The organism is Hymenobacter sp., assembly GCF_035709525.1.
Taxonomy (GTDB): Bacteria; Bacteroidota; Bacteroidia; order Cytophagales; family Hymenobacteraceae; genus Hymenobacter.
Genome location: NZ_DASTEP010000006.1, coordinates 1 through 44,629 on the forward strand (window position 1 = coordinate 1; position 44,629 = coordinate 44,629).

40 protein-coding genes and 1 other RNA gene are annotated in these 44,629 nt (G+C 61.9%); 18 read left to right on the forward strand and 23 right to left on the reverse strand.

Annotation, left to right across the window (positions count from 1 at the left end):
• Positions 1-110 precede the first annotated feature (110 nt).
• Positions 111-1,310: an acetate kinase gene (locus VFO93_RS00370; RefSeq protein ID WP_325132313.1), complete on the forward strand. Its 1,200-nt coding sequence runs from the start codon at positions 111-113 to the stop codon at positions 1,308-1,310.
• Here the strand turns inward: VFO93_RS00370 and VFO93_RS00375 are convergent, their stop codons facing one another.
• From VFO93_RS00375 to VFO93_RS00395, 5 genes are all read right to left on the reverse strand, one after another.
• On the reverse strand, positions 1,311-1,934 hold the full coding sequence (locus VFO93_RS00375; RefSeq protein ID WP_325132314.1) for a tetratricopeptide repeat protein: 624 nt from the start codon (positions 1,932-1,934) through the stop codon (positions 1,311-1,313).
• A gap of 26 nt (positions 1,935-1,960) precedes the next feature.
• On the reverse strand, positions 1,961-2,596 hold the full coding sequence (locus VFO93_RS00380) for a hypothetical protein (RefSeq protein WP_325132315.1): 636 nt from the start codon (positions 2,594-2,596) through the stop codon (positions 1,961-1,963).
• The gene (locus tag VFO93_RS00385) at positions 2,596-3,558 is read right to left on the reverse strand and encodes an Rpn family recombination-promoting nuclease/putative transposase (protein ID WP_325132316.1); all 963 of its coding nucleotides are present in this window, start codon (positions 3,556-3,558) and stop codon (positions 2,596-2,598) included. Before VFO93_RS00385 ends, VFO93_RS00380 begins: the two co-directional genes overlap by 1 nt.
• Positions 3,559-3,687: 129 nt before the next feature.
• Positions 3,688-4,587, reverse strand: a complete 900-nt coding sequence (locus VFO93_RS00390) for a ChaN family lipoprotein (protein WP_325132317.1) — start codon at positions 4,585-4,587, stop codon at positions 3,688-3,690.
• A 97-nt stretch (positions 4,588-4,684) separates the two neighbouring features.
• Positions 4,685-7,606: an alpha-amylase family glycosyl hydrolase gene (locus tag VFO93_RS00395; RefSeq protein WP_325132318.1), complete on the reverse strand. Its 2,922-nt coding sequence runs from the start codon at positions 7,604-7,606 to the stop codon at positions 4,685-4,687.
• Between the two features lie 206 nt (positions 7,607-7,812).
• Here VFO93_RS00395 and VFO93_RS00400 point away from each other — a divergent pair, with 206 nt between their 5' ends.
• Entirely contained in the window at positions 7,813-9,027 is a 1,215-nt protein-coding gene (locus VFO93_RS00400; RefSeq protein ID WP_325132319.1) for a Smr/MutS family protein, read from the forward strand.
• 9 nt (positions 9,028-9,036) lie between these two features.
• On the opposite strand, the gene VFO93_RS00405 is transcribed toward VFO93_RS00400, so the two are convergent.
• Both VFO93_RS00405 and VFO93_RS00410 read right to left on the reverse strand, forming a co-directional pair.
• Positions 9,037-9,444 (reverse strand): type II toxin-antitoxin system VapC family toxin, encoded by a 408-nt coding sequence (locus VFO93_RS00405; protein WP_325132320.1) that lies wholly within the window; start codon positions 9,442-9,444, stop codon positions 9,037-9,039.
• Complete coding sequence (locus tag VFO93_RS00410) at positions 9,434-9,652, reverse strand: hypothetical protein (RefSeq protein WP_325132321.1); 219 nt, start codon at positions 9,650-9,652, stop codon at positions 9,434-9,436. The genes VFO93_RS00405 and VFO93_RS00410 overlap by 11 nt, the downstream gene beginning before the upstream one ends.
• Positions 9,653-9,694: 42 nt before the next feature.
• Between VFO93_RS00410 and VFO93_RS00415 the strand changes: the two genes are divergently transcribed.
• The 4 genes from VFO93_RS00415 (at position 9,695) to VFO93_RS00430 (ending at position 12,852) form a co-directional block, all read left to right on the forward strand.
• The gene (locus VFO93_RS00415; RefSeq protein WP_325132322.1) at positions 9,695-10,609 is read left to right on the forward strand and encodes a metallophosphoesterase; all 915 of its coding nucleotides are present in this window, start codon (positions 9,695-9,697) and stop codon (positions 10,607-10,609) included.
• A gap of 92 nt (positions 10,610-10,701) precedes the next feature.
• Positions 10,702-11,052 (forward strand): cupin domain-containing protein, encoded by a 351-nt coding sequence (locus VFO93_RS00420; RefSeq protein ID WP_325132323.1) that lies wholly within the window; start codon positions 10,702-10,704, stop codon positions 11,050-11,052.
• Positions 11,053-11,069: 17 nt separating this feature from the next.
• Positions 11,070-11,556: RNase P RNA component class A (gene rnpB, locus VFO93_RS00425), an RNA gene on the forward strand.
• Between the two features lie 126 nt (positions 11,557-11,682).
• On the forward strand, positions 11,683-12,852 hold the full coding sequence (locus VFO93_RS00430) for a sigma-54 dependent transcriptional regulator (protein WP_325132324.1): 1,170 nt from the start codon (positions 11,683-11,685) through the stop codon (positions 12,850-12,852).
• Positions 12,853-13,361: 509 nt separating this feature from the next.
• Here the strand turns inward: VFO93_RS00430 and VFO93_RS00435 are convergent.
• Both VFO93_RS00435 and VFO93_RS00440 read right to left on the reverse strand, forming a co-directional pair.
• The gene (locus tag VFO93_RS00435) at positions 13,362-13,736 is read right to left on the reverse strand and encodes a hypothetical protein (RefSeq protein WP_325132325.1); all 375 of its coding nucleotides are present in this window, start codon (positions 13,734-13,736) and stop codon (positions 13,362-13,364) included.
• Positions 13,737-13,858: 122 nt separating this feature from the next.
• Positions 13,859-14,860 carry an acyl transferase gene (locus tag VFO93_RS00440; protein WP_325132326.1) on the reverse strand — a complete coding sequence of 334 codons (1,002 nt, stop codon included), beginning with the start codon at positions 14,858-14,860 and terminating at the stop codon, positions 13,859-13,861.
• Positions 14,861-14,973: 113 nt separating this feature from the next.
• Between VFO93_RS00440 and VFO93_RS00445 the strand changes: the two genes are divergently transcribed.
• A complete protein-coding gene (locus VFO93_RS00445; RefSeq protein WP_325132327.1) occupies positions 14,974-15,534 on the forward strand; it encodes a hypothetical protein in 561 nt (186 codons plus the stop codon).
• 99 nt (positions 15,535-15,633) lie between these two features.
• Here VFO93_RS00445 and VFO93_RS00450 read toward each other — a convergent pair whose 3' ends face one another.
• Entirely contained in the window at positions 15,634-18,060 is a 2,427-nt protein-coding gene (locus tag VFO93_RS00450; RefSeq protein ID WP_325132328.1) for an alpha-ketoacid dehydrogenase subunit alpha/beta, read from the reverse strand.
• A gap of 296 nt (positions 18,061-18,356) precedes the next feature.
• Here VFO93_RS00450 and VFO93_RS00455 point away from each other — a divergent pair, with 296 nt between their 5' ends.
• The 3 genes from VFO93_RS00455 (at position 18,357) to ald (ending at position 20,989) form a co-directional block, all read left to right on the forward strand.
• Positions 18,357-19,097, forward strand: coding sequence for a DUF1573 domain-containing protein (locus VFO93_RS00455; RefSeq protein WP_325132329.1), 741 nt, complete (start codon positions 18,357-18,359; stop codon positions 19,095-19,097).
• A 109-nt stretch (positions 19,098-19,206) separates the two neighbouring features.
• Complete coding sequence (locus tag VFO93_RS00460; RefSeq protein ID WP_325132330.1) at positions 19,207-19,725, forward strand: VOC family protein; 519 nt, start codon at positions 19,207-19,209, stop codon at positions 19,723-19,725.
• Between the two features lie 136 nt (positions 19,726-19,861).
• On the forward strand, positions 19,862-20,989 hold the full coding sequence (ald, locus tag VFO93_RS00465) for an alanine dehydrogenase (protein ID WP_325132331.1): 1,128 nt from the start codon (positions 19,862-19,864) through the stop codon (positions 20,987-20,989).
• 108 nt (positions 20,990-21,097) lie between these two features.
• On the opposite strand, the gene VFO93_RS00470 is transcribed toward ald, so the two are convergent.
• Complete coding sequence (locus VFO93_RS00470; RefSeq protein ID WP_325132332.1) at positions 21,098-21,454, reverse strand: helix-turn-helix domain-containing protein; 357 nt, start codon at positions 21,452-21,454, stop codon at positions 21,098-21,100.
• Between the two features lie 168 nt (positions 21,455-21,622).
• Between VFO93_RS00470 and VFO93_RS00475 the strand changes: the two genes are divergently transcribed.
• Entirely contained in the window at positions 21,623-22,495 is an 873-nt protein-coding gene (locus VFO93_RS00475; protein WP_325132333.1) for an SDR family oxidoreductase, read from the forward strand.
• A gap of 238 nt (positions 22,496-22,733) precedes the next feature.
• Here the strand turns inward: VFO93_RS00475 and VFO93_RS00480 are convergent, their stop codons facing one another.
• A complete protein-coding gene (locus tag VFO93_RS00480) occupies positions 22,734-23,192 on the reverse strand; it encodes a type I restriction enzyme HsdR N-terminal domain-containing protein (RefSeq protein WP_325132352.1) in 459 nt (152 codons plus the stop codon).
• A 222-nt stretch (positions 23,193-23,414) separates the two neighbouring features.
• Here VFO93_RS00480 and VFO93_RS00485 point away from each other — a divergent pair, with 222 nt between their 5' ends.
• Both VFO93_RS00485 and VFO93_RS00490 read left to right on the forward strand, forming a co-directional pair.
• Entirely contained in the window at positions 23,415-24,185 is a 771-nt protein-coding gene (locus VFO93_RS00485) for an AMP nucleosidase (protein WP_325132334.1), read from the forward strand.
• Between the two features lie 252 nt (positions 24,186-24,437).
• Positions 24,438-26,000 (forward strand): amidohydrolase, encoded by a 1,563-nt coding sequence (locus tag VFO93_RS00490; protein WP_325132335.1) that lies wholly within the window; start codon positions 24,438-24,440, stop codon positions 25,998-26,000.
• Between the two features lie 97 nt (positions 26,001-26,097).
• Here the strand turns inward: VFO93_RS00490 and VFO93_RS00495 are convergent, their stop codons facing one another.
• From VFO93_RS00495 to VFO93_RS00520, 6 genes are all read right to left on the reverse strand, one after another.
• Complete coding sequence (locus VFO93_RS00495; protein ID WP_325132336.1) at positions 26,098-26,616, reverse strand: DinB family protein; 519 nt, start codon at positions 26,614-26,616, stop codon at positions 26,098-26,100.
• Between the two features lie 18 nt (positions 26,617-26,634).
• Positions 26,635-28,047, reverse strand: coding sequence for an MFS transporter (locus VFO93_RS00500; RefSeq protein ID WP_325132337.1), 1,413 nt, complete (start codon positions 28,045-28,047; stop codon positions 26,635-26,637).
• A gap of 45 nt (positions 28,048-28,092) precedes the next feature.
• The gene (locus tag VFO93_RS00505; RefSeq protein WP_325132338.1) at positions 28,093-28,392 is read right to left on the reverse strand and encodes a hypothetical protein; all 300 of its coding nucleotides are present in this window, start codon (positions 28,390-28,392) and stop codon (positions 28,093-28,095) included.
• Positions 28,393-28,394: 2 nt separating this feature from the next.
• On the reverse strand, positions 28,395-28,913 hold the full coding sequence (locus VFO93_RS00510) for a hypothetical protein (RefSeq protein WP_325132339.1): 519 nt from the start codon (positions 28,911-28,913) through the stop codon (positions 28,395-28,397).
• Positions 28,910-29,722, reverse strand: a complete 813-nt coding sequence (locus tag VFO93_RS00515; RefSeq protein ID WP_325132340.1) for an AAA family ATPase — start codon at positions 29,720-29,722, stop codon at positions 28,910-28,912. Before VFO93_RS00515 ends, VFO93_RS00510 begins: the two co-directional genes overlap by 4 nt.
• 485 nt (positions 29,723-30,207) lie before the next feature.
• Positions 30,208-31,283 (reverse strand): IS3 family transposase gene (locus tag VFO93_RS00520; protein WP_325132341.1). Its coding sequence is split into 2 segments (ribosomal slippage): positions 30,208-31,031 and positions 31,031-31,283, totalling 1,077 coding nucleotides; the frame shifts between segments, so codons are not numbered across the junction.
• Positions 31,284-31,804: 521 nt separating this feature from the next.
• Between VFO93_RS00520 and VFO93_RS00525 the strand changes: the two genes are divergently transcribed.
• Both VFO93_RS00525 and VFO93_RS00530 read left to right on the forward strand, forming a co-directional pair.
• The gene (locus VFO93_RS00525) at positions 31,805-32,698 is read left to right on the forward strand and encodes an NAD(P)/FAD-dependent oxidoreductase (RefSeq protein WP_325132342.1); all 894 of its coding nucleotides are present in this window, start codon (positions 31,805-31,807) and stop codon (positions 32,696-32,698) included.
• The gene (locus VFO93_RS00530; protein ID WP_325132343.1) at positions 32,698-33,183 is read left to right on the forward strand and encodes a hypothetical protein; all 486 of its coding nucleotides are present in this window, start codon (positions 32,698-32,700) and stop codon (positions 33,181-33,183) included. The genes VFO93_RS00525 and VFO93_RS00530 overlap by 1 nt, the downstream gene beginning before the upstream one ends.
• 83 nt (positions 33,184-33,266) lie before the next feature.
• Here the strand turns inward: VFO93_RS00530 and VFO93_RS00535 are convergent, their stop codons facing one another.
• The 4 genes from VFO93_RS00535 to VFO93_RS00550 form a co-directional block, all read right to left on the reverse strand.
• A complete protein-coding gene (locus tag VFO93_RS00535; protein ID WP_325132344.1) occupies positions 33,267-33,881 on the reverse strand; it encodes a nucleotidyltransferase family protein in 615 nt (204 codons plus the stop codon).
• Between the two features lie 160 nt (positions 33,882-34,041).
• Complete coding sequence (locus tag VFO93_RS00540; protein WP_325132345.1) at positions 34,042-36,369, reverse strand: xanthine dehydrogenase family protein molybdopterin-binding subunit; 2,328 nt, start codon at positions 36,367-36,369, stop codon at positions 34,042-34,044.
• Between the two features lie 9 nt (positions 36,370-36,378).
• Positions 36,379-37,359 (reverse strand): xanthine dehydrogenase family protein subunit M, encoded by a 981-nt coding sequence (locus VFO93_RS00545; RefSeq protein ID WP_325132346.1) that lies wholly within the window; start codon positions 37,357-37,359, stop codon positions 36,379-36,381.
• Between the two features lie 6 nt (positions 37,360-37,365).
• Positions 37,366-38,019, reverse strand: a complete 654-nt coding sequence (locus VFO93_RS00550; RefSeq protein ID WP_325132347.1) for a (2Fe-2S)-binding protein — start codon at positions 38,017-38,019, stop codon at positions 37,366-37,368.
• A gap of 457 nt (positions 38,020-38,476) precedes the next feature.
• On the opposite strand from VFO93_RS00550, the gene VFO93_RS00555 reads away from it, so the two are divergent.
• From VFO93_RS00555 to VFO93_RS00565, 3 genes are all read left to right on the forward strand, one after another.
• On the forward strand, positions 38,477-40,555 hold the full coding sequence (locus VFO93_RS00555) for an alpha-glucuronidase (protein WP_325132348.1): 2,079 nt from the start codon (positions 38,477-38,479) through the stop codon (positions 40,553-40,555).
• A gap of 85 nt (positions 40,556-40,640) precedes the next feature.
• On the forward strand, positions 40,641-41,954 hold the full coding sequence (locus VFO93_RS00560; RefSeq protein WP_325132349.1) for a glycosyl hydrolase family 8: 1,314 nt from the start codon (positions 40,641-40,643) through the stop codon (positions 41,952-41,954).
• Complete coding sequence (locus VFO93_RS00565; protein WP_325132350.1) at positions 41,951-43,621, forward strand: glycoside hydrolase family 43 protein; 1,671 nt, start codon at positions 41,951-41,953, stop codon at positions 43,619-43,621. The genes VFO93_RS00560 and VFO93_RS00565 overlap by 4 nt, the downstream gene beginning before the upstream one ends.
• Before the next feature lie 73 nt (positions 43,622-43,694).
• Here the strand turns inward: VFO93_RS00565 and VFO93_RS00570 are convergent, their stop codons facing one another.
• Positions 43,695-44,489: an oxygenase MpaB family protein gene (locus tag VFO93_RS00570; protein ID WP_325132351.1), complete on the reverse strand. Its 795-nt coding sequence runs from the start codon at positions 44,487-44,489 to the stop codon at positions 43,695-43,697.
• Between the last annotated feature and the right edge of the window lie 140 nt (positions 44,490-44,629).

Consider the following 44,629-nt stretch of genomic DNA (forward strand, 5'->3'; position numbering starts at 1 on the left):
TCTCTACCGGTGAACTAACCTAAACGTTGGAGTTACTTAAACGGTAGAGATGCTTCGACTCCGCTGCGCTGCGCTCAGCATGACGGACGTTTTCAATCGCATAGATAAGCATGAACATCCTCGTCCTCAACTCCGGTAGCAGCTCCATCAAATACCAGCTTTTCCGCTGGCCCGACGAGCGGCCCGCGTGCAGCGGGCTGCTCGAGCGCATCGGCTCGGAGCAGGCTACCATTACCCACAAAACCTTCGCGCCCGGCGCACCGCCCGCCGAGCTGCGCCGCACCCTACCCCTGCCCGACCACGAGGCCGGCCTGCTCGAAGTAGTGCACCTGCTCACCACCGGCCTGGAAGCCGTGATTCAGGCCCCGGCCGAAATCGACCTGGTGGGCCACCGCGTGGTACACGGCGGCGAGGCTTTTACTAAGGCCACGCTGATTGATGAGGAGGTGAAGGCCGAAATTAGACGGCTTTTTGGCCTGGCCCCGCTGCACAACCCGGCCAACTACGACGGCATCGAGGTGGCCGAGCGGGTGTTTCCGCAGGCGCGGCAGGTGGCGGTGTTCGACACGGCGTTTCACCAGACGCTGCCCGAAAAGGCGTTTCGCTACGCGCTGCCCACGGCCCTGTACACCGAGCAGCGCATCCGGCGCTACGGCTTCCACGGCACCAGCCACCAGTACGTGGCGGCGCAGGCGGCGGCTTTTTTAGGCAATCCTGAGGCCCGGCTCATCACCATCCACCTCGGCAACGGGTGCAGCATGGCGGCCGTGCGCGGCGGCCAGTCGCTGGATACCAGCATGGGATTCAGCCCCTTGGCGGGCCTAGTGATGGGCACCCGCTCGGGCGATATCGACCCCTCGGTGCTACTGCACCTGCTCGGGCCGCTGGGCTACTCAGGCGCGCAGGTCAACAACCTGCTCAACAAAGAAAGCGGGATGCTGGGCCTGGCCGGCTCCAATGACATGCGCGACATCAGCGCCGCGCTGGCGGCCGGCAGCCCCGATGCCGCCCTGGCCTATGACCTCTACGCCTACCGCATCCGCCAGTATATCGGGGCCTACGCGGCCGTGCTCAACGGCCTCGATGCCATCATCTTCACGGCCGGCGTGGGCGAAAACGACGCCCTGGTCCGCAGCAAAGTCTGCCAGGATATGGACTTCTTCGGCCTGGCCCTGGATGAAACCCAAAATCAGCAGCGCCAGCCGGGCCTGCGTGACCTCAGCGCGCCGGGCGCGCGGGCGCGGGTATTGGTGGTGCCGACCAATGAGGAGCTGGAGATTGCGCGGCAGTGCGCGGAATTGGTGGGGTAGCTAAAGCTGTTGTAGCTGCCTTTTTGCTTGCGAATGACCTTGGCTTGCTGCCTGCTGAAACCAGTATTTTGCCCATTTGCGAGACTTCGCAACACCTTCGCCTTCCAGATAACACAACCCTAAGTTGTATTGCGCCTTTCGTTCCCCAGCCTTAGCCGCTTTACGGTACCATCGTATGGCCTTAGTTAAATCATGCGCCACACCTTGCCCATGAAAATAGCCGTAGCCTAGTTCCAACTGAGCCAGGGAATCACCGTTTTGAGCGCCTTTAGCAAACCATTCGAAAGCCTGCTGATAATCCTGCATTATTCCTTCCCCTTCCCGATAGCAAAATCCCGTGTTGTATTGAGCTTCGGGAAAACCGTCAGTAGCTGCTGACAGGAAGTATAGGAAGGCTTTGTGCATATCCTTTTCGACTCCCCGGCCGTGCTCATAGCAAACGCCGACGTAGAATTTCGCTCGCCGCATACCTTGCTCGGCTGCACGTAGCCACCAGCTTATTATTTCTTCCCAGTCGCGAGGTTCAGGCTTATTCCTACCAAAAGCTAACCGATAGCCTACACGAAATTGCGCGTCAGCATCGCCTTGGTTTGCAAGCTTTAACAGATAAGCGGTCGTTTCCATCGGCACGCATATAAGCTTTCAGCCGCTCAACTGAAATCATACGGGTACCCGATTTCCTGCAACTCGGCGGCCAGGGCTACCCAGTCTTCCAGCTCTTCATTGAGGGCCAGCACCATTGCTTTGGTCAGCACCTCGTGGTGGTAGATGGGGGCCACGGCGGCGGCGGTGAGGGGCCGGCGGTCGGTTTCGTCGAGGTAGTAGTCGGTGGCCCACTCGGCGTAGGTGGCGGGGTCGTTGTCGAAAATGTAGAGCAATTCTTCCGAGCCGTCGTCCTCGTTTTCGACCACGCCGCGCTGCCAGCCGTGGGCGGGCGTGTACCACAGGCAAAACGTGGTACCCAGCGAATTAACCGGCTCCTCAAACACGAAGCTGTCGAAGGCCTCGGGCAGGCCGCGCGTTACCTGGGCTTTGGTGGGCTGCTCGTACTCGTGCAAAAAGCCGTTGATAACGCAGCCCTCGGAGCGAAAGAGCACGAGCATCTCGTCGCCCTCGCCGTCGCGCATTTCGAGCACGGCCTCGCCGGGTGCCCAGTGGGGGTTGTAAGAGTAGTAGCGGTACTCCCAATCGGGCGAGTTGATGGCATCGAGCACGGCTAGCGACTGGGCGAGGCGCTGCAAGGCGGCGGCCGACGGCAGGCCGGCGTAGTTGGCGGTAGAAAGCATTAGGACAGGTCGGCTTTGATGGCGGCCACGTAGGCTACGGTGTTGCCCGTGTAGCGGGCTATTTCCTCCACGCTCAGGCTGCTGTTGCGCAGCATCAGGCGGATGGTTTCTCGCTCACCTTCGGCTTTGCCTTCTGCTTTGCCCACTTCCAGACCTTTCTTTTGCCCTTCTTCCAAGCCTTTTGCTTTCCCTTCTTCTAAACCCTTAGCCTTACCTTCTTCCAGCGCCTCGGCTAGGTCGGCGCGGTGGCCGTCGAGCACGGCTACTTCGCGCACGATACTCATCTCAAGGTACATGCGCTCGTCGGCGGTCATGGCGGTGCGGTCGAGCTCTTCGATGGCTTCGCGTATCCACTGCTCGCGGTAGAAGAGCGGGAAGTCTTGCACGTCGCGGAGTTTATGCAGGCTTTTCATGAGGTGCAGCAGTTTTTGAAGGTCGGTGACGATGGGCGCGGCCTCGTCAAATTTAGCCAATTCGACGGTAATGAAATGCAGCTGCTGGTCGAGCAGCACGCCCTCGGTATTACGGAGGTTGAGGTGCTGGTGGTAGCCCGGTAAGCCCGGAAAAATGGAATGCACCAGGATGCCCACGCAGTAGATGCGCGGCATATTTCCGAAGTGGAAGTCGCCGCGCCGCACCAGCGTATTGAACTTGGTGAAGGCGTAGAACTTCATGCGCTGCAAAAACTCGGGGTAGCGGCTCACCTGCATTTCTACCAGAAAGTGGCTGCCCTCCGCATCGGTGCAGGCCAGGTCGTAGAGGCCACTGCGCCCGTCGGTGGTGAGGCCCTCAAACGTGGTTTGCTCGAACGACACGGCCGTGATGGGTACCGCCGAGCCGATAAGCGCCTGCAAGGCGCGCCGCAAAAACAGCGTATTGTGCTGGTTGCCGAAGGTGACTTTGAAGCCGTAGTCGGACAACGGCGACACGAACGGCGAGTCGGTGAAATAGGCGTCGCTCATAAAAACTGTTCGGGTAAGCGTTAAGGGCGGACTGCTGGCTTTTCGCCGGCTGTCCGCTCGTTGGGCGGCGGGCTCGCTGCACGAAGAGCGGACAGCCGGCGAAAAGCCGGCAGCCCGCCCCTGATGCACTCAATATGTCTTGGTCATGTCGGCCGGCACCACGATGACGTAGTCGGCCAGGTCCACGTTCTCCTTAGCCAGCTGCGCCAGGTCGGCCTGCGTCACCACGCTCAGGGTTTTGATGCGGAGCGGCTTCTTGCCCTGGCGCAAGTAGGCCACGATGCCGTCGTGGTGGTCGGAGTGGTACGAGCCGTTGAGGTGCAGCAGCGTCTGGCCGGGCTTCAGGTTTTGGCTGATGCTGTAGGCCATCGTGGCGTCTTTCAGGGCCTGGGCCTGGATGATGGTATTGGGGCCACCGCCGCCGTGCATGTCGCCAAATAGGACGGCCATCTGCTTGTAGCCGGGCAGGTTGAAATCGACCTTGAGCGGCAGCGGCATCATGTATTTCTTCTCATCAGCGGGCAATTTATCCAGCGCCGCGAGCGAGCCGCGGGCCACCTGCTGGGCGTAGCGGCGCGGCACGTTGGTGGCTACTACCGGCACCTGCGCCTGCCGGGCAAAGAGCAGCAGCGGGCGGTAGTCGGTGGCGTAGTTGGGCCAGGGGCGGCTCTGGCGCTCGAAGGCGCTATCGGGCAGCGTGCCGGCCGCGTACTGCGTCAGCAGCGGCTGCACGTCGCGCTCAAACATTTCCATACCCAGCACCAGCTGGCCGGGGCCTTTGCGGCGGCTCAGGTCTTTGGCTACCTGCAATTCGAGCCAGTGCGCGATGGGGTCGTTGTGCTGCTCGCCAAAGAGCACCACGTCGGCCCCAGCCAGCTCGGCGAGCATCTGGTCGTAGTCGGCCGCCTGGCCCTGGGCGGTGAAGAGGCGGTAGGCGGGCCGGTCGGCCAGCGTGAAGCTGAGCAGCGGCAAGAGCAGCACCGGCAGCAGCCGGCGGAGCACGAAACGCGGAAAACGAAAAGCAGGCATAGAAAGCAATTGTTAGCTAAAACCAAACAAAGTAAGACGCAAAAAAGCCTCACCGCAGGAGCGGCGAGGCTTTTTTAATTCAGCCTATTCGACCTGGCTACTCCACCAGCAGGCGGGCGGTTTGCGCCAGCTCGCCGGCTTGCAGGCGCACCAGGTACACACCGGGGGCCAGGCCCGCGAGGCTCACTTGCTGGGTTTGCGAGCCGGCCGCCTGGCGGGCGGGGGTTAGCTGGCGGATGGTTTGGCCGAGCAGGTTTTGCACGGCCACGGTGGCCGTAGTGCCGGCGGGCAACTCGTAGGCCACGGTGGTAGCGCCGCTGGCGGGGTTGGGCACCAGCGAGAGCTTGAGCACGGCGGCGGCCTGGGCGGCCGTGGTAGCCAGCGGCGAAGTCACCTTCTGGCTCGTGTACACGGCGTACTGGCCGGGCTGCAAGGTCATGGGCATGGCGGCGCTGGTCACGTTCAGGGCCGTGCCGGTGAGGTAGTTATACCAGGTGCCGGTGTTGGGGAAAGTGATGGTGGCCGTTTGGGGCACCACGTCGAAGTTGCCCACGGTCACGGCGCTCAGCGTGGCCGAGGTCACGACGCTGCTTTTCACGGCCACGCCGCCGCCCACGTTCTGGGTGAAGGTAGTGGGGTTGGCGAAGGCCGGCTGCTTTTTGAGGGCAATGAGGGCGCGGTAAGTGTCGTAGAGGCGGCGGCGCTCGGTGGTGAGGGCGGCCGGGTGCGCCAGGGCGCCGGTGGCGGTGTAGGGCGCCGGGGCGGGCACGCCGCTGGCGTAGTAGTCCCAGCGAATGGGCTTGGCGCCGGTGCGGCAGTTGTTGTCCACGGTGCCATTGTCGCAGGCGTTGATGCTGTAGTCGTAGCCTACTTCGCCAAACTGCCAAATCATGCGCGCGCCCGGCTGGGTGAAGTAGAAGGCCGCCGACATGGCATCGCGCAGCAGACCGGTCGACAGGTTTTTGGTGCTGTAGCTGCCGCTGGCGTTGCCGTAGGCAGTGTTTTTGAACTGCATCCGCTCCTCGTCGTGGCTTTCCATGTAGGCAATCAGGTTGGGCGAGTTCCAGCCGCGGCCGCCCTGGGCGGTGTTGCCGTAGTAGCCCCAGGCCAGGTTCGAGTCAGCGAGCCAGCCCATGGCGGCCTCGGTGTAGTTGTGGTTCTGGTTGCCCCACAGCATCATGCCGTAGTCGGCCAGCGCCTTGCCCTCGGTGTTGTCGGGGAAATGCTCCAGGATGGGGTACGAGCCCGCGTCCACGCTCATCTGGTAGTTGTAGTAGTCTTTCCAGATGTCGATGCGCGCCTGGTCGTAGTTGCCGTAAGTGGCCGTGGTAGTGGGCGTCTGGGTAAAGCCGCCGGCCAGGTCGAAGCGGTAGCCGTCGAGGTGATATTCCTGTAGCCAGAACTTAATAACCTGCTTGGTAAAGTACTTGGTGTAAGCGCTCTGGTGATTGAAGTCGTTGTAGACGCTGTACGGGTGCGGGGCCACGGTATTAAACCACGGATTGTCGGCGGTGGGGCCGGTCGTGATATCGCCGTAGAGCTGCACCAGCGGGCTCTGGCCGCTGGCGTGGTTGAGCACCATGTCAATCACTACCGCGATGCCGCGGCGGTGACACTCGTCCACGAGCGCTTTCAGCGCGTTTTTGGTGCCGTAGTACTTGTCGGGGGCGAAGAAAAAGCAAGGGTTATAGCCCCAGCTGTCGTTGCCGTCAAACTCGTTTATCGGCATCAGCTCAATCACGTTCACGCCCAGGCGCTGGATGTAGTTGAGCGTGTCTTTGAGAGTCTGGTAGTCGTGGCGGGCCACGAAATCGCGCAGCAGCAGCTCGTACACCACCATGTTGGTGCGGGCCGGGCGCTGAAAGTTAGTCGTGGTCCAGGTATAGGCCGCCGCGCCCGGCGACAGCACCGATACCAGGCCCGTAGTGCTACCCGTGGGGTAGGCTTTCAGGTTGGGGTACGTCACGCTCGGAATGTACTGGTCGTTGCTGGGGTCCAGCACCTTTTCGCAGTACGGGTCGGCGATGCGCTTCTGCCCATCCACCAAAAACTGGTAAGTGTACTCCTGGCCGGGCACCAGGTTATCGACCTGCACCCACCAGCGGCCGGTGGCCGCGTCGGTGTTCACGGTCGAGGTTTTCTTCATCAAGCCCGTCGCGTTGGTTTGCCAGTTATTGAACTCGCCCAGCACGTAGATAAAGCTCTTGTTCGGCGCGGTCAACGTCAGAATGGCCGACGTGCCCCCGTTGATATAGGTGATGCCATCGGCGCTGGCCCCGGTGGGCAGCGCGGCCGTGGTCACGGCGGGCGGCACCAGCACGGTGGTCGTGGCCGACACCGTCGAGCCGCCGCCCGTGGCCGTGATTACCAGCGTATTCACGCCCGGCTGGGTCACGGTCACGTTGGTGGTCAGGGTAGTGGCGTTGGTTTGCTGCGCTACCTGCGTGCCATTGAGCGTGAGGGTGAGCGTGGAGGCGGCCGTAGCCGTGGCGGCCACCGCCACCGAGCTACCGGCCGTTACCTGCGTGCCCGCAACCGGACTGGTGAAGGCCACCTGCAAGCCCGCATTTACCAGGATGTCGGCGCCGTTCGGGCCTTTGCCCTCGGGCGTGCCGGTGGCCCCGCGAAACACCATCGCCAGCTTACGCAGGCTTTCGCCGGTGGCGGCAGCAAAGCCGGGGTAGTAGGTACGCGGCGTGAAGGTGATGCTGTACTTGTGGTTGCCGAGCGCCGTCATTTTCTCGGCCGCGATGGGCACGTTGAAATTATTGCCCACCACGTAGCGCCAGTTGGTATCATTGGCGCTGAGGTTGGTAATAACGCCCGTCCAGATGTACACATCGCCGGTGTAGTTGGCCAGGCCCGCGTTGCCGAGCGTAGCATCGAAGGTGAGCGTGATGGGCGTAGTATCGGTGAAGAAGGCCGGGCTCACCGTAACCGGCGACTGTGCCCGCGCCGCCGCGCCGACCAGCAGCAAAAGCGCCAGCAGCCACTGGCTCCAGAGTTGAGGTTTTTTCATAAAAAGGGTGGGGAAAGAGATGCGCCCCACCCCACCGAACTGTCCGGCTGGGTTAAAGGCAGCCGAAGATACGAATTATCCTATGATTTTCCGAAATCGATTCCGAAATCCGTTCAGCTTAGCCAGCCGCCGCAGCCGCTGGCCGGCCCCGGCCGCTACCTTTACCGCCCGGCTGCGTAAGCCCGTAAAATTTGCCGTTTGAGATTATGAATGTTGGAGACCGCGTCCGCCTGCTCACGGGTACCGAAGAAGGTATCATCACCCGCCTGCTCGACAGCGAGCTGGTCGAAGTAGCTATCGATAATGATTTTACCATCCCGGTGCTGCTGCGCGAGCTCGTGCCCGTAGCCGCCGAGGAAGGCCAGGCGTTCCGCCGCCCCGCGCCCGAGCCTATCCGCCCCGCCACCGGCAGCAAGAAAAATAAGCCCCAGGGCGGCCAGCCCAAAGCTCAGCGCTCCGGCGCGCCCGCCCCTACCCCACCCGCCCCCAGCCGGCCGCAACCTACTGGCCCCAGCGCTGCCATGCCACCCGCCCAGGCACCAGGCACAAAGCACCAAGCACCAGCCAAAGGCCTCTTTCTGGCCCTGGTGCACCAGGCCCCCGAACTGCTGGCTTTGCACCTGCTCAACAACACCGAGGCCGAGGTCGTCTTCACCTACGGCGAGGAGCGCCAGGGCAAGTACCGCGCCCTGGCCACCGGCCAGCTCAAGGCCAAGGCCGCCAGCGCGCCGCTTGCCCACCTGCACCTCAAGGACTTTGAGCAGTGGCCGGCGGTAGTTTTTCAGCTCCTGAATTTCAAGCTAAACAGCGACGCGGCCTACGATTTGCTCACCAAGCGGCAGTCGTTCAAGGCCAGCACCTTCTACACCAGCCGCCGCCCCGCGCCGGTTATCGGCAAGGAAGCCTACCTGTTTCAGCTCGACGAAAAGCCCGCCCCCGCCCTCAACCCCGAGAAGCTGGCCCAGGCCGAAGCCGCGCTGGAAGCCGCCCACGAAGCGGCCACCAAGCCCGCCTCCGTGCTCGATAGCAAGCAGGCCAACGTGCTCCAGCAGGCCCTGGCCGGCGACAAGCCCGCGCCGCCCGTGCCCGCCGCCATCGCCCCCGCCCCACCCAAGCCGGCCGCCGCTATCGTGGCCCCGCCCCACGAGCTCGATTTGCACATTGAAGCCCTGCGCCCCGAGGGAGCCGGCGACCTCAGCAACACGGCCATGCTGCGCTTCCAGCTCGATGCCTTCGAGGATGCGCTGAGCCGCGCTTTGGCCACCAACATGCACGAAATCATCTTCATCCACGGCGCGGGCAACGGCACGTTGCGCAAGGAAATCCACCGCCAGCTGAGCCGCAACAAAGACATCAAGTTCTTTGAGGAGGCGCAGAAAGAGAAGTTCGGCTACGGCGCTACGCTGGTGCGGCTGAAGTAGCGGCGGGCGCTAGCGCGGTAGTTCTTTCACCACCACGAGGCCCAGCGCGGGCAGGTGGTCAAAGTCGTTATCGGCAGTGTGCAGCGGCAAATCGAGGTACCATGCCGTGGCCGCAATCCACAGGTCGTTTTTGCCCATGTTGCGGGCAGTCATGCCTACTGGCAATGGCTGCCCGCGCAGGCGACCCTGGCTATACGAATCGAGCCGCGCATACAGGCTGGCGAGCTCAGCCCCGACGCTGACAATGGGCGCGCGCTCAAAAATGCGCTGCAAAAAGGCTACCTTTTGGGCACCCCAATCGGCTTTTAGCGCAAAGGCTTCCAGCTCACCCACCACCACGGCCGACAATACGGCTTTGGCGGGTAGCAGCTGCTGCCGACGCAGATGCGCGATGACTACGTTGGTGTCAAAGACCATCCGTAGCGCGCTCTTCGGCTAGCAAAGCATCCATCCGGGCGTTTTCCTCGGGCGTGAAGCCCAAATCTGGAATGGGGAGCGGCTCAGCGGGGCACACCTCATCCAGAAAGCGCTGCACGCCCCAGCGCTTGATGTCGGCCGGTGAATAGCTGGTGCGCTGGCCGGGCCGCAGGGGCGGTATCTCCGCCGTGATGAGAGTGGCTTCCATAGTTTTCAAATGTAGTAAACGCCTTTAAAGTTTATTCCCTGTATGTACGACCTCATCGGCGACATTCACGGCCACGCCGACGAGCTGCGCGCCCTGCTCACTTACCTCGGCTACCACCCCGATGCCGCTGGCACCTTCCGCCACCCTGATAACCGGCAGGTCATTTTCCTGGGCGACTACGTCGACCGCGGCCCCAAAATCCGGGAAACCTTGCAGCTGGTGCGCGGCATGGTGGACGGCGGCGCGGCGCTCGCCATCCTGGGCAACCACGAGTACAACGCCATGGCCTACGCCCTGCCCGACCCGGCCGGCGGCTACCTGCGCGCCCACAACCGCGTGCACACCGAGCAGCACCAGGCCACGCTGGATGCGTTTGCTACCCCCGCGCTGCAAGCCGAGTGGCAAGCGTATCTGGCCTGGTTTTACACGCTGCCGCTGGCCCTGGAGCTGCCCGGTCTGCGGGCCGTGCACGCCTGCTGGGAGCCCCGGCATATAGCTTACCTGCGCGCCGAGTTGCCGGACCTGCGCCTCACGCCCGACTTCATAGCGCGCGCCAGCCGCTCGGGCGGCCCGGAAATCGACGCGGTAGAAATCACCCTGAAAGGCCGCGAGGCGCTGCTGCCGCAAAGCCTTGGCTTTCTGGACAAAGGCGGCCACTACCGCACCAAAACCCGCGTGCGCTGGTGGACTAACCCACTCACGGCCACCTACGATACCTATTTCATGGAAGACCTGCCCGAGCTGCGCGGGCAGCCCGTAGCCAACCTCGACCCGTGGTATTACCAGGAGGAGAAGCCCGTTTTCTTCGGCCACTACTGGCTGCACGGCGCGCCCCAGCTGCTCCAGCCCCACGCCGCCTGCCTCGACTACAGCGTGGCCAAGGGCGGCCAGCTAGTAGGCTACCGCTGGGACGGCGAGCAGACGCTACGCCCCGAAAAGCTGGTGTGGGTGCCGTAGCCGGTTGTAGAGACGCATACTTGCGTCTCGTCGTTGTTGAAGCTCGCCCGACGTGAGACGCAAGTATGCGTCTCTACCTTTTTTGCAAAATCATGACCCACTCCTCCCCCGCCTTCCGCCCAGCCGCCGCCCTAAACTGGGAAGAAACCGCCCCCGGCGTGCGCCGCACGCTTGTGGCTTACAACGACGACTTGCTACTAGTGAAAGTAGCCTTCGAAGCCGGGGCCGTGGGCGCGCTGCACCAGCACGTACACAGCCAGATAACCTACGTCGAGAGTGGCGAGTTTGAGGCCACGGTGGGCGGCGAAACGCGCATATTAAAACCAGGCGATTCCTTTTATGCCGCGCCCAACGTGCCGCACGGCGTGGTGGCCCGGCAGGCGGGCGTGCTGCTCGATTCCTTCAGCCCGGTGCGGGAGGATTTTCTGCCCGCCGCTTTCTGAGCCCTACCTTTGCCCCCGCAATGAGCCACCCCACCGCCGCGCCCAACGCAAATGCGGGCGGGGAGGAAAGTCCGGGCTACGCAGGGCACCCTGCTACCTAACGGGTAGGACTGGCCAATCGGGCCAGGACAGCCAGTGCCACAGAAAATAACCGCCGTTATTGGAGTTAAGAGTTTTGAGTTAAGGGTTTTGAGTTAGCCGAACAGCAACTCAAAACTCTTAACTCAAAACTCTTAACTCAAAACAGGTAAGGGTGAAAAGGTGCGGTAAGAGCGCACCAGCGGCTGGGTGACCACGCCGGCTGGGTAAACCTCAGGGGTTGCAAGACCAAATAAGCAGACACGTCGGCGGCCCCAGGGCCGGCGGCACCGGGCGGCCCGCTCGGGTTTGCGGGTAGGTCGCTGGAGCCCACGGGCGACCGTGGGCCTAGATAAATGGTGGGGCCGCCACCACGGGAAACCGTGCAGGGCGCGACAGAACCCGGCTTATCGGCTCATTGCCTAATTTCGGCGGCCGCTTCGACAAGAGGCGGCCGCTTTTTTAGTTATGAGTTCTGAGTGTTGAGTTGGCCCGGTAGCTACTCGTTGCTTTAACTCCTAACTCAACACTCAAAACTCTTAACTCAACATCATGCCGCGCATTCTCACCATCGACGACGAAAAAGCTATTCGCTTCGCCCTCAAGGACATCCTGGAGCTCGAAGGCTACCAGGTAGACCAGGCCGAAGATGGCCCTACCGGGCTCGACCTGCTCATTCAGCAGAAGTACGACGTGGTGCTCTGCGACATCAAGATGCCGCGCATGGATGGCCTGGAGGTGCTGGAACGCGCCCAGAAAATTGCGCCCGATGCCGCGTTCATTATGCTCTCGGCCCACGGCAACATTGAGCTGGCGGTGGAGGCTACTAAAAAAGGGGCCTTCGACTTCCTGCCCAAGCCCCCCGACCTCAACCGCCTGCTCGTGACCGTGCGCAACGCCCTCGACCGCAGTAAGCTGGTGACGGAAACCAAAACCCTCAAGAAAAAGCTGGCCGTGAGCACCGGCAAGGGCTCCGAAATGATAGGCACCTCGGCCGAGCTGGGTGCCGTGCGCAAAGCCATCGAAAAAGTAGCCCCCACCGACGCCCGCGTGCTCATCACCGGCCCCAACGGCGCGGGCAAGGAAATGGTGGCCCGCCAGCTGCATCAGCTCAGCCCCCGCGCCAACGGGCCGCTGGTGGAAGTGAACTGCGCCGCCATTCCGAGCGAGCTGATTGAGAGCGAGCTATTTGGGCACGAAAAGGGCTCGTTTACGTCGGCCGTGAAGCAGCGCATCGGCAAGTTTGAGCAGGCCGACGGCGGCACGCTGTTCCTGGACGAAATCGGCGACATGAGCCTCTCGGCCCAGGCCAAAGTGCTGCGCGCCTTGCAGGAAAGCAAAATAACCCGGGTGGGCGGCGAAAAGGAAATCTCGGTGAACGTGCGCGTGCTGGCCGCCACCAACAAGGACTTGCTGCAAGAGATTGCCGATAAGAATTTCCGCGAAGACCTTTACCACCGCCTCTCGGTCATCCTCATCAAAGTGCCCGCCCTCAACGACCGGCGCGACGACATCCCCGACCTGGTGCAGAAGTTTTTGCAGGACATCGCCGCCGACTACGGCGACAAGCCCAAGAAAATCTCGCCCGCCGCGCTGAAGTATTTGCAAGGCCTCGACTGGCGCGGCAACATCCGTGAGTTGCGCAACGTGGTCGAGCGGCTGGTGATTATGAGCGACGCCACGATTGAGGAAGCGGACGCAAAGGCGTTTGCGGGGAAATAGAAAATAAGGCGGTTATAAAAAGCGGCGCTGGCATAGTGTAATGCCAACGCCGCTTTTTTGTTTTCTACAGGTAACGGAGAACGGATTTGCGATGCGGGGTAATTCCGTGTTCCGCCCCTTTAAATTTATTACTCAGTTTTAATAGCAGTACAATTGTGCAGCACTTATTCATCAGCCATCATTCGCAAAACCAATGTTAACTTTTGCTTAGTTTGGTCTTTATTATTATTTGCCCCAATAACGATTTCACTTCTTTGTCGAAGCAAGAAGTTACAGCGGAATTAGTCTGACGGCCTTGTAAGTACAAACTGATTAAAGATTCGTTGTCATTTCTGTTAGAAAGATTTTGTTTTAGTTCGCTTCACCCAATAACATCGACATATGATTTTTGCTCTTCTTGCAGAAGAGCCTCATAAATATTTTTAATTTCCCCTATATCGTTGTGTCCGATATTTTTTGCATTTTCCTGTTGGGTCGAACTTCTTTATTGTCTTTTTAGTTACGTCAAACTAAAATTCCGGGTCAACATAAATGTCATCCCTGCCTGAATAAATCTGAAGAAGTTGAAGGAAGAGAATTTTGTCTTCTGCAATACTATCGCTCACGTATTTAGCTTTGTCTCTTGTAACAAAGCCTTTTTCGAGAATTACAACGTCTGCTTCCCTTTTCAGTTGAATTATATAAATAAGATTATCTGTCCAACTGCGAATCCAACACATAAAATTATCAAGCACCAAGATGTTCCATTTCTCGTCCATGCTATTAGCAGAAACGCCGTTATCAAACAAACGGAACTCATCTGCTGTCAGCTTTAAGTTCAAGTCAAACTCCTGGAACTTGTCAGAAAAGGCAATTGCAATCTGTTTTTGCTCTTGAACTGTCATTTTAAGTAGCACCTAACACCCAGGTTTACGCTACTACTGCGGCCACAATAGCATAAAGCATCCTACCATATGATGGGTTTACGCTACAAGGTACTGCGTAAATCTACTTTGGACTGTGCCGCCTACACTAACTGACTACACCCGCGAATATCCGAATTATCCATCCGACCCAGCACCTCAAAAGCACCACCCGGGTGCCGCCGGGCCAGGTCTTTGGTTTCGATAAAAGCGCAGGAATCGACGTTGGCCAAATCAATGACGTTGATGGCCCCGTCGGCCCGGTCCTCGCCTACCGAAAACGGGTCGGCGGGGTCGCGCAGCAGCACCTGTAGCTGCGGCGGGGCGTAGAACAGGCCCTCGCCGGGCGAGTAGGCCTGGCTTAGCAGCTCGGTCATGCCGTACTCGGAGTGGATGGGCGCGGGGCCGAAAACCTGCTGCAACTCCTGGTGCAGCTCTTCGCGAATCATCTCGCGGCGGCGGCCCTTCATGCCCCCCGTTTCGAGCACCGTGATGCCTTGCAGCTCGGGCGCGGCTCCTACCTCGGCGGCCAGGTCGAGTAGGGCGTAGGTGACGCCGAAGAGCATGACGCGGCGGCCGGGCGTGCGCTTGGCTTCGGCCAGCGCTTTCAGCAAACCGGCGTGGTCGCGCAGGAAAAAGGCTTCCTGCCGCTGGCCCGAGCGCTGGGCAAAATCGGCTACCATCGCCACCAGCGACGACTCGCCTTGCTCTAGGTACGAGGGTAGCAAACCCAGGAAAATCCAGCTATTCAGCGGGCCGTAGGTAGCCTCGAAGATGCGGGCCGCGTTGTCGCGGTACAGCCGGGGCTCGCGCACGAGGTGGCGGCTGCGCTGCTGCAAGGTGGTGCCGCTGCTGCGGAAAACCTCCTGCGGCTCCCAGGCGGCGGGGTCGGTGCGGACGTCGTGGGTTTTGAAAAACTCAATGGGTAGGAAGGGCACGTCGGCCACGCGGCGCACTTGCGCGGGCTGGCAGCCCAGCGCGGCGAGGTAGGCGGCGTAGGGCGGGCAGTGCGCGGCCTGGTACTGAAACAATTGCAGGGCCGTAGCCTCGGCCGTGGCGGCCGTGAGGTGGGGCAGCTGCCGCAGGTAGTCGGCGCGGAAACTCATAGGGGACAACCGGGGTTAACTGGGGGCACAACAAGCAGCCGGGGCACAACGTTAGCCCCCGGTGTATATTCGGGCCCGGCCCGGAGGCTTTCTACTTTCACTTTCTCTTGCGTATGAATATGTTGCGACTGGTACGAACGGCCGGATTGCTGAGCCTGCTGGCGGTGGGCTTCACGAGTTGCCTCAACCCGCCGACTTATTCCACCACGCCCAGCATCTCGTTTGAGAGCATCACGCAACAGCGTTATAGAACTGGCGGCACTATTATCGACTCCATTTTCGTCACCATCAATTTTCAGGATGGCGACGGCGACTTGGGCTTGACCTCGACCGAGGCCACGGTAGCGCCCTACACGCCTACTTATTTCGGGTCCAACTATTTTATGACGCCCTACGTCCGCAATTCCAGCACCAGCCCTTTCACGGCCCTTCAGTTTGCCCGGCCCGACTTGCAGCTGACCCAAAACTCATTCTACGACCGCTTCGACCACCCTTCGACCACTACCGACAACAAGGCTGCCCCGCTACGCGGCACGCTGCGCCGGGCGTATGCGTTCTTGTACGGCAGCCCGTTTTTGCCCGGACAGGAGGTGAAGTTTAAAATTAGCATTTTTGACCGCGCCCTGCACCAGAGCAATGAGGTCGAAACGACCAGTATCATCATTCCCAGGTGATAACCAGACAGGGGGCGAAGTCTTCGTATCTGGCATCATTTGTTTAAAAAAGCGGGGCCGGCAGTCTTAATCAAAGATTGCCGGCCCCGCTTTCTTAGCTTAATAGATAGCTGGATACTGGTTAGGGTCTACCTCCCGCATCACCTCGTACACCGAGTCAAATACGTCTTCCACGCTGGGTTTGGAGAAGTAATCGCCATCCGAGCCGTAGGGCGGGCGGTGGGCCTGGGCCGCGAGGCAGCGCGGGGCCGAGTCGAGCAGCTGGTAGGCATTCTGGTTGTCAACTACCTGCTGCATCATGTAGGCCGTGGCCCCGCCGGGCACGTCCTCGTCGGTGAAGAGCACGCGGCCGGTTTTGCGCAGGCTGTCGGCAATGAGCTGGTCGGTGTCGAAGGGTAGCAAGGTCTGCACGTCCAGCACCTCCACCGAAATACCGACCTCGGCCAGCTGCGCGGCGGCGTCGAGCACGATGCGGCACATCGAGCCGTAGGTGACGACCGTGATGTCCTCGCCCTGGCGCAGCACCTCGGCGCGGCCCAGCGGCAGGGTAAACTCGCCCACGTTGGCGGGCATTTTCTCCTTGAGGCGGTAGCCGTTGAGGCACTCGATGACGATGGCCGGCTCGTCGCTGCGCAGCAGCGTGTTGTAGAAGCCGGCCGCCTGGGTCATGTTGCGCGGCACGCACAGGTGCACGCCGCGCACGGCCCCGAGTATCATCTGGATGGGCGAGCCCGAGTGCCACACGCCTTCCAGCCGGTGCCCGCGGGTGCGGACGATGAGCGGGGCCTTCTGGCCGCCCTTGGTGCGGTATTGCAGGCAGGCGAGGTCGTCGCTCAGCGGCTGCAGGCCATAAAGCAGGTAATCAAGATATTGCATCTCGGCAATGGGCCGCAGCCCGCGCAGCGCCGTGCCAATGCCCTGCCCGATAATGGTGCATTCGCGGATGCCGGTGTCGGTCACGCGCAGGTCGCCGAAGCGGGCTTGCAAACCCGCAAACGCCTGGTTGACGTCGCCGATAAAGCCCACGTCTTCGCCGAAGGCCAGCACGCGCGGGTCGCGCTCGAAATTGGCCGTGAAGCAGGCTTGCAGCACCTCGCGGCCATCGACCTGCGGGGCGTCGGGGGTGTATTCGGCGGGTACCTCTTCGATGTTGCCCACGGCCTCGTCGCTCTGGCTGAAGAGGTAGGAGTTGTACTGGTCGGCGGCATTGGCCAGGCACTCTTCGAGCAGGCGCTGGGCGGCGCGGCGGCCGGCGCTGGGCCGGTTGCCGCGCACCTGGCGCAGGGCTTTGCGCAGCGTCCGCACGATGTCGGCCCGGATAGGCGTTACGTTGGTTTGCAGTTCTTTCACCAGGGCGGCGAGCTGGTGCTCGGCCCCATTGTCGGCCACCAGTTGGTTGAGCACTTTCACGGCCTCATCGCGCTCTTCCTGGATGGGGTTGAAGTAGGCGGCCCAGGCGGCGGTGCGCGCCTGCTTGATGGTGGCGGCGGCGTCTTTCTCAATTTGCGCCAGCTCGTCTTCGCCCGCAATGCTTTCGCTCAGCAGCCACTCGCGCATCTTGGCCAAGCAGTCGTGCTGCTCTTCCCAGCTTAGACGGTCCTTCGACTTGTAGCGCTCGTGCGAGCCACTGGTGCTGTGGCCCTGCGGCTGCGTCACTTCCGTAACGTGCAGTAGCACGGGCACGTGGGCGGCGCGGCAGATGGCGGCGGCCTTTTGGTAGGTATTAAGCAGCGCGGGGTAGTCCCAGCCTTTTACTACGTAGATTTCAAAGCCATCCTGGCCTTCGCCCTCGCGCTGCAAGCCGGCCAGCATGGCCGAAATGCTTTGCTTGGTGGTCTGATACTCGGCCGGGACGGAGATGCCGTAGTGGTCGTCCCACACGCTCACCAGCATGGGTATTTGCAGCACGCCGGCCGCGTTCAGGGCCTCGAAAAACATGCCTTCCGAGGTGCTGGCGTTGCCGATGGTGCCGAAGGCTATTTCGTTGCCATTCACCGAGAAGTCGCTGAACTGGCGCAGCTCGGGGTTTTGGCGGTAGAGCTTGCTGGCGTAGGCCAAACCCACGAGGCGGGGCATCTGGCCGGCGGTAGGCGAGATGTCGGCCGACGAGTTTTTGGCCTGGGCCTGGTTTTTAAACTTGCCGTCTTCGTCGAGCAGGCGGGTGGCAAAGTGGCCGTTCATGCAGCGGCCGGCGGTGGCGGGGTCGGCCTCGGGGTCGGGCGTGGCGTAGAGCTGGGCAAAATACTGCTCCCAGGTCAGCTCGCCGATGGCCACCATAAAGGTTTGGTCGCGGTAGTAGCCGGCCCGGAAATCGCCGGCCCGGAAGGCGCGGGCCATCGCCAGTTGGGGCAATTCTTTGCCATCGCCGAAGATGCCGAATTTGGCTTTGCCCATAAACACCTCGCGGCGGCCGGCCAGCGAGGCGTGGCGGCTTTCCCAGCCCAGGCGGTAGTCGGTGAGAATGTCGGCTTTGGTGAGGGCCAGCAGCGCGGGGGCTTCGGTGGCGGCAAGCAGGGGCACGGACATAGGCGGAACGGAGTTAGTGTATAACGGGTGGGGAATGGGTAGAATGGCAGCACAAAGGTACGAAAAGCGCTGTGGCAAGGCTTATCTTTGGATTGTTGGATGGTTGGCTGGTTGAATTGCTGGATGGGTGTTATGGCAAGCACCTATCCACTCTATCAGCCTTCTACGCAGGAGCAGCGGCCTAGCTTAGTCGCCTGCTGGCAGGTAGCTTTAACCGCTCGGCCATTCAGCAATTCAACCAGCCAGCCATTCAACAATTCAGCCCGATGCGCGTCGTTTCTACCCTTGTTTTCTGTTTGTTGGCTCTGGCCGCCCGCGCCCAGGGCGTCATCACGTTCGAGCACACCGACCACGACTTTGGCAAGGTGCCCGAGGGCACGATGGCTACCTACGAGTTCAAGTTCAAGAACACCGGCAACCAGCCCATCGTGATTGCCAACGCCCAGGCCAGCTGCGGCTGCACCACCCCCGACTGGACCAAAACCCCCATCCTACCCGGCAAAATGGGCATGATTAAGGCCGTGTACAACAGCGCCGGCCGCCCCGGCGTGTTTGCCAAAACCGTAACCGTGAGCAGCAACGCCACCGAGAGCAGCAAGGTACTCAGCCTCAAAGGCCAAGTGCTGACCAAAGAAGAAATCCGGGCCACCCTCACGCCGGCCCAACTGGCGGCCTCGCCCCGCTTGGTGCTCGAGCGCGCCAGCTACGACTTTGGCCGCGTGGAGGCCGGGCAGTCGCCGGTGGCGCGCATCGCCATCAAAAACACCGGCCCCAAAGACCTGGTCTTGAGCACCATCACAGCACCCTGCTACTGCGTGGGCTACCGCACGGTGCCCGCGCCCATCAAGCCCGGCCAGAGCGCCATCGTGGAGCTGGTGTACACGCAGCGCAACGTAGGCGCTGATACGCAAGAGATTAAACTAGCCTCCAACGACCTGAACGGCGACGCCAAGCTGACGCTGAAAGCCAACGTGGTGAAGGACCTGGTGCCGACCAGTTTGGTGAAGGAAAGCAACGCGTCGGTACCGTTTAAGTAAGTGATGATTGTTAGAAGAAGCGCTGCCAGCCTGGTAGCGCTTTTTTTAGGTTAATCGATAATTAATGTATGTACACTATTTTTGACTTACCCATTTATCCAGCCTGCCTATGAACCCTACCTCCACGGCCCCCACACCCATGCCCTACACCGCCCCTGTCGGCACCAGCATCGGCCACGTGCATCTGCAAGTCACTGATTTGCCACGGGCACTGGCTTTCTACCGCGACTTACTCGGCTTCGAGGTAACGCTGCTGTACGGCGGGCAGGCCGCCTTTTTGTCGGCCGGCGGCTACCACCACCACATCGGGCTCAATACCTGGCACAGCCGGGGCGGCCGGCCCGCCCAGCGCGAGGGCGCGGCGGGGCTTTACCATGCAGCCATTTTATATAAGGAGCGGGCCGAGTTGGCCGCCATTATAAAGCGTTTGCTGCAAGCGGGCTACCCGCTGCGCGGGGCCTCCGACCACGGCGTGAGCGAGGCCATTTACCTCGACGACCCCGACGGCAACGGCCTGGAGCTGTACTGGGACCGGCCCCGCGCCGAATGGCCTACCGACACGCAAGGCCAACTGACGATGTACACGCATCCGCTCGACATGCAGGGCCTGCTGCGGCTGGCCGAGTAGTCGCGCGGACTTTCCGTCCGCGCGTAAAGTAGTCGGATAATTTGCGGGCCGCCCACCGACGCGGACTGCAAAGTCCGCGCAACGCCCGGGCGTATCTTTGCGGCGAGATTTTAATCCACTTCTCTCCTCCTACCTCATGATTATCGGCGTTCCGAAGGAAATCAAAAACAATGAAAACCGCGTGGGCCTCACGCCCGCCGGCGTGGCCGAGCTGCGCAAGCACGGCCACTCGCTGTTCGTGCAAGCCAGCGCGGGCGAAGGCTCGGGCTTTGCCGACAGCGAGTACGAGGCGGCCGGCGCCACGCTGCTGCCCACCATTGCCGACGTGTACAAGCAGTCGGAAATGATAATCAAGGTAAAGGAGCCGATTGCCGAGGAGTACCCGCTCATCAAGGAAAACCAGCTGCTGTTCACGTACTTCCACTTCGCCAGCGGCGAGGAGCTGACCCACGCCATGATAGCGCGCAAGGCCGTGTGCCTCGCGTATGAGACCGTGGAGCTCCCCTCACGGGCGCTGCCGCTGCTCATCCCGATGAGCGAAGTAGCCGGCCGCATGGCCCCGCAGGAAGGCGCCAAGTACCTGGAGAAGCCGCTGAAAGGCCGCGGCATCTTGCTGGGTGGCGTGCCCGGCGTGAAGCCCGCGCACGTGCTCGTGCTGGGTGCCGGCATCGTGGGCACGCAGGCCGCCAAGGTGGCCGCCGGCCTCGGCGCGCAGGTGACGGTGATGGACATCAACCTCAACCGCCTGCGCGAGCTCGACGACTTCATGCCCAAAAACGTGGTGACGCAGTACTCCAACGAGTACAACATCCGCGAAGCCATCAAAACCACCGACCTCGTGGTGGGCGCGGTGCTGATTCCGGGCGCGAAAGCCCCGCACCTCATCACCCGCGACATGCTCAAAACCATGCGCCCCGGCACCGTGCTCGTAGACGTGGCCGTGGACCAGGGCGGCTGCATCGAAACCTGCAAGCCCACGACCCACGAAAACCCGACCTTCATCATCGACGACGTGGTGCACTACTGCGTGGCCAACATGCCCGGCGCGGTGCCCTACACCAGCACCCTGGCCCTCACCAACGCTACCCTGCCCTACGCCGTGAAGCTCGCCAACCTGGGCTGGCAGGAAGCCTGCCGCCGCGACGAGGCCCTGCGCCTCGGCCTCAACGTGGTGCACGGCGAGGTGGTGTACAAAGGCGTGGCCGACGCCTGGAACCTGCCGCTGGTAGACGTAGAAACCGTGCTGGAAGGCGCGGCGGTATAGCGTGTAGCGCGGACTTTGTAGTCCGCGTTTGCTAGCGTGCAACCAGACGCGGACTACAAAGGCCGCGCAACTTTAAGGCCCGCCGGACGCTCGTCCGGCGGGCCTTTTTTAGGCCTCGCTGCCAGCGCCCATAATCTTGCGGCGGTGGTTGAGCCCCCACTCACGCAGGGCAAAAATGACGGGGTCGAGCGTGTCGGCATAGGGCAGCACCTCGTAGGTGACGAGCACGGGCGGGCCTTCCTGCACGGTGCGCTGGATGAGCTGGTGCTGCTCCAAGTCTTTCAACTCTTTGGCCAGCACTTTGGAGGAAATGCCTGGCACGCTACGCTCGATGTCGCGAAAGCGCTGGTGGCCGGTGGCCAGCGCCACTAGTATCAGGAGTTTCCATTTGCCGCTCACCACGTCGAGGGCGTCGCGCAGCGAAGGTAGGGTGGTGAGGCAGTGGCCCATGCTGGTGGGTGGCATAGTTGGGGTGGTTACGTGGAGGTGAGCGCTTACCTGGAGGTAGCTGCTCACTTTTGGTAAGCAAAGGTAACGACCTTTGTATCGTCATCGGGCCAGTGCGCTATTGCCCGGCCGGTGCCACTCTTCCATCAAACCGGGGCTCGGTGCCCCTACCCTTTCTACTTTACCATGAGCAAAATTCTCGTAACAGGCGCTACCGGCGGCCTCGGCAAGGCCGTAGTTGAAAACCTGCTGAAAACCGTCAGCCCCGGCGATATTTCGGTGCTGGTGCGCGACCCCGCCAAAGCCGCCGCCCTGCAAGCGCAGGGCGTGACCGTGAAGCAGGGCGACTACAACGACTACGCTTCGCTCGTGACTGCTTTTCAGGGCGTTGACAAGCTGTTTCTGGTGTCGGGCAACGACATTCCCAACCGCGTGCCGCAGCACACCAACGCTATTAATGCCGCCAAGGAAGCCGGCGTGCAGCACGTCGTGTACACCAGCTTTCAGCGCAAAACGGAGGATGGCTCGTCGGCCGCAGCTTTCGTAGCCGAGGCGCACCTGGCCACCGAAAAGCTGCTCAAAGAATCGGGCCTGACTTATACCATCCTCAAAAACGCGCTTTACCTCGACGTGTTGCCGCTCTTCATGGGCCCGGTGCTCGATACCAACACCATCTACCTGCCGGCCAAGGAAGGTAAAGTTCCCTACGCCAGCCGCGCCGACATGGGCGCGGCCGGGGCGGCCGTGCTCACCGGCACCGGCCACGAAAACCAGTCGTATGACATCAGCAACGACACGTCGTATTCGTTCCACGACATTGCCAAGATACTGAGCGACTTGTCGGGCAAGCAAATTCAGTACGCATCACCCGATGCGGAAGCCTTCGGCTCGGCGCTGGCGGCCGCCGGCGTGCCCGCCGGAATCATCGAAATGACGGCTGGCTTCTGCGTGGCTATCGAGCAAGGCGAATTTGATTTCCCCGCCACCGACCTGGAAAAACTACTCGGCCGCCAGCCCGAAACGGCGGAGCAGTTTTTGAAAGCGACTTATCAACTGTAGTTGATTTAGTTAGATGAAACCCGGCTGCGCTGGCGCGGCCAGGCTTTTTTAATACTAGCCCCAGCGGGGCAACCCGTCGGTAGAAAATAATGTGGCGCTGACATATGAAAGCCCCGTAGGGGCGACCCACTCAACTAGTTGGGTCGCCCCTACGGGGCTTTTACTTCTTTTGCGCGGGGATTACTACCGACGGGTCGCCCCGCTGGGGCTGGTACTGCCAGGCCGCAACTTAGGTTACTTAGCCCACCGCTTCGGCATAAGTCGGGATTTCAGCCAGCCGCTCATTTACCCCACGCTCAAAATCGACGCGCCAGCAATAGTGTATCAAGCCATTCGTGACCAGCAGGTAAGGCGCGCGCATGGTCTGGTTATAGGTAGCCACCTGCTGGGCCACAGCGGGCGTGATGGGCACCGTGGGGCGCTTGCATTCTACCAGCAGCAGCGGGCGGCCGTCGGGGCCGAGGGCCACGAGGTCGGTGCGCTTCTGGCGCTGGTTGTAGCGGTGGCCGCGCTCCAGGCTCAAGAGGCCGCGGGGGTAGCCCAGGTGCATCATTAAATACTGCGCTACGTGCTGGCGCACCCACTCTTCGGGGGTCAGCGCTACGTACTTGCGGCGCAGCTCATCCCAGATTTCGGGAATGTTTGCAGAATTTTGCCTAATTTTGTGGTCGAAAGGCGGCAGGTCCAACGCTTGCATCACCTCCAAAGGTATGGGTTTGGCCGTCGCATTTCGCCGGGGTTTCGAACCCCTCGCGCCGCCATACCCCACCGGGTAGGCGGCTTTTTCAGTTTAATGCTTAGTTGTTTGTGCCTAGTGCTTAGGACTTTCCTATTATACACCAACTTGCAGCTAGCTCCTACTGACGAAAGCCTTCTTACCATCACCTAAGCACCATCACCTAAGCACAAATCACTACATATGAAGACCAAAGAAGACATCGTAAATAACTGGCTGCCACGCTACACGGGCGTGGCGCTGAACGAGTTTGGGCAGTACATCCTGCTCACCAACTTCAGCAACTACGTGTACATGTTTGCCGAGCAATTTGGCGTGGAGGTGCGTGGCACCGACAAGCCCATGCAGTCGGCTACCTCGGGCGGCATCACCATCATCAATTTCGGCATGGGCTCGCCGATGGCAGCCACGGTCATGGACTTGCTGTCGGCCATCAAGCCCAAAGCGGCCCTGTTCCTGGGCAAGTGCGGCGGCCTGAAAAAGACCAAGCTCGGCGACCTGGTACTGCCCATCGCGGCCATCCGGGGCGACGGTACCTCGGACGACTACCTGCCGAAAGAGATTCCGGCCCTGCCCTCGTTCCGCTTGCAGCGCGCTGTTTCGTCGATGATTAAGAAGCACGAGCTCGACTACTACACCGGCACCGTGTACACCACCAACCGCCGTGTGTGGGAGCACGACCAGGAGTTTAAGGACTACCTCAAGCGCGTGCGCGCCCTGGCCGTGGACATGGAAACGGCGACCATCTTCGTGGTGGGCTTTATGAACGACATTCCGCACGGCGCGCTGCTGCTCGTGAGCGACAACCCCATGACGCCCGAGGGCGTGAAAACTTCCGAGTCGGACTCGAAGGTGACGGCCAACTTTGTGAAGAAGCACCTCGAAATTGGCATCGAGTCGCTGCTGGAGTTGAAGAACTCGGGCGAGTCGGTGAAGCACATGAAATTCGAGTAGACCGCAGATTCAAACGGATTTTCAGGATTTAACGGATACGCTTGCTACGCAAGCTGACTGGCCTGTGGGTGTTTCGGCGAGCCCGTTCTTCAGCGAGGAACGGGCTTAGCTTTGTTCACCGGGTTCCTTTCTGAACTTTGCATACTCTTTTGTACTATGCATCCTTTTTATAAACTTGGCAGTACCCTGGCTGTGGGATTTGCCGTTGCTTTGGCTAGCTGCCAGCCTCAGCGTGAGGCCGTTGACTTGCTCGTGACCAATGCGACAGTGTATACTGTCGATTCTACTTTCAGTAAGGCTCAGGCTTTTGCCGTGCGCGATGGGCACTTTGTGGCCGTGGGCACTACGACCGACTTACAGCAGCGCTACCAGGCCACGCAAACCGTGGACGCGGGTGGGCAGTTTATCTACCCCGGCTTTTACGACGCGCACTGCCACTTCTACCGCTACTCGCTGGGGCTGCGCTCGGCCAACCTCGTGGGGGCCAACTCGTGGGCTGAGACAGTGGGCCGCCTCTCGGCGCACCGCCAACAGCAGCCGGGCGCGAGTTGGCTCACCGGCCGGGGCTGGGACCAGAACGACTGGCCCGGCCGGCGCTTCCCCACCAAGGACACGCTCGACGCGCTGTTTCCCAGCGTGCCGGTTTTTATCATCCGGGTCGATGGCCACGCGGCCTTGGTCAACCAAAAGGCGCTCGACCTGGCGGGTATTACGGCGGGCACGCCCATTAGCGGCGGCGTGATTGGGCGCGACGCGCATGGCCGCCTCACCGGCCTGCTCGTCGATAATGCCGTGAAGCTCGTGGCAACTAAAATCCCCGAGCCCAGCCCCGCCGAGGCCGACGCCGCCCTGCTGCAAGGCCAGCAAAACTGCCTGGCCGTGGGCCTCACCAGCCTTGCCGATGCCGGCCTCAACCGCGAAGACATTGAGCGGATGGCCGCGCTGCAACAGGCAAAGAAGCTGCACCTGCGCCTCTACACCATGCTCAACCCCACGCCCGAAAACAAGGCGTACTACCTGCCCAAAGGCCCGTATTTCAGCGACAACCTCACCATCTGCTCCTTCAAGGTGTATGCCGATGGCGCGCTGGGTTCGCGGGGTGCCTCGCTGCTGGCCCCCTACACCGACCGGCCGCACGAGGCGGGCTTTTTATTACAAAACCCTGGCTACTACCGCAGCCTGGCCAAAGAGCTGGCGGCCACCAAGTTTCAGATGAACACCCACGCCATCGGCGACTCCAGCAACCGGCTGCTGCTCGATATCTATGGCGCAGCCATCCAGGGCCAGCCCGACCGGCGCTGGCGCATCGAGCACGCGCAGGTGGTGAGCCCGCAGGACATGCCCAAGTTTGGCCAGTACCACATTGTGCCCTCGGTGCAGCCCACCCACGCTACCTCCGATATGTACTGGGCCGGCGAGCGCCTGGGAGCCAAGCGCCTGGCCACTGCCTACGCCTACCAGGAATTGCTGAAGCAGTACGGTCAGGTGGCGCTGGGCTCCGATTTTCCCGTCGAGGACATCAACCCGCTCTATGGCTACCACGCTGCCGTGGCCCGGCAGGATGCGAAGAACTACCCCGCCGGCGGCTTCCAGATGAGCAACGCCCTCACCCGCGAGCAGGCCCTGCGCGGCATGACTACCTGGGCCGCCCACGCCTCCTTTGAGGATAAGCGCAAAGGCCAGATAAAGCCCGGGATGCTGGCCGATTTTGTAGTACTGAAAACCGACCTGCTGACCGCGCCCAACGAGCAATTGCGCAACGCGCCCGTGCAGCAGACGTGGATAGGCGGCCGGCGCGTGTTTGCGCGCAAATAGAAACTGTCATGCTGACGAAGGAAGCATCTTATCAGGGCAGATTCTATCCTGATAAGATGCTTCCTTCGTCAGCATGACAGCTGTATGGTACTACCTACTACCCCTGCGGCCCCTCGTCGGCCGAGTTGCCGTAGATGGCGGGCACCGCGATGTCGAGCAGGCGCAGGTACACGCTGAGCTGGCCGCGGTGGTGGATGAGGTGGTTGAGCACCATGGTGCGCACCACGGCCGTGCGGGGAATGGACAGCAGCGTTTTGTCGCCGTGCGTGAGGCTCCAGATATCGTGAAAAGCCTCGTCGCTTACATCGGCCAGGGCCTTGTGCAGGTTTTCGGCGTTGAGGTCGAAGCGGGCCAGCACGTCGGCGGTGGTAGTGGGGTTATCGCCCCGCTTGCCCGTCACCACGTCGAACGACGAGCCTTGCAGCGAGATTTCCAGAAAGCTGATGAGGTTGGCCATGTGGCCGGCCAGCGTGCCCAGCGTCATGCTTTTGGCGTGGGGCCGCCAGCCAAATTGCTCGGTGGGGGCGCGCTCAAGCACGCGGCGCGTAATGGCTAGCTCGTGCCGCAGCTCGTGGCCGAGCGCGGTTTGCAGGTTGGGTTGGGGAGGGTGAATCATGAGGCAAAGGTCGGAGTTTTAGCGGCGGGTTTCGGGGGTGCTGGCGGCAGCCGAGGCGGGCGGCGGGGGTAGGATGCTGCCGCTGGCTGGCTCTTCACGCAGCTTTTTGCCCCGCAGGCGCAGCAAGAATACCAGCCCCAGCGCGAAAAACACGATGAGCGCCAGAATGCTGTAGCGCATCGAACCCGTAACCTGGGCGATGGCCCCGTACACGGCCGTGCCAATCACGATGCTCAGCTTTTCGGTGACGTCGAAAAAGCTGAAAAACGCCGCCGTGTTAGGCGTGTTTTCGGGGATAATCTTGGAATACGTGCTGCGCGACAGGCTTTGGATAGCGCCCATCGTGAGGCCGATGACCGAGGCCAGGGCGTAGAAGCTCCAGCCGGCCTGCACGAAGTAGCCCGCGATGCAAATGAACATCCAGATAATCACCGACCACGACAAAGCCCGGGTATTGCCGATGCGCTCGGAGAGCCTGGCAAACAAATAAGCGCCCGCGATGGCCACCACTTGCAGCAGCAAGATGGTGATAATGAGCGCCTGCTCGGGCAAATGCAGCTCGTCGGTGCCGAAGAGCGTGGCCACGTACATTACTGTTTGCACGCCCATGTTGTAGGTGAAGTAGGCCAGCAAAAACTTCTTGAGATTGGGCAGCTGCTCTAGCTGCTGCCACACCTTGCCCAGCTCGTGAAAGCCGTTGAGCAGCCAGCCTTTATCGTCGGCACCGGCGGTAGTGGTGCGGCCGGGGTCGGCAGGCAGCGTGAAGAACGGAATCTGGGCAAAGCCCGCCCACCAGACACCCGTGAGTAGAAACGAGAACTGCGCCGCCTTGGCCCCACCGATACCTATTGCATCGTGAAACTGGTTTATGACCAAGCAAATAATTAGCAGAATAACCGAGCCCACGTAGCCCATTGAAAAGCCCTTGGCCGAGAGCGAATCGTATTTTTCCTCCGAGCTGATTTCGGGCAGGTAGGAATTATAAAACACGATGCTGCCCGAAAAGCCCACCGTGGCCGCGATAAACACGAACGTAGACGCCGTGAGCGTGCTGGGCTCGAAGAAATACAGCCCCGCGCAGGAGGCCGCCCCGAGGTAGCAGAATATTTGCAAAAACAGCTTCTTGCGCCCCGAGAAGTCGGCCAGCGACGTCAGAAACGGGCTGATGAGCGCAATGAGCAGAAACGACGCCGAGATGGCGTAGGTCAACAGCGACGAGCCCGGCACCTGGAAACCCAGGAAATCAACCGGGCTTTTGCCGCTGTCGGTCTTGGTTACTTCCTTGACGACACTCGACCAGTAAATCGGGAAAATCGAGCTGGTAATGACGAGCGGGTACACCGAGTTGGCCCAGTCGTAGAAGGTCCAGCCGGTGGTGATGCGCTTGTTGTCTTTTTCGACGGCCGGCGCGGCGGTAGCGGTGGGGTGCATAAATGGCAAGAGAAGAATTGGCGTCCGAAGGTAGCGGCCGGCAAGCTAGACGGTGGGCAGGTGCGGAAAGTTGGCCCGCACCATGCCCGCAAATTCGGCACGGTCGAGGGCGGCCGCGTTGCGAATGGTACGAGCCTGTAAGATGCGCTTGACCAGGGCTGGAATGGACCCGCACTTAGCTACTTGGCGGGCCAAGTCGGTAGGCGACATTGTGGCGGGGTCCATATCGGCCATCGAATCGTGGCTTTCGAGATGAGTTAAATGGGTGCGCCGCCGCTCTAGCGAGAACTTCCGATTGAGGCCGCACAGGTCAATGGTTGCCTGCCCGCGTGGCGTAGTGGCCACTGCTACCGCTTGCTGAAAGCTGAGGTGGGCCGCCGGGTCGTCGAAGGCCGGGTGTAGCAGTAGCGGCTGCTCCTGCCGGTAGTCGTCGTGGTGCGAGTAAGCACGGCCAGCCGCGTGGTTAGCAAGCGGGAAATAATTGCGCTTGTGCCCGCCATTGCAGCGCTTGCACGAAAACAGCAGGTTGCGCCAGGTATAGGCCAGCCAATAGTAGCCCGGTTTTCCAGCCTGGCTCCGCGAGCCTGCCGAAAGCCATTTTTGGGCCGGTAGTGCTCCACATCGCCGTAGCCAACGTGCAGCAGGTTAGCCTCGCAGTAGCAGCATTTTTCGTGTTGCACGGCAATCAGCTGCGCCTTTACGGCGGGCGCGTTATAGAGCGTGGCTGGCACGTGCAGCCGCTCGCTGCCAGCCGCGCGGCACGCGGCCGGGTCGGCATCGTAGCGCCGCCGCAGCCGCTGCCGGGCCGCCCGGATGGCCGCGGTGCTGAGCGCAGCCGGCGCGGGGCCTTGCACAATCTTTATCATTGCCCGGCGGGAGATTGGCTAGCGAGGCGCTCGGTTATCTGGCGCAGCAACTCGGCTTCTTCGGCTTCGGCGTGGGGGCTGGTGCTGCCCATAGGCTGGCCTTCCAGCTCCTGGGTCAGGGCTTCGAGTTCGCGGCGCTCTTTGGCGGTCAGCTTGGCTTTGTTGAGCAGGGCCGCCTGCCGTACCAGTTTTTCCTCGGTTTGCACCGAGCGCGCCGTTTCCAGGTTGAAGAAGCTGCTGGTCAGTATCTGGTCGACGCGCCAGCCGCGCACGTCTTCGGGGTTTTGGTAAACGATGGTTTGGTCGCCTTCGCGCTTCAGTAGCACTACGTTGGCGTCGGCATCGCTGGCGGCTTGCACCACCAGCGGGCTGTGCGCGGTGGCGATAAACTGAGTGTTCTTGAAAATCTCGCTCAGCGACTTCAGCAGCTTGCGCTGCCAGCTGGGGTGCAGGTGCAGGTCGATTTCATCGATGAGCACGATGGCGGGCTCTTCGAGCGGATTTTTGCTGTCGGGGTAGCGCACGAACAGCTTGTCGGCCAGGTCGGTGAGCCACACTACCAGCGTTTGGTAGCCGAGGCTCATGTCGCGCAGGCGCACCCAGCCGTAGGGCGTTTTGAAGCGCACGCCCTGGCGGGGGCTGCCGCCGTGGGGTTGCACGGGGGCTACGTCGAGGTCGGTTACCTCGCCTTCCTCCATTATTTTGAGGAGGGCGGCTTTTATCAGGTGGAAGTTTTGGGTGGTGAGTGGGTCTTTGTCCTTCGCCATGCGGTAGTCGGCAAAGAGAAACCACTCTTCGGGGTTCAGCAAGTCGGCGCGGTCGTCAAAGAGGCTAGCGCAGGTGTCGGCTGTTTCGGGAGTTTCGCTGAGGGTGGAGTTGCCAGTGGTGCGGCCGGCTCCGTAGCCGTAACATAGAAGCCCTTCTGCATCTTTTGTTCCTCCATAACCTCCTGAAATGACCCCATCAGCCGCATCTTCTGGCCTGATAGCTGTTCCAGGATAATAAAAAAACAATCTCTGACTGTACCTAGCATCTTTCTTACGTTGCTCTTGCAAATCTGTGTGTGTCTGTATGTAACACTCTACTTGAGTGCCTTTTTTTCCATCATGTCTTCTCAAGCTCCAATTATTCCTTGGGCGATGCATAATAGATACTATACCATACTCAGTTTGAGGCGAGAGGAAAATAGGCATCAGTATCACCAAGCTCTTCAACACCGTCGTTTTCCCCACCCCATTATCCCCCAGAATAATCTGTACGCTTCCCCGTCTGATAAGCCAGTGGTAGGCAGAGATTAAGCCGCTTGTTTAAATTCGAGTGGGGTCATAAAATTCAAGGCCTGGTGGGGCCGTTGGGTATTATAGTCGTGCCGCCACTCGTCCACCAACTGGCGCACATGGGCCAGTGAGCGAAATAGGTGGGCATCGAGCAGTTCGCGGCGAAACGAGCCGTTAAAGCGTTCGATGTACGCATTCTGCGTCGGCTTACCGGGCTGAATCCAGTACAGGGTAATACCCTGCTGTTCACACCACTCACTCAGTTTAGCGCTGATAAATTCAGGGCCGTTGTCGGTGCGCAGTTGCGCGGGGCGGCCATAGCACTCGACTAAGCGCGTCAGCACCTGCACAACGCGACTGGCCGGCAAAGAGAAGTCGATTTCCACGCCCAGCAACTCGCGGTTATAGTCGTCGAGCACGTTGAGCGTGCGGAACCGGCGGCCATCGGTCAACACGTCGCTCGTAAAGTCGAGCGACCAGCACCCATTGGCGGCCTCCGGCACGGTCAAGGGCTGCTTGACGCGGGCGGGCACCCGCTTTTTCAGGCGCCGAGGTAGATTTAGGGCTAGTGACCGATAGATACGTAACGTACGTTTATGATTGATTACCAGGCCGTTTTTGCGTAGGCGGTGGTGCAGCTTCCAGAACCCCCAGCCCGGATGCCGCCCACTTAACGCCCGCAGGGCCTGCTGCACGGGCTCATCGTTTCGCCCCTGCGCCACGGGATGGTAGCTGCCACGTGCCAGCCCCACCAGCGTACAGGCCCGGCGCTGGCTCCAGCCTTTACTTACTAAGCCCTGCGCTGCCTGGCGTCGCGCCGCAGGGCTGGCTACTTTTTTCGCAGTATCTCCTTAATAGCCTGATTCTCCAAGCTCAGGTCGGCAAACATCTGTTTAAGCTTGCGATTCTCTTCTTCCAGGTGCTTGAGCCGGGTAAGCTCGGCCACGCTGGCCCCGGCATACTTGCTTTTCCAAGCATAAAACGTCGCCTCGCTCAGGCCGTGCTCGCGCACAATCTGGGCCACCGTCTGCCCGCTGGCTTGCTGTTGGAGAATGGCCACAATCTGGGCCTCGCTGAATCGTCCTTTTTTCATGTCGCAATCGTCAGGTAGGGAAAGTTACTGCTTTCTCTACTCACCACTGGCACTCGATTTGGGGAAGCGTACAGATTTGGGGAAGCGTACAAATCGTCCATTGCGCCGGCCGGCCATCTGCCCGCGAAAAGGAAATCGTCTGCTTCGCCCCGAAGCTGCGCACATTTTCCAGGCTTAGGGAGAGGAAGTAGGCCGGGGGCGGCGTGGTGGGTTTGTCGGCCATTGCGCGGAAAGGGGAAATCGAAACACCTCAAAAGTAGCAGCCCCGCCGAGAGCCAGCCGAGACTGAGGTAGCTGGAAGCAGGCGTTCAGGCTAAGCGGTTTCTGAAAGGTGCAGGTGGGCGTAGAGACGCATACTTGCGTCTCGTCGTTGTTCGGCCCGCCTGACGTGAGACGCAAGTATGCGTCTCTACAACGTTGCTTTTGCCTCAATATGCAACATTGTTTCATATCAGAAAACATGGCTTATCTTTGAATCAAGAGCCCCGGCAAAACAGCCGGCCCCTCTCCTATTCAAAAACATGTTCGACGTACTCATTATCGGCGGCAGCTACGCTGGCCTGAGCGCGGCGCTGGCCCTGGGCCGCGCCCGGCGCTCGGTGCTGGTGCTCGATGGCCGCCGCCCGCGCAACCGCTTTACGCCCCACGCCCATAACCTGCTGCTGCACGACGGCGACGCCCCCGCCGACCTGGCGGCCCGCGCCCGCCAGCAGGTAGCCGCCTACCCCACCGTGCAGCTGCTCGAAGCCCAGGCCACCGCCGCTACCCGGTTTCCCGATGGCTCGTTTGAAGTAACTACCGAGGCGCACGGTACCTTCGCGTCCAGCCGGCTGCTGCTGGCCACCGGCCTGCGCGATGAATTACCGCCCGTGCCCGGCTTTGCCGAGTGCTGGGGCAAGTCGGTGATTCACTGCCCCTTTTGCCACGGCTACGAGGTAGCCGACTTGCCCACCGGCATCTGGAACAACGGCCCCGAAGTCGAGCATCAGGTAAAAATGCTGCTCAACTGGTCGCGCGAGCTCACCGTCTTCACCAACGGCCCGGCCACCTTCGGCCCCGAGGTGCACGCGCTACTGCAAGCCAATGTTATCGAGCTAGTCGAAACGCCCGTGGCCGAGCTGCTGCACACCGGCGGCCAGCTCACGGCCCTGCGCCTGGCCGATAGCCGCACCTGGCCGCTGCCCGTGCTCTATGCCCGCCTGCCGTGGCAGCAAGCCAGTGAGCTACCCGCGCAACTGGGCTGCGAAATTACCGAGCAGGTGCTAATCCGCACCGATGCCAGCTACCGCACCACCGTGCCGGGCGTGTACGCGGCCGGCGACTGCGCCGTGGCCCCGCCGCAGCTGGCGCTGGCCATAGCGGCCGGCAACCTGGCGGGCGCTACCCTGAGCCGGGAGCTTATCTTGGGCGCTTGATGCGCCTTATCCTCCCTAAAACCAACAGCTACTGGCGGCACTTGGCCGCAGCCCTTCTCCTGACTGCGCGCGCCCAGGCCCAGGTGCCCGCCGAGCTACTCGGCCGCTGGGAGGCCTACGAAATCGGCTTCACGGTGCCCAACGCCTTGCCCGACTCGGTGCGCGACCGCCTCAACGACCCCAATACCGCTGCCCTCAACCACGCCCTGGCCGAGGGCACGACGCACCTGCGCGTCGAGTTTCGGGCCGATGGCGGCTACCAGTTTACCGTGACGCGGGGCGAGGAAGTGGTGCAGTCCGAAACCGGCACTTACACGGTGGTAAAAGGCCGTTTGCAGGCCAGCAGCCCGAGCAGCCGCAACGGCTCCTCTTTCGACGGCCACGAAATTCGCAAGCTGAGTCGGCGGGTGTTGCTGCTGGGCTTTCCGGTGGGCGAATACATGCCGGGCGTGGACGAGGAAGTAGAGTATCGGCGGGTAAAGTAGGGCGTGGTTACCCCACCCCCAGCCCCTCCCCTCCGGGAGAGGGGAGGGGCTGGGGGTGGGGTAACCACGTTAGGGTAGCGACCTTACCCCAGCGCAGCATACTGCGCCTCAGTATCCACATCGGTAGCGCCACCCGCAAAATCCACCGTGGGCAGGTGCTGATACTGCTGCAACAACTCGCGTGCGCCGGCCGCCCCGCGCAGCGCCAGCAGCTGCGGAAACAACTCGCGGCTGAACAGCGCCGGCACGCCTTGGGTGCCGCCGTAGGCCGAGGCCACTACCGGCTGGCCGGTGGCCTGAAACTGCACAATCAGCTCGCCAATAACCTCGGGCGTGAGCAGCGGCTGGTCGCAAAGCATGACGATTACGGCATCGATTTTGGCCGGGGAGGCCGCGGTTTCGGCGGCGGTTTCCAGCTCGGTGAGGCCAGCGGCGATACTACCGCCCATGCCATCGGCCCAGGCGTCGTTGCGCACCACGTGGAAGGGCAGGCCCTCAATTTCGGGTAGCAGTTCATCGTGCAGCGCGCCGGTCACGAGCACGAGCGGGCGGCAGGGCGAGGCGGCGGCTACTTCGGCGGCGTGGCGCAACAGGGTTTGGCCCTGGTAGGGCAAAAGCTGCTTGGGGCGGGCGAGGCGCGAAGACGAGCCGGCCGCGAGCAAAATGAGGCCAACGGTGGCAGTGGGGTCGTGGTGCATCTTGGTGAATGGTTGGATTGGTGGACTGGTGAATGGATATAAAAATGTCATGCTGAACGCAGTGAAGCATCTCGCGTAGCGCAGTAATCTTTACGTAAAAAGTTACTACCCCACGCGAGATGCTTCACTGCGTTCAGCATGACAATCGTTTACTAACGAACTAGCTGTTCAGCCCGGCCATCAGCACTTTATCGGGCGTCAGGGGCAGGTCGCGCAGGCGCTTGCCGGTGGCGTGGTACACGGCGTTGGCCACGGCGGCGGCCACGCCCACCATCGCGATTTCGCCGATGCCCTTCACGCCCATCGCGTTGATGTGGGGGTCGTGCTCTTCCACAAACTCGACGGTCATGTCGGGGATGTCGGCGTTCACGGGCACGTGGTAGCCGGCGAGGTCGGCGTTGGTGTAGCGCGAGAAATTCTGGTCGCGGATGGTTTCCTCCATCAAGGCCGAGCCGATGCCGAAAACGGCCCCGCCGATAATCTGGCTGCGGGCGGTCTGGGCATTCAGGATGCGGCCCGCGCCGATGACGCTCACCCACTTGCTCACCCGGATGGTGCCCAGGTCCATATCCACCCGCACCTCGCAGAAGTGCGCGCCAAACGAGTGCATGGAGTGGTGGCCGGCCTGGTCTTTCTGGGTGGGGTCGGCGTTTTTGGCGGCGGCCGCGTCTTCGTAGCCCGAGCCATATTTACCCTGCGCCATGCCCTCGATGTCAGTCATTTCGCCGCGCTTCATCAGCTCGCCAAAGGCCTCGCCTTTCTTGGGGTCTTTTTTCAGGAATAAGCGGCCTTTTTCTACAGCTACGTCCTCAGGCTTGGCGCGGTAGAGCGGCGATTTCCGGTCGATTACGGCGGCTTTAATCAGCTTTTGCCACACATCCTGGCAGGCCAGGTACACGCTCGACGACACCGTGCCCGCCGCCACCGAGCCACCCGAATTGGGGGCCGTGGGCAGTTGGGTATCGCCCAGCTCGAAGCGCACTTTATCGATGGGTAACCCCAGCGAGTCGGCGGCTACCTGGGTCATTACGGTGTAGGTGCCGGTGCCGAGGTCGGTAGCGCCGGCCTGCACCACGGCGTGGCCGTCGGCGTAGAGGCGGGCGCGGGCCGTGCCCGACGAGTTGTGCACCGGGTAGCTGGCCGAGGCCATGCCCATGCCCACGAGGTAGCGGCCGTCGCGGGTGGCGCCGGGCTTGGGGTTGCGCTTGCTCCAGCCAAAAAGCTCGGCCCCGCGGGCGTAGCACTGCTTCAGGCTCTTGCTGCTCCAGGGCTGGCCGGTGCCGTAGTCGTGGTCGGCGTAGTTGCGCAGCCGGATTTCGATGGGGTCCACGCCCACGCGGTAGGCTAGGTCGTCCATCGAGCACTCGATGGCGAATGAGCCGGGAGCCTCGCCAGGGGCGCGCATGAAGGTGGAGGTCATCACATTAGCCCGCGCCAGCTCGTAGCTGCTCTCAAAGGCTGGGCTGGCGTAGAGCAAGTCCACAATCTTGGAGTTGGGCTCGGCGTAGTTGTCCCAGGGCGAAGTCGTGGACTTCTTGGTATGCACGAGCGAGGTCAGTTTGCCGTCGGCCGTGGCCCCCAGCTGCATCACCTGCTCCTGGTCTTCGCGGTGGCCCATGCTCGTAAACATCTGCTCGCGGGTGAGCATCAGCTTCACTGGGCGGCCCACGGCCTTGGCGGCCTGCACCGTGAGGATGGTGTGCGGCCAGGTGGCTCCCTTGCAGCCGAAGCCCCCGCCCAGGTACTTGGTAATCACGCGAATTTGCTCGCGGGGCATACCCGTCATGGCCGCCACGGCCGACTGCGTGCGGGTCACGCCCTGCGTCGATTCGTAGATGGTGAGGCGGTCGGGCGCTTCCCAGTGCGCCGTGGTCGAGCCGGGCTCCATCGGGTTGTGGTTGTACACCGGGTGGTTGTAGGTAGCCGTGAGCTGAATGGGCGCGCTGGCAAAGGCGGCCTGCGGCTCGCCGCGCCGGGTGTGGCCCTTTTGCTTGCCATCCTGCACCTTTTCGGGGTCGAAAAGCTCGGCTTTAGGCTGCTTGAAATTAGCCAGCGGCTCGCTTTTTTGGTAGGTCACTTTCACCAACGTAGCGGCGTGGGTAGCGTGCTCGATGGTATCAGCCACCACGAGGGCCACCGGCTGGGCGGCGTAGAAAATCTCGTCGCCGGTGAGGGGCAGAAAGCCCATCGGCGCGCCGATGTCTTTTTTACCAGCCGGGTCGTTGGGCGTTTTGGCGAGCTTGGGCAGGTTCTGGTGGGTGAGTACGGCGAATACGCCCGGCTCGCGGGCGGCGGCCGAGGTATCGATGCCCGTAATTTTCCCCTTGGCAATGGGGCTGGTGGCAAGTACGCCGTAGGTGAGGCCGGGTAGCGCAAACTCGGCGGCGTACTTGGCCTTGCCGGTTACTTTTTCGCGGCCTTCCACGCGCACGAGCGGCTTGCCCACGTAGCCGCCGGGCTGGTCGAAGAATTGGGGTTCAGCTTCCATAATCAGTTCTTAAGCAACGACCTCTAACAATGCCCGCACCAGCGTGCGCTGGGCTAGCTCGACCTTGAATTTATTGTGCTCGCGGGGCTGCGCGTCGCGCACGGCCAGCGCGGCAGCGGCGCGGAAGTTTTCTTCCGTCGGGGCCTTGCCCACGAGGGCTTTCTCCACGGCGGGCACGCGCCAGGGCACGGTGCCCACGCCCCCCAGCGCCACCCGGGCCGAGCGGATGACGCCGCCCTGCACGTCGAGCCCCACGGCCGCGCTCACCAGCGCGTAGGCGTAGCTGGCCCGGTCGCGCACCTTGAGGTAGTGCGACTTACGGGCGTGCGCGGCGGCCGGCACTGTGATGGCGGTGATAAGCTCGCCGGGCTGCAACTGGTTCTCAATGTGCGGCGTGTTGCCGGGCAATTTGTAGAAATCAGCTAGCGGCACGGTGCGGGTAGCGCCCTTCGGATTCTCCAGTGTCAGCCTAGCTTCGAGGGCTACGAGGGCCACGGCGAGGTCGGAGGCATTGGTGGCGATGCAGCTGGGGCTGGTGCCGAAGATGGCCAGGTTGCGGTTGTCGCCCTGCTGGGCGGGGCAGCCCGAGCCGGGCACTCGCTTGTTGCACGGAAACGCGGTGTCGCGGTAGTAGCCGCAGCGCGTTTTTTGCAGCAGGTTGCCTCCCATGCTGGCCATGTTGCGCAGCTGCGGCGAAGCCGAGGCCAGCAGCGCCTGCGAAATGACGGGGTAGTGCTGCACCACCTGCGGGTGCTCGCCCACGTCGCTCATGCGCTCCAGCGTGCCGATGCGCAGGCCAGTAGCCGCGTTTTCGATGCCCAGCAGGTTGAGTTTATTGATATCAATCAGCAAGGTGTGCTGCTCGATATTCGACTTCATAATGTCGAGCAGCGTGGTGCCGCCGCCGATGAAAGCGGCCTGCTTGTCGGCCTCTTTGGCCGTGGTGGCTTCCTTGGTAGAAGCGGCCTGAGTATAGGCGAAGTTATTCATCTTGGGTTATCCTTTAGCTTGTTGGCCAGCCACTTCACGCACGGCGGCCAGGATGTTGGGGTAGGCCCCGCAGCGGCAGATGTTGCCGCTCATCCATTCGCGGCACTGGTCGTCGGTGGTGGCGTGGCCTTCTTTCACGCAGGCCACGCCGCTCATAATCTGGCCAGGGGTGCAGTAGCCGCACTGGAAGCCATCGTGCTTGAGGAAAGCCTCCTGCATGGGGTGCAGTTCCTCACCCTTTGCCAGGCCCTCGATGGTCGTGATTTCTTTGCCCTGGCTCATCACGGCTAGCGTGAGGCAGCTATTGACGCGGCGGCCATCCACGAGCACGGTGCAGGCACCGCACTGGCCGTGGTCGCAGCCTTTTTTGGTGCCCGTCAGGTCGAGGTTTTCGCGTAGGGCATCGAGCAAGGTAGTGCGGGGCTCCAGGCGCAGGTTTTTCACCTGGCCGTTGATGCGGAGGCTCACGTTGGTCTGGCCCGAAAGAATGGGGCTGGCCGGGGCCATTTTATTGGCAATGGCTTCGGCCTGGCTTGCGATGGGCGGAGCCAGGGCAAAACCCAGAATACCGCCGCTTTGCTTTAGAAAAGTGCGGCGCGAAGGGCCACCCGCGGGCGGCGTGCCAGCCGCATCGGGCAGCTGGTCGTGGGGAAGGGACATAGGATAGAAAACAGTGCGTGAGGAGCCTGCTATCCAGTACGCAGAAAGCCCCGCATTCGTTGGGCTTTATTCTGGCCTATTGCCTTGTCTATCTGAGTATAATACTTCTGCTATTAAGCCCGGCGGCTAGCGCGGGTGGGGGCCGGGCGCTGCTTCATTAGTTTTGGCCGGCCTGGCTTGCGCCGCGCTATTGCGTTGCCCTACGAATTGGGATTTGCCTGCTACTACCAGAAAGATTTTGGGCGAGGCTGCGCGGCTCTTCAGGGGCCGCGCTGGGGGTAGGCGCTGCTTCTCAGCAGGCCAATAAGCGGCACTCAGCCAGCCGGATAAGGCACCTTCCGTCCAGCTGCTACTTACCTGGCAGTGTGGCTGTTCAGCTAATTACCAGTAAAATACTTTGCTGAACAATGCCTTAATCTTGCCGCGACATTACGCCCGCTGTCCTAATAGCCCACCCATGAAAAAGCTTTTTCTTTCCCTCCTCCTCCTGGGGTCTACGCCGGCGCTGCGCGCCGAAAACGGCCACCAGCTCTGGCTGCGCCTGCACGCGGCGGTACCCGTCACGGTGGTGGCGCCCGCCAAAAGCTCGGCTTTGCTCGCTACGGCCAAACGCGAGCTGGAGCAGGGCTGGCAGGGTCGCGCCGGCGCTACCCTCACGCTGAAACTCACAAAGGACAAGGCCATCCGGCACGACGGGTTTCGGCTGAGTGCGCAGGGCGTGCAGGCCAACACCGAGCGGGGCCTGCTGTACGGGGCGTTTGAGCTGCTGCGGCGCCAGCAAACCGGCCAGCCGGTAGCCGACGAGGTTTGCAACCCTTCGTATGAGCTGCGCTTGCTTAATCACTGGGACAACCCCGACGGCTCGGTGGAGCGCGGCTACGCCGGCAAGTCCATTTTCTGGCGCAAGGATAGTGCCTTGGTGGTGACGAAACGCGACCAAACCCTATGGCAGGAATACGCCCGCGCCAACGCCTCGGTGGGCATCAACAGCAGCGTGCTCAACAACGTGAATGCCTCGCCCCTGATACTCTCGGCCGAGTACCTGGGCCGCGTGAAGGCCATTGCCGACGTGCTGCGGCCGTATGGCGTGCGGGTGTATTTGTCGGTGAAATTCTCGTCGCCGGTGCTGCTGGGCGGCCTCAAAACCGCCGACCCGCTCGACCCGGCCGTGGTGAAATGGTGGCAGGGCAAGGCAAAGGAAATTTACCAGCAGGTGCCCGATTTTGGCGGCTTTCTGGTGAAAGCCAGCAGCGAGGGCCAGCCCGGCCCGCAGGACTACGGCCGCACCCACGCCGACGGCGCCAACCTGCTGGCCGACGTGCTGCGGCCTCACGGTGGCTTGGTGATGTGGCGCGCCTTCGTGTACAGCCCCAGCGACAAGGACCGCGCCAAACAGGCCTACAACGAGTTTGTGCCGCTCGACGGTAAATTTCGCGATAACGTCATCATTCAGGTGAAAAACGGGCCGGTTGATTTTCAGCCGCGCGAGCCGTTCAGCCCGCTGTTTGGGGCACTGAAGAAGACGGCCGTGATGCCCGAATTTCAGATTACGCAGGAGTACCTCGGGCACGCCATCGACCTGGCCTACCTGGCCCCGATGTGGGAGGAATGCCTGCAAAGCGACACCTACCAGGCCGGCCCCGGCAGCACGGTGGCGCGCTGCACCAACGGCAGCGTGTACCGCCAGGCGCACTCGGCCATGGCCGGCGTGTCCAACGTGGGCCTCGATACCAACTGGACGGGCCACGACTTTGCCCAGGCCAACTGGTACGCCTTCGGCCGGCTGGCCTGGAACAGCAGCGCCAAAAGTGCCCAGCTGGCTGAGGAGTGGCTGAAGCTAACTTTCCAGAACGCGGCCGCCCAGCCCGCTACTTCCACGGCCGACTGGAACGCTAAATTCTTGCCGCCCGTGGCGCAAATGATGCTGGCCAGCCGCGAGGCCATCGTGGACTACTCGATGCCGCTGGGCTTGCACCACATTATGTCGGCCACGCATGACCACTACGGCCCCGGCCCGTGGTGGGCCCCGCCCAAAATGCGCGCCGACTGGACGCCGCCCTACTACCACCAGGCCGCCGCCAACGGCGTGGGCTTCGACCGCACCAAGACGGGCAGCGACGCCGTGAGCCAGTACCACGAGCCGCTGGCTTCGCAGTTCAACGACCCCGCCACCTGCCCCGATACCTACCTGCTGTGGTTTCACCACTTGCCCTGGGATTTCCAGATGAAAAGCGGCCGCACCCTGTGGGACGAGCTGGCTTTGCACTACGACCACGGCGTGCAGCAGGTGCGCCAGTTTCAGCGCACCTGGGACCGGGCGCAGCCCTACGTGGATGCCGAGCGCTTCGCGGCGGTGCAAAACAAGCTGCGCGCCCAAAGCGGCAGCGCCGTGCTCTGGAAAGACGCTTGCTTGCTGTACTTCCAGCAGTTTAGCCACCTGCCTATCCCGGCCGCCGTGGAGCCGCCCATGCACACGCTGGAGGGCGTCATTACCTACGACACGCCCCGGCCGCGGGGCAATGGCCCGGCCAAGTAATACAACCTGCCCTGGCGCGGCCTTACTCGCTGGGCAGGGCGTCTATTCGGGTACCGCGCCAGGGCGTTCCTTCTTCCTTTTCCGTATGAAAAAATATACTACCTGGCTGGGGGCCGGCCTGCTCCTGGCGCTGGGGCTGGGGGCCGCGCCGGCCGCCGCGCAGCGCCCCGCCAAGCGCGCGCAGCCCCAACCGAGCGCCAGGGGCGCTTTTTACACGGGCACCTATCCTAACCTGTTTCGGGAGGCCGGCTACAGCCAGGCCGATATCGACAAGAAGGTGGCCCAGGCCTACCACGACGTATTTGAGGGGCCCAGCCGGGTGTACTTTGAGGTAGGCGACTCGATGGCCTACGTTTCGGATATCAAAAACCAGGACGCGCGCACCGAGGGCCTGTCCTACGGCCTGATGGTGGCCGTGCAGCTCGATAAAAAAGAGGTGTTTGACCGCCTCTGGCGCTGGTCGAAGAAGTACTTGCAGCACCAAAGCGGGCCGCTGGAAGGCTATTTTGCCTGGAGCATCAATACGGCCACCATGAAGCGCAATTCGGAGGGGCCGGCCTCGGATGGCGAGCTGTACTTCGTGACCAGCCTGCTCTTTGCGGCCAACCGCTGGGGCAACGCCACGGGCATCAACTACTACCAGGAGGCCCGCCGCATCCTGGATGCTTCGTGGAAAAAAGATGGCACGGGCGGCGTGTATAACCTCATCAACACCAAGCACAAGCAGATAAGCTTTGTGCCAGTGGGCGAGATGTATAACTGGACCGACCCGTCGTACCACCTGCCGGCTTTTATGGAGGTGTGGGCCGAGTACGCCCACGATGGGCACGAGCAGTTTTACCGCGCCTGCGCCGATACGTCGCGCGTGTTTTTGCACCGCGCCTGCGCGGCACCTACCGGCCTCAACTACGACTACACCGAGTTTAGCGGGCAGCCTCACACCACGCGCTGGGCGCCGGCCGCCTTTCGCTACGACTCGTGGCGCGTGCCCATGAACATTGCCATGGACTACTACTGGTTTGGCAAAGACCGCGACTGGCAGCAGCAGTATGCGCAGCGGTTTCAGGGCTTTTTGCGCAGCAAAGGCCTGGCTACCTATGAAGACCAGTTTAACGTGGATGGCTCGCGGCCCGATTTCATTTTGCCGGCCGGCAAGGTCAAGAAGCTGCGGCATTCGCTGGGTTTGGTCGCCACCTCCGCGGCGGCCTCGCTGATGAGCCCGGATGCCAACCGCCTCGACTTCGTGCACGCCCTCTGGAACGACAAGCTGGCCCCCTACCCCGACGGCTACTTCGACCCTTACTACGATGGCCTGCTGTACTTGTTTAGCCTGATGCACCTGAGCGGCAAGTATCAGCTTATCAAGCCGCAAGCGCACCCTTTGCCTTCTTCCAAATGAACAGTTCTGCATTCCTGGCCAAGTCCTTCCGCTGGGCTGCCCTGCTGGCGCTTGGGCTGGCCGCCAGCGCCCCGCGCAGCTACGGCCAGACCAATCCTAAACTGGGCGAAAACCCCATTCTGCGCGACGTCTTCACCGCCGACCCGGCCCCGCTGGTGTACAAGGATAAGGTGTATTTGTACGTGGGCCACGACGAGGCCAAGGAAGGCCAGATGTTCAATATGAACGACTGGCGATGCTACTCATCCAGCGACATGAAGAACTGGACCGCGCACGGCTCCATCATGCAGGTGCGCGACTTCAAGTGGGCCACCCGCGATGCCTGGGCCTCGCAGGTGGTGGCGCGCAACGGCAAGTTTTATTTCTACGCCGCCGTGCAGGAAGGCGCGCCGGCCAACGCCAAGGCCATCGGCGTGGCCGTGTCCGATAGCCCCACCGGCCCCTTCGTGGATGCGCGCGGCTCGGCGCTCATTTCCGACAAAACCACGCCCGGCCCCAACGGCTGGGACGACATCGACCCTACCGTATTCGTGGACGACGACGGCACGGCCTGGCTGGCCTGGGGCAACCCCAACTGCTACCTGGCCAAGCTCAAGCCCAACATGACCGAGCTCGACGGGCCCATTCAGCACATCGAGGTGCCCAACTACACCGAGGGGCCCTGGCTGCACAAGCGCGGCGGCACCTACTACCTCACCTACGCGGCCTTTGCCCACCAGGGCATGTCGGAAAAGCTGTGCTACGCCACCGCCCCGCGCGTGACGGGCCCCTGGACGTACCAGGGCATTCTCACCGAGCAGGCCAAGAACAGCTACACCATTCACGCCGGAGTGGTCGAGTTCAGAAAGCAGTGGTACCTGTTTTACCACAATGCCACCCTCACGCTGCCCACCGGCGAAAGCGGCGCGCTGGGCCGGCGCAGCGTGTGCGCCGAGTACCTCTACTACAACCCCGACGGCACCATTCAGCCCATCACCCACACCCTGGCCGGCCTGAGCGTGCCGCCCCGCAAAGGCCCCCAGCCGGCCCCGCCCAAGCGCCCGCCAGCGGCTCGGGCTACTACCGCGCCGCCGACGGCCAGCCCTGGCATTACGCTCACCGAAAACACCCAGCCCCGGCCCGCGCAATGGCCCGGCAGCCCCATATTCAGCACCATGCCCGACCCGGCCACGCTGGCGCTGGACAACCTGAGCTTCAATTACAAGCAAGGGGTTTCTAATCTCGGGCAGACGTTTGAGGTGAAAGCCGACTGCCGCCTCACGCGCCTCGACTTATTCGGTGGCGACGGCTTCGGCACCGACGCTAAGCAGCCCGTAGCCCTGGCCCTCTACGACCTGGGGCCGGCCGCCGACCTTGCCGCCGATGCGCCTACGTATTCAGCCAGCACTAACCTGCTGGGTACCGACAACGGCATCAGCTATACGCCTCAAGCCGCCGGCATTTTGCAAGTTGACTTGGCCGGTGACAACCAAGTGGTTTTGAAGGCCGGGCACCGCTACGCCCTGGAACTGCAGGGCGCGGCCAAGTCGGCACCCCTGTTTTGGCGGGTGAGCCGGCAGGATACCTACGCCGGCGGCAGCGCCTATCAAAATCGCCAGCCCGTGCTGCTGAACGACAAGCGCGGCTACGACTTTGCCCTGGCCGTGTACGGCGTTCCTCTGAAATAACTGATACTGAGTACTACCAAGGGCTGCTGCACCCGCAGTAGAGTAGCGGCTTGCTACCCAGCGCACGCCTGCCCTACTGTGGCTGAAGCGCCCGCGCGCCCACTACCGCTCCCGGCCCATCCAGTGCTAAAATCTGCGCCCGGTACTGGGCGGGCATCAGCGAGGCGCGGGCCCAGCGGCCCAAGGCCAGGTGCTGCGTGGGCCGGTACAGCGGCAACGCCACTTGCAGCCACGACCAGCGCCCCAGCCCCAGCAGCGCCCGCACGCGCGGCGGCGTCACGAAGCGCTGGGCTTGCAGCACCAGCCCGTAGCGGAAGGCCCCGAGGTGGCGGCGGTACTGCCGGTAGAGGTCAGTGGTGTAGTCACTCACTACCAAGTCGCTTTGCAGGTGCGCCTCGCGGGCCTGCGCCCAGGCGGCGTAGGTAGCGGGCACCTCCGGCACGCCCATGCGGTGGCCCAGGCGATAAAACACGTCCACGATTTCCTCCTTTTCGGCCACCGTAAGCGGGCGCTCTATTGCCTCGAACACGCGAATGGAGTAGGCGGTGAGCATAAACAGCACGTCGCGGTAGGCCCAGTCGGGAATCCGCCTGCCGCGCTTGGCCTCTACCGCCGCGTGAATGCCCGCGATGGTGGCAATGGCCTGCTCGGCCGCCGCCCGCTCGGCGAAGATGATGCGCCGCGCATACTCCACCGTCGAGAACAGCCGCCCCAGCGGGTCGGCCGGCAGCTTGCCGGTGAAGTAGAGCCAGTCCACGGCCTTATTCAGGGCAAACTCGGCCGCCGCCCCGGCGAAGATGAACAGCACCGTATCGGCCTTGCCCCAGATGCGGCGCACCACAGAATCGGGGTTGACGAAATACTCCATAGCGGGAGAAGGATATTGAAAAGAACTTTGCATTACAAAGTTAATACAAAAACTTCGTTCACCCATTTTTTACGGTAGAGCGCTGCCCGGCGCGGGGTACCTCACCCCCCGGCCCCCTCTCCAAAAAAGAGGGGGAGCCT

Bases quoted from the DNA above. Each gene is read 5' to 3' on its own strand.
- VFO93_RS00485 (WP_325132334.1), top strand. From the start codon at position 23,415: ATGAAGACCAAAGAAGACATCGTAAATAACTGGCTGCCACGCTACACG.
- VFO93_RS00570 (WP_325132351.1), bottom strand. From the start codon at position 44,489: ATGGAGTATTTCGTCAACCCCGATTCTGTGGTGCGCCGCATCTGGGGC.
- VFO93_RS00410 (WP_325132321.1), bottom strand. From the start codon at position 9,652: ATGGAAGCCACTCTCATCACGGCGGAGATACCGCCCCTGCGGCCCGGC.
- VFO93_RS00445 (WP_325132327.1), top strand. From the start codon at position 14,974: ATGAATATGTTGCGACTGGTACGAACGGCCGGATTGCTGAGCCTGCTG.
- VFO93_RS00380 (WP_325132315.1), bottom strand. From the start codon at position 2,596: ATGCTTTCTACCGCCAACTACGCCGGCCTGCCGTCGGCCGCCGCCTTG.
- VFO93_RS00495 (WP_325132336.1), bottom strand. From the start codon at position 26,616: ATGATTCACCCTCCCCAACCCAACCTGCAAACCGCGCTCGGCCACGAG.
- VFO93_RS00565 (WP_325132350.1), top strand. From the start codon at position 41,951: ATGAACAGTTCTGCATTCCTGGCCAAGTCCTTCCGCTGGGCTGCCCTG.
- ald (WP_325132331.1), top strand. From the start codon at position 19,862: ATGATTATCGGCGTTCCGAAGGAAATCAAAAACAATGAAAACCGCGTG.
- VFO93_RS00395 (WP_325132318.1), bottom strand. From the start codon at position 7,606: ATGAAAAAACCTCAACTCTGGAGCCAGTGGCTGCTGGCGCTTTTGCTG.
- VFO93_RS00400 (WP_325132319.1), top strand. From the start codon at position 7,813: ATGAATGTTGGAGACCGCGTCCGCCTGCTCACGGGTACCGAAGAAGGT.
- VFO93_RS00440 (WP_325132326.1), bottom strand. From the start codon at position 14,860: ATGAGTTTCCGCGCCGACTACCTGCGGCAGCTGCCCCACCTCACGGCC.
- VFO93_RS00560 (WP_325132349.1), top strand. From the start codon at position 40,641: ATGAAAAAATATACTACCTGGCTGGGGGCCGGCCTGCTCCTGGCGCTG.
- VFO93_RS00435 (WP_325132325.1), bottom strand. From the start codon at position 13,736: ATGACAGTTCAAGAGCAAAAACAGATTGCAATTGCCTTTTCTGACAAG.
- VFO93_RS00550 (WP_325132347.1), bottom strand. From the start codon at position 38,019: ATGTCCCTTCCCCACGACCAGCTGCCCGATGCGGCTGGCACGCCGCCC.
- VFO93_RS00430 (WP_325132324.1), top strand. From the start codon at position 11,683: ATGCCGCGCATTCTCACCATCGACGACGAAAAAGCTATTCGCTTCGCC.
- VFO93_RS00460 (WP_325132330.1), top strand. From the start codon at position 19,207: ATGAACCCTACCTCCACGGCCCCCACACCCATGCCCTACACCGCCCCT.
- VFO93_RS00500 (WP_325132337.1), bottom strand. From the start codon at position 28,047: ATGCACCCCACCGCTACCGCCGCGCCGGCCGTCGAAAAAGACAACAAG.
- VFO93_RS00535 (WP_325132344.1), bottom strand. From the start codon at position 33,881: ATGCACCACGACCCCACTGCCACCGTTGGCCTCATTTTGCTCGCGGCC.
- VFO93_RS00510 (WP_325132339.1), bottom strand. From the start codon at position 28,913: ATGATAAAGATTGTGCAAGGCCCCGCGCCGGCTGCGCTCAGCACCGCG.
- VFO93_RS00385 (WP_325132316.1), bottom strand. From the start codon at position 3,558: ATGAGCGACGCCTATTTCACCGACTCGCCGTTCGTGTCGCCGTTGTCC.
- VFO93_RS00525 (WP_325132342.1), top strand. From the start codon at position 31,805: ATGTTCGACGTACTCATTATCGGCGGCAGCTACGCTGGCCTGAGCGCG.
- VFO93_RS00470 (WP_325132332.1), bottom strand. From the start codon at position 21,454: ATGCCACCCACCAGCATGGGCCACTGCCTCACCACCCTACCTTCGCTG.
- VFO93_RS00475 (WP_325132333.1), top strand. From the start codon at position 21,623: ATGAGCAAAATTCTCGTAACAGGCGCTACCGGCGGCCTCGGCAAGGCC.
- VFO93_RS00530 (WP_325132343.1), top strand. From the start codon at position 32,698: ATGCGCCTTATCCTCCCTAAAACCAACAGCTACTGGCGGCACTTGGCC.
- VFO93_RS00555 (WP_325132348.1), top strand. From the start codon at position 38,477: ATGAAAAAGCTTTTTCTTTCCCTCCTCCTCCTGGGGTCTACGCCGGCG.
- VFO93_RS00480 (WP_325132352.1), bottom strand. From the start codon at position 23,192: ATGCAAGCGTTGGACCTGCCGCCTTTCGACCACAAAATTAGGCAAAAT.
- VFO93_RS00375 (WP_325132314.1), bottom strand. From the start codon at position 1,934: ATGGAAACGACCGCTTATCTGTTAAAGCTTGCAAACCAAGGCGATGCT.
- VFO93_RS00420 (WP_325132323.1), top strand. From the start codon at position 10,702: ATGACCCACTCCTCCCCCGCCTTCCGCCCAGCCGCCGCCCTAAACTGG.
- VFO93_RS00370 (WP_325132313.1), top strand. From the start codon at position 111: ATGAACATCCTCGTCCTCAACTCCGGTAGCAGCTCCATCAAATACCAG.
- VFO93_RS00540 (WP_325132345.1), bottom strand. From the start codon at position 36,369: ATGGAAGCTGAACCCCAATTCTTCGACCAGCCCGGCGGCTACGTGGGC.
- VFO93_RS00450 (WP_325132328.1), bottom strand. From the start codon at position 18,060: ATGTCCGTGCCCCTGCTTGCCGCCACCGAAGCCCCCGCGCTGCTGGCC.
- VFO93_RS00390 (WP_325132317.1), bottom strand. From the start codon at position 4,587: ATGCCTGCTTTTCGTTTTCCGCGTTTCGTGCTCCGCCGGCTGCTGCCG.
- VFO93_RS00405 (WP_325132320.1), bottom strand. From the start codon at position 9,444: ATGGTCTTTGACACCAACGTAGTCATCGCGCATCTGCGTCGGCAGCAG.
- VFO93_RS00545 (WP_325132346.1), bottom strand. From the start codon at position 37,359: ATGAATAACTTCGCCTATACTCAGGCCGCTTCTACCAAGGAAGCCACC.
- VFO93_RS00415 (WP_325132322.1), top strand. From the start codon at position 9,695: ATGTACGACCTCATCGGCGACATTCACGGCCACGCCGACGAGCTGCGC.